We start from the raw sequence: 40653 nt of genomic DNA, 5'->3' as shown, positions 1-40653 counted from the left end.
TGACAAGGAGGCATACAAAAAGCGGCATCTGGTGGAGAATTTCTTCTGCGATTTATAGCCATCCACCGAAAGTTTCAGACAAGACGCGCCGCTGAAGATAGTACGCGGTTGTACGGCGAAGCGGCGCAACACAGTATGAGGCTTTCGGTGGATGGCTATAAAGGAATACAAGAAGATAGCGATGCGTTCAGAGAAGACTGACGAATCCTTCGCTGCCAATATTTATTTGGCGGCTACGATTTTAAGTCTCACATAGTTGTCAACAGGCCCTAGCGAATAACGGTCATCTGTACTCTTGGGCACGCCATGCAGTACGAATAGCCTGCTATCTTCGCAAAAAAGAAAACTGTTACTCCAAGATACTAACGTATAGGTACATTTAAAACACCATACATTTCGGGATGCTATCTCGTCAGTTTCCCTGATATGACTTAATCATATAATTTGGCTGCTCCAAAGCCCCCATACATTTATGCATATCCCACTCTATATCTATATTTCCTACCAATTCTCGGGGACCCAAAGCATTACGATCAAAAAAACGATCCATATGCTTATAGTATCCTGTATTTAAACGCCAAATTGCACCCCATCTTTCACGAGTCCAAATATCACCTTTAACAGCCAACTCAACATCATCATATAAATGATGCAATTCAGGGCTCTCCAGTTGGTTTGCCCCGCTAATCTTTGATTTAAGATAACCTGGCGGAAAAGCGCGCTCATAATGTCCCGTCCTCGCATCCATAGAATGAGAAGGCAATCGGGCTAAGAACGGCTCAGATAGTGCCATGGGGTCAATCCAATAGGATTGATAACCACCTTTCCAAGGCTGCATTCCGATAAAACAAGATATATAGATACCAGGGTTGCGATATACCAAGCTCCCAGTATAGAACCACCCATAAGATTGATACCACCCTTCAAGTGGGCCTATAACCGGTTTTAGCCCCAAGTATTGATAATAAAAGCCACGCTCATCAGCATTACCATGTACATCAATAACTGGAGCCGTATAAGTAATCGGAGAAAATAAAGTAAGAGCAAGTGGCGAGCGTATGAAGACAGAAGTAAGAGCTACAGGTACAAAAAGCATCATCATGAAGACAATTTTTCTTTTATCATTAGAAGGAATTATTATGACCATTATGATAATTGCCATGACCATAGAAGAGCTCAAAAAACGCCCCAACATATAATCTGCCCCAACATAACACAAATAGACTATTTGTAATATAATTCCTGTTGCCAATAGAAGTGCAATATTTCGCTTAAAGAGACCGCACAAGACGGCAAGAAATACAATTGAGAGTGTAACGGCATCATTCAGTAAATTAAACTTAAAATATTCATACGCCTTACTTAAATTTTTGGATAACGGCACACCATTATTTACTTTTGCGAGTGCTGTATTGGGAACAAAACTACCATAGTAAATAATTGAGAAAATCTCCCAAAAAATCATAGGTAATAACCCCAGTAAGATATAAAGCAAAGCTTTGGGTTCCTCCCGAATTGCGCGAATAAACAAATATAAAGACGCAGGTAAAACCAACAAAATACCATCTGGTCGCGTCAAGAATAGGCCCGAAAAAATTAGACTACACCATAATAATTTATGTCGAAGAGATATATCCTGGCTAACAAGAAAATAAACATATCCTACTATTAGAATATGTAATAATGAATTTTCCAGTCCTGATGATGAATAATCCACAAAAGCCCGAGAAAACAATAAAATAATTATGACCAGTAATGCTTGAATAGGCGTATCCGGTTTGTTCTTGGCAACCAAACGAGCATAAATATATAAAAAACCAAGCAAGCACAGATAGTTTAAAACCAATGCTACATAATATGGCGAATGGGCAATAAAATTTCCAATAACAAGCAATATATACCATAACGGGTGCGTATAGACTTGAACCCGCTCACCAATATTCCAGACAGGGCCATATCCAGCAAGCATATTATCAACAGAGCGAAAAGTAATAAACGCATCCTCTGCCACCCAAGCAGTATTGATAAAAGCCAAACTAAAAAGGCAAAATATAACGAACAATACAAAACGAAAAGAAAATAACTTAGCCATATTTTTCCTCAGTAAAAGAACAAAACACTCCATGTCTCAAGAGATAGGGAGAACCCACTAACCGTAACATAGGCGAATCAGCTATCGAGTCCGAATAAGCACGACTATCCGGGAAATGCGAACCATACAAGGCTTTGATTCGACGTACTTTAGCCTCACCATAACAATTTTCGCCATCAATTTTACCAGTTAATATTCCATTCTGAATTTGTAAACGTGTCCCTATTACGTCATCAAATCCATAATTCGCAGCCCAATATTTCAAATAAATTTCAGGAGAGGCGCTGACCAAAATACAAGAAAATCCTTCATTTTGGCATTGTCGCAAAATTTGTAATCCATTACTACGCAAAAAAATTGTCAAATCATCTTGGGCAAACTGTTTGGAAATTTCCCTAATATCACTTTCCTTTTTATTTGAAAGAAAACTACTTAAAATTATTTCCTTCGCTCTATGATTTTCAATAAATTTAAGCAAATATCCCAATAAGACAGGGCTATGAAAAAGGATTTTTTTATAAAAGGTACTACTTCCCGACACCTTGCGCAAAAAAGGCAACAAGCTGTCTTTTACAGTCAACGTGCCATCAAAATCAAAAAAGGCAAAAGGGCGGTTCATAATGATAACCGTTTAAAAATAAATTCAGGGATCGATTTAATAATACACATAATACCTTGCCAAAACCAAGGCAAATATACTTCCCCCTTTCCCTTACGCATTGCATTCACAATTCCTTTAGCTATTTTTTCAGGGTCAGCCCAAAGCACACCATCTCGTTCAAATCCATCTGTCATCGGAGTTCGAACGAATCCGGGCTTAATAGTAACAACCGAAATATTTTTCTTCATCAATCTATTTCGTAGCCCTTGCATAAAAATAGAGACCGCCCCTTTGGCACTGCCATAAACATAATTGCTTTGACGCCCTCGATCTCCGGCGACGGAGCTGATAGCTGCAATAACACCACTCTCTTTTTTCGTAAACAGATTGGCAGCTATGGATAGCAAGCTGATAACACTTAATGCATTAATGTGGAAACTATCTAGCATTAATGGAATGTTATTCTCGCAATCTGGTTGTATCGGTAAAATACCATGCGCCACTAAAACACTATCTAAACTTCCCAAAGATTCCTGCGCCATAGAAAAAAGTGCTTCATGACGAGAATAATCTGTTAAGTCTGCTGTTATGCCAGCAATAATTTGTTCTGGTGCAGCACGAACCTTAAGATCTGCAAGTAAAATATCCAGTTTCTCTTTATCACGAGCAATACAAAAAACAGATGCCCCATTTTGAACTAGTTGCTGTACTGTACACGCTGCAATAGCAGAGGTTGCACCAAAAATAACGGTACGATTTAACGTATTCATTTTGTAACGCGTTCCCAAAAATGTGAAGAAAATTTTGAATCTATAAAAGCAGAAAAAGCTTCCCACTGAGGATAGTGGGAGCGAAATAATGAACCCGGCATTCGTGCGTCTTTCCCAGGATAAAGTACCCCCTGATATTCATTGACAATAGCATCCAGCCTCGAAAAAAGACGCGAAGTTACATCACCTTTATTGGGAAAATCCAAAGCTAATGTAGTACCAGCACGTGGGAAAGAAAGCATTCCAATCGAAGGAATATCACCAAAACTTTTTAAAACTGCCAAAAACGATCCCTGCCCACTATGGTTAATTGCAGCCAGCAATTTTCTTATTCCTTCCTTCTCACTATGCGGTGGAAATACGCATTGATACTGATAAAATCCGCGATACCCGTAAATTCTATTCCAGTCATAAATGCCATCCAATGGGTAAAAAAATGGTTTGTATCCGGTTAAACCTGTCTTGTTTGTGCGATTTTTATGATAATACAATGTATTAAATACCTTGACACTCAAATTATTAACCAAGGATAATGGCATTTCAAATGGCACCCGCCAGTTATGACCAACGGAAGGGAAAGGTTGTTCCACCGCTGAGGCATGGCGGCCTAAAAACATCACACCTCTACCAGAAGAAAGACAATCAATCCACGATGCGCTACATGGCCATAAAGGTTGCATTGCCTGATTAAGTTCCCAATATTCATCCAAATCTCGAAAGCTGCGATTTTCCGTCCACATCAGTGGATTATGTATAGGCATCAATTGTATTTCTGCCCATGTAATCAGGCCTGTTAGACCTAACCCGCCTACAGTAGCCGCAAATAGCTCTTTATTTTCTTGCGGAGACAGAATTAATCGACTCCCATCAGAACGTAGCAATTCCATCTTGTTGACATGATGGCCAAATGTGCCTGCAACATGATGGTTTTTCCCATGCACATCATTAGCAATCGCTCCCCCCACTGTAATTAGTGCCGTTCCTGGAGTAGTAGATAAAAACCAGCCATGTGGTACAACCAAGGCTAAAATATCTGACAATTTCGTTCCAGCATAACATTGTAATATGCCATTTTTACGATCAAATGAGATGAATTTATTGAGTCCCAGTGTTTTTAACAAAACTCCCTTTTCTGTTAAACAGACATCGCCATAACTACGAGCGTTTCCTTGAACCGTAAAAACGGGTGTTGATATCCTCTTTGGAAGCACAGGCATATCTAGCGAATGAATTTCCGCAGGACGCAAATGTGGTAAACGATTCCATGAAAGATAGAGACTGCTCATCTAAATCTCCTGACAAAATAAAATTATAACAACATAAATATACTGTCATCCCAATTCTTATTCATCCTTGGGCTCACGATAACTTCGGAATAAGGCCAATATACCAATGGCTACGGCAAACCATAAGGTCGTCATACGAATAAAGACGGTTAAGGCTATGGCTGCTGGCATATCAATTCCCCGCACTATCAATAGTGATATCATAGCACCCTCCGCACCGCCAAGACCTCCTGGTAAAAATGATAAAGCGCCTATCAATACAGATAGAGAATATACAAAAATAGCAAAAGTAAAGCTCGAATAGTCACCAAATCCAGCCCAATATAAAACTAAATAAAATGCGACAGCTTCACACCCCCAGGCTAAAATACTTATAGCACTACTTAAAAACATAATTGTCGGAGAATGACAAAGCCGTACCTGCTGTATAATCTCCAATACATGAAACAACCATTGATGTTTACTTTCGGTGCATTGGATTTTTTTACGTATCAGATTAACAATAGGGGGGTAAAATAAAATCAATAAAAAAAACAGAATAAGCATTATTGTTATTAAAATAGGCAATCTTGCTTGTGGAAAATTCCACAAACCAATACAGGATAATGCCACAATACCCAATAAATCTGAGAAGCGCTCACTAACGAGTGCAGCTAAGGATGATGAAATAGGTACTCCTTTTTGACGCAAAAAAAAGCAACGAATTCCCTCTCCCGCTTTTCCTGGTGTCGTCGTCAATGCAAATCCGGCCAAATAAATTCGCCAAGAAGACATTGATGGTACAGAATAATTCAGATGTCTCAAGTAAAGCTGCCAACGGAAAAAACGTAACAGATAATTTAGCAATGACAACAGGAGGGAAATTATCAATCCAGTCCACCCGATTCTTTGCATTACTGTCCATACAGCGGTACGTCCCGCATAAACAGATGCTCCTACATAGAGCAATATTCCAATGACTACAGAAAATATTACAGCCTTAATACGCCAAGAAAGCTGATCCGGTTTTTGTTCCAATTCATGTTCTTTTTGTTCCAATTCATGTTCTATTGACATATCAATATTACCAGCGTCATACCAACCCAACAGCTTCCCGTCAAAAGCAAATGTTTATCGGTAAAAAGATCCTTGGCCGTATCCGTCCCTTTACCGTGTCGATGTAGCAAAAACAGATAGCGGAAGATACCGTAAATTACTAAAGGAAGGGTATAAATCAGCTTACTTGTTCCCTGCGTCCGAATTGTTTGATACGAGACCGTATAAAGTCCAAAGCTGATAATCGCACACGCTGCCGTTATTGACGTAAACTGCTCCAGCATCGCCGTATTATATTCCGTCAACACCCGGCGAGATTTTTCTGCAAATGTATCGTCTGCCATTGCAGACTGTAATAACTCTGATGTGCGTTTACAGAAGCCCAAAAAGAGTGTCAACATCATGCCACAAAGTAATAACCACTCAGAGGGAGCTATTCCAATACCCCAAGTTCCAGCTAAAAGACGCAGCATAAAACCCATGGAGATTACGAATACATCCAATAAAACAATATGCTTCAGGCATAAGGAATAGGCAATATTCATCACAATATACGTCAACAGAATAGATACAAGTATCCAGTCCTTAAGTAAAAGGGTAGGAATAAACGTAACTAAAAATAGAATTATTGCGAGTTTTCTTGCGGCTGTAATTGATACTTTGCCGCTTGGAAGTGGACGGTAGCGTTTCTTTGGATGTGCCCTGTCTGCTTCTATATCAGACAAGTCATTTAATATATAAACAGCACTTGCAGATAGTGAGAAGGCACAAAAGGCCCAAGCTGCCTGCAATAGTGTATATATATCCCATTGTCGTGAGAAAAGAACGCCTACCAAGACAAAACTATTTTTAACATACTGGTGAGGACGCAGTAATTTTATGAGGTATTTAAATTTTTCCATTATTTATTTTCTAGTTGTCGAACATCGAAATCTGGTTGACAGGCAGGAATATTCAAATTATTTGCGGCACAATTAATCTTGATTTTTTCATTTATACGCCCAATAAAATCTTCGCGTGCTATATTGTTTATAGCCATCAATTCATGATAAGACTTTTTGGCTTCATCATTTTTATTTTGCAACAAATTCAGTATAATATCGAGCGTCAGCGTACTTGTGGTTTTATAGGGGCCATTATATTCTTTTGCCTTCTCAAAAATCATGGCAGCTTCTTTGATATTGTGCTCAATTTCCAATAACCCCAATGCATAACTATAATAAATTGCAAAAACATCACGTCTTGAAAGACCCTCGACCTGATAATTTTCACCAATTTCGTCCAAAACATCCGAGTATTCCCGAAGAAGTTTTATTCCTTCCGGATCTTTTTGATCCACCAAATATTGACCATATATAATAAAAGTTACCGGACGAAAGACCCCCGTCCTTTTTATTTCCTCCCGTTCTTTAGACATTAGTTCCTCTATATCCTTGCGAGGTACGTTAAATTCCATCATTGCACGCAAGAGCATAGGATGAAAAATGTGATTGTATTTTTCTTGAAAGATACTTATATGATACCAAAATTTCAGTTCATTTTGCCATATAGGTACCAATTGTATTGTTATGAATGTTATGGATGCCGCATAAAACATTCCGGCAGATATTGCAATAATTTTTCTTTTTTCCGCGAGGAAGGACAAGCCCAAAGCCACCAGAATAATAAAAAACGGCATCGCAGGAGAGAGAAAACGATCCTGGACAATATTGGCAGCCGTAGATATCGGGATTAAATATATAACCAAGGATATCATAATGAGATACCCCAAGATAGCGAAGACGAAATTCATTCTTCGCTTAAACCCAAAAAATACTACGGACGCGACAAATAAACATACCGCCCAAGAAACTATTTTATTTAATGGATTTACAAAATACTCAATAGGTAAAAACAACCCAAGATCATAGAATGGTAGCAGCGTTCTCGTAATATATTCTTTTATTGAGATTACTGGTATTTGGTTAATGATATATGTTTTGTAAATATAAGACGCTCCCATACCAAGGTGAGTCATACCACTAGCATAATACGCGCGTATAAATAAATAAATTATCGTTAACCCAAGCAAATTTACGAGTAGTGCATAATTTTTTACGAAAAAACTTTTAAATACCGGCGACCATGGTTCGCTATTAGAATGGTGCGCGAGCACCCATGTGCAAAATAGTGATGGAAGAAATAAAATTCCTGTTTCTTTGGAACCGAGCGCCGCCAAATATGCAAGTGATACAAGCAACGCGCGAAGCATTCCAGGTCGAATAGCTAAAAAAGCATAAATTGCCAGTATCAGAAAAAATGTGGCAAATGTATCAAATCGTCCTGCCACCCAAGCAGTTGCTTCAATATTCATGGGATGGCACAAATAGATAAGTGCTGATATTCCCGCTATCAAACCAGCAGACGCCGTTTTGCGCAAAATAAATTTAACGAGATGAAAGAGTAGTAAAGCCCCCATATAAAACACGACCAAATTTATGCCGTGGCTTACCCGGGGGCGCAAACCAAACAAATGAAATTCAGAAAACCAGCTAAGATGTACCAAGGGACGAAAATAACTTGTTCCTTCCAAAACAGGGCGTGCGATTAATTGCCAACTTAATGGATTATTGAGCAATTCCGGATTGTAAACAAAAAGTTCCCTATCATCCCATACATAATCAAATGCTAGCACCTGTCCATATAATAAAAAGAACAGACAAAAGCTAAACACATAAAATGCCACAATGCTGACATAAGGATACTTTTTCAGGTTATTCATCATTCCATTATTCCATTAAATTCACAATTAGAACCGCACGCCAATTCAGAATATCATCAAGACATTGTATTATATTTTAGTCAAACAGTCCAACAAAGATATTTTATTGACACGAAGTTGGCAGCCTGCGCTCTCCAACACTACCGCTACATTTCCAGCTAATGATCTGTCTATTCGTTGATTGCGGTACAGGTGTGATTATAACATTCTTTCCTGAATTGGCGCCTTTATCAAAGGTTATGGTAATAACCCCTGTATCTGGTGTTAAAACAGCTCCACCTGCAGGAAAATATTTTCCTTGCAGCAACTGTGTTGTTGCCATCAAATCGTCGCCCGCCGGGGGAAAATGTCCCTTGTCCCAATATTTTACTGCGATATCATTTTTTAATCCCGCCGTTACTACAAGTGCTTCACTTGCTTGTGTGCGGGCCAAATAGTCTTGATAGGCAGGAATGGCCAGTGAGGCAAGAATTCCAATGATGGCAACAACGATCATCAACTCAATTAAAGTAAAGCCTCCTTGCCTTACACGCACAATATTCATCATAAATTTCTCCGCATAATCTAAAAAAGCCCGGCATATAACCGGGCTTTCGTCTTTTCTGCTAATGAGCCGAAAATTATTGGCAAGTAGAAGGCAGACGGCGTTTTTCGATAGTGCCAGAGCAAACCCACTTGGTGATTTGACCAGTTGCGGTGTTGAGAACCGGAGATACAACCAGGTTTTTGTTAGAGTTAGCACCAGCATTGAAGTTGATGGTGTAAGCACCGGTAGCGTTATCAACGCTTACAGAACCTTTAGAGAAATATTTACCGCCCAATTCGCTTACAGTGCCAGCAACGTTCGGGTCGCTTTGTACGCCATTCAGGGTAGAGTTGGCAGAAGCATAAACGCCGATGTCAGCTTGCAGACCAGAAGAAGCTTTGAAACCTTCAGAAGCTTGGGTACGAGCCAGGTAGTCTTGGTAAGCCGGCAGAGCGATAGCAGCCAAGATACCGATAATGGCGATAACGATCATCAGCTCGATGAGGGTGAAGCCTTTTTGCATTTTTTTCATGAGATTTACTCCATTAGTTTTTCGGGTTTGAATTACAGCATTCGCTGCAGGTTGTAACAGCGTTTGCTGTTGTGAAGATATATGCTTCGGCTGTGCCATGTTTGTTGCGACATTATTTTTCAAATAGTTACGTGTAAAATCTGCCAAAGATGGTGAAAATTGTCCCAGTTTTGGGCGGGATTGGGGGCGTGCTGAATACGCTTTGGCCATTGGTCGCTTGCCGCATTCTGTCGTCCGCTGCCGCGCCGTGGCAGGTTATGCCGCTTTCAGACGGGCGTCGTCGTTATGCGGCATATGTGAGCTCAATACCGCATCACTGCGCCGCTGCGCCGGGGCAGTTATGGTAAAGTAGGGTTGTACCTTGTATAGAGGTGCGTTGTTCAATCGACAGGAGAATCCCATGCGCTACAAAAATGTCTTGCTTGTGACTGATTTGCGTGAAGACAGCGACATCGTCGCCAGTCGTGCCAAATGTATGCTGGAAGACCCGGACGCGAAGTTGCGTGTCTTGCACGTGATGGAGGAGACCGTCCTCACCGCCGGCTACGAAATCGTGCCGATCATCCCTATCAGCAATGAAGATGAAATCATCTCCGGTGCGCGCGAGAAGATGCAGCAACTGCTGGCACGGCACAAAATCATCGCCGACGATGCCCACGTTGAAACCGCGCTTTCCACCCGCCGCGGCATCCTGGATTACTGCGAAAAAATCAAACCGGATCTGATTGTTATTGGCCGCCATGTGCGCACCGGCCTGGCATCGCTGCTCGGTGCGACTGCGGATGACATCCTGCCCGGTGTGAATTGCGACGTGCTCGTCGTCAAACTTGGCGAGCCGGTATGACGCAAAACGTCCAGCGTTGTGCGGAAATCAGCCTGCCTGCGCTGCAGACCCTGCTCGGCGCGTATGGCCTGCAAGTGGCCATGCTGCCGGAAAATGCCGACATCCCTGGCAGTTACTGGGGCGCGCCGGAAGCGGGGCTGGTGCTGGACACCCTTTATATTCGCCCGGACACGCCGACCCATTCTGCCCTGCACGAAGCGGGGCACTGGATCTGCATGGACGATGCCCGCCGCGCCAAGCTGCATACTGACGCGGGTGGCACCGTCCTCGAAGAATGCGCCGTCAATTATTTGCAAATCCTGCTCGCCGAAGCCCTGCCCGATGTTGGCCGCGAACAGATGCTGCGCGACATGACCACCTGGGGCTACAGCTACCGCGAAGGCAGCGTGTATGCCTGGCTGGAAGGCGACGCCGCCGATGCCATTGCCTGGCTGCAACAGCGCGGTCTGATTGACGCCCAGCGGCAGAGAATTACCCACCGGTAAAACCCGCAGCGGGGTCGCCGTGGCATACTGCGCCCCGCTTTATCAACCCAAATCTTTCCAAGGAGAGAACTTAATGACATACAGCAAAATCCTGCTTGCCACCGCCATCGCCGCCACCATCGGCAGCGTCCAGGCCGTAGAACTGAAAAACGAGTCCGACAAGGTCGGCTACGCACTCGGCGTGGACATGGGCTCCACCGTCAAAGAAATTGGCGGCGACAAAATCAACCTCGAAGCCGTCATCAGTGGTCTGAAAGACGCCGCCGAAGGCAAAGAGCTGGCGATGAAGCGCGAAGACATGGACAAAACCATGCAAACCTTCGCCGAAGCACGCATGAAAGAAATGCAGGCGCAGCTTGAAAAAGAAATCGCCGCCAACGCCGAAGCGGGCAAAAAATTCCTCGACGAAAACGGCAAAAAAGACGGCGTGAAGACTACCGATACCGGTCTGCAATACAAAGTCGAAAAAGAAGGCAAAGGTGCCAAACCGACCAAAAGCGACAGCGTCACCGTCAATTACGAAGGTCGCCTGCTGGACGGCACCGTTTTTGACAGCTCCTACGAGCGCAAAGAACCGGTGACCTTCAACGTCTCCGACGTCATCCCCGGCTGGGTCGAAGGCCTGCAACTGATGAACGAGGGCAGCAAATACACCCTCTACATCCCGTCCAACCTCGCTTACGGCGAAACCGGCGCCCCGCCGAGCATCCCGCCGAATGCCACCCTGACCTTCGATGTCGAACTGCTCAAGGTAAATGGCGACACGGCCAGGGCAGAAGCCAAAGCCGCTGATGCCCAAGCTGCGGCCAACCCGACCGAAGCCAAACCGGCAGATGCCAAAGAAGCGAAAAAATAAGCGCCCTGCTGCGGCAACAACCAACGGCACCTGTAACGGGTGCCGTTTTTTGTCATCCCTGACGTGATACCATCGCTGCTCCAATCCCGCCGAAGCCTCCCATGACCGACTACCTCACCACCTGCCAGACCCGCATCGAAACCGTGCTGGCGCAAGCGCTGCCACCGGCGGGCGAACGCCTTGCCGATGCGATGCGCTACGCCACCCTCGGCGGCGGCAAACGCCTGCGCGCCGCGCTCCTCTACGCCACGGCTGACGCCTTCGCCGTACCGCTGGACACCGTTGACGCCGCCGCCTGCGCGGTAGAAGCCATCCACGCCTACTCGCTCATCCACGACGACCTGCCCGCGATGGACGACGACGACCTGCGCCGGGGACGCGCCAGCACGCACCGTGCCTTCGACGAAGCGACCGCCATCCTCGCCGGCGACGCGCTGAACACCCTCGCCTTCGCCCTGCTGGTGGACAGCACGCTCCCGCCTGCGATTAAGCTGGCACAAATCCGTACCCTTGCCGACGCGGCCGGCTGGGCGGGAATGATAGGCGGACAAATGCGCGACATGGCGGCGACCGGGCGCGCGCTCACCCTGCCTGAGCTGCAAGCCGTGCATCGGGGCAAAACCGGCGCGCTGATACGCGCCGCACTGCACCTCGGCGCGCAACCCGCTGCCGACTACGCCGCACACGCGGCGACGCTGGACGCACTGGGCGAACACCTCGGCATCGCCTACCAAATCGCCGACGACATATTGGACGCCACCGCCGACAGCGCCGCCCTCGGCAAAACGGCGGGCAAAGACGCGGCGCAAGGCAAAAACACCTATCCCGCCCTGCTTGGCCTGGACGAAAGCCGCGCCGCGCTTGCCACCCACAGCGCGCAGGCAGACGCCGCCGCCGCCCGCCTGCCGCACGGCGCGCCACAACTGCGCGCGCTGCTCGCCCGCATCAGCGGACGTAATCATTAGGTGCTGTTTACAATTCAGATCTCCCTCCCCTGCAGGGCGAAGCCCGCAGCGGGGGAGGGGTGGGGGTGAGCGATATAGCGTATGAAGTGAATTTTCTGTTTTTCAATGGATTGCACTGCGTCTCATCCAACAACGGGATTGTTCGGTATTCAGCCTGTTGGGTAACGCTCGTACCTCGCTAACCCAACCTACGAACGAAATCATCGTGTTATGACCAATTGTAAACACACCTTAGAAAAATCCAAGACACCAAACCATTTACATACACCTTCCCCGCCATCCTGTATGTAAATACCACCGCAAACCCCAACCAGGCAACCCGCCATGCACAAAGAAAAATACCCCGTCACCCCCGCCATCCGCTTTTTGCGCGAGCACAACATCGCCTACGAGCCGCACGTCTTCGCCTACGAAGAGCACGGCGGCACCGCGCAGACCGCTGCCGAACTCGGCCTTGACGAGCATCAGGTCATCAAGACCATCGTCCTTGCCAACGAAGAAAAACACGGCCTCATCGTCCTCATGCACGGCGACCGCGAAATCTCGACGCGCAACCTCGCCCGCCAGCTCGGCATGAAGCACATCGAACCGGCAACAGCGGCGCAGGCAAGCAAATGGACCGGCTACCTGTTCGGCGGCACCTCGCCCTTTGGCACCAAAACCGCGCTGCCGGTGTACGTCGAAGAAAGCATCTACGCGCTGGAGCGATTGTGCATCAACGGCGGCAAACGCGGCTTCCAGGTCATCATCCGCCCGCAAGACCTCGCCGTGCTGAAGCCGCAGACGGTCAACGTTGCGGTGGCATGACCATGCCGGAAATCCTCGTCATCGTCGCGCAAAGCGACAACGGCGCCATCGGCTGCGACGGCAAAATGCCGTGGCACCTGCCGCGCGACCTGCAATACTTCAAGGCGCAGACCCTCGGCCACCCGGTCATCATGGGACGCAAAACCTGGGACAGCATTGGCCGTGCGCTGCCGGGGCGACAAAATCTGGTCATCAGCCGCAATACGGCACTCGCCCTGCCCGATGCAGACACCTGCCCCGACCTTGCCACCGCCCTTGTCCGCGCCCGCGGCGACAAAATCTTCATCATCGGTGGCGCGACCATCTACCGCCTCGCGCTGCCGCTGGCCGACACCTTGCTCATCACCCGGGTTCACACCACCGTCGCCTGCGCCGATACCTTTTTCCCGCCGCTTGACCCCGCCGACTGGCAGGAAACCGCGCGCGAAGACCATCCCGCCGACGCTGCCAATACTTGGCCGCTAAGTTTCTGCCGCTACGCGCGCCGTACCAACTGAGCGGCGTTTTCTGACAATCCCGATGCAGCCCATCTGCACCGCCCGCCTCATCCTGCGCCCCTTTGTTGCGGGCGACCTTGCCGCGCTGACCGCGATGCACCAGCACCCTGATGTCTATCGCTGGCTTGGCGACGGACACGCGCCGACCGCCGCCGCAACCGCCGCCCGCCTGGAATATTACCGCCAGCCATTGCCCGCCCCCGCCGCCATTCTTGCCATCACCCCGCACGACGACCCGGCACGCCTGCTTGGCACCATTCTGCTCAAACCTGTCCCGCTGTCGCAGGGCGAATACGGCGCGACGGAATATGAAATCGGCTGGCACCTGCATCCTGCCCATTGGGGTAACGGCTACGCCACGGAGGCGGCGCAGGCGATGCTGCTACGCGCACGCATGGCCAAATTGCGGCAGGTAGTTGCCGTGACCTATCCCGACAACTGGCGCTCGCAGGCGGTAATGCAGCGCCTCGGCATGACAAAATCCGGCATGACGCGCCGCTATTACGACACTGACACCCTGCTGTTTACGTTGCAATTGTCGCAGTCGTAAAACCGCTGCTATTACCGGATGAACTTGCAACAGTGGTAATGGCTCGGACGCGCCCCTAAAAACCTGTTCAAAATCTTGGGGGAATCGCATTTTTCCGTATGCTTGTGTAGGGAACTGAAAACCAGGAAAACAGCTAATATGCCTTCTCTCCCTGTGGGGGAACCCGAGTGGGGCAGCAAACCATCCGCGTCAGCGACGCATATATAGCCATCCACCGAAAGCCTCATACTGTGTTGCGTCGCCTGACCGGGCACCCTAAAAAATGGCGAAGCCATTTTTTAGGGAAACCCGCGCCGTACAACCGCGTACTGTCTTCGGCGACGCGCCTTGTCTGAAACTTTCGGTGGATGGCTATAAAACGACGCAAACAGTCCCTGGTCGATAGCGTTTTAGCCTCCCATTTGTCCTATAGCCCGGAAAAACCGTGCCACCCACACCCGCAAAACCTACCGCCACACAATCTGCGCCTTGCCCATCGCCAGCCCGTACACCCTGGCATTATTCCTGCCGCTGCTGGTAATACGAAACTTCTCGGCGGGCGCGCCCAAATGCTTGTTCAGCGCCTTAAAAATACGGGCAGAGCCTTCGCGCAAAATGCGGTGCATTTCCTCATAATTCGAGCTGGCAAGAAAATCACTATAGCGTTCGCCATTATCGGCATATTCCTTCGAATAAAAACAGCAAAAATACCGCGCCAGCAATGCCATATCCTCCTTGCCAATATGCTTGTCTTCCTCATACAGTGCAACCATTGCCGCATACAGCGCAAATAACTGTGGCGACAATTTTAGCGGCGGCAAACGGCCAAAGCGCAATAATTGCCCGACCACATCAATCTCAATACGCCAGTCCGTCCATTGCAATTGCGTCTGTTCCACCGCCTGCCCATAAGTCCAGTTTGCATCTAGCACCAAATTAGGCATCCCATCGCGCATCCGTACAAACGGAATATCAGCCAACATCACTTCTGCCTTGTCGGTAGAAACCTTACCCTGCGGCGTGTCAATCCATTGCGGCACGCGTGGCGGGAAAAAGAAATCACGGTTAGCCTCAAACGGCTCATTAATCAACACGTGCGACAACCGATCCTGCACGCGACCAAACAGCGACAACGCATAACCAATATAAAACCCCATCGACTTGCGTCCGCCCGCAATCGAAACGTGCAATGCCGTATCCTCCTCACGGCAAAGATCATGAATAAAGCGGACAATCATATCCGCCGCCAGATTATTTTCCGCAGGCGTGCGAATATCATCGAGTACATTGCCCTGTGCATCACGAATCAAATGAATATACTCAGGCGTAAAGCCAATACCATTGGGCGCATAATCAGCACAAAAACGGGAGAAATGCTCGTCCGCAAAAAGCGCGGTGCGGATTTTCTCCGCCCCGGCTCCGGTGGTCAAAACGTGTACCTCATCTGGCAGCCATTGCTGCTGCACAACCAGCGCATATAACGTTTCCGTGACAATCTGCGGCGACATTCCCGTCACCGCGACCAAAATATTGCGTTTCTTGTTCATAACGTTCCCTCACAGGTTAGCGACAGCGATAGCTGCCAATAGCGTTTGCCATGCAATCATTATTGCAGCCATTTGTTTTAACCAGCATTCTAACACATGAATCATGCAAATATGACAACACCCTATCTCAATAGATACAAACGCCAAACAATACCTTCCCAGATAATATTATCTGCCCCAAAGAAGCCAATTATCAGCGTGCAGCGTTTGGCTCGCCTATCTCTTTAACAGCGTCAGTGACGTATTGCCATTGTTGAAATTTCCGGTCAGACAGCCTGCCGTAAATTTGTGGCTGTTATCGAAAAAAATATTATAATTTCTGGGTGCCTTCCCAATCTTTTCCAAAGCATTTTCGGCAACTTGCCTGCTACCAATAGCTTCTTCTCCCATGCAGGAAACATAAATATCTTTCAAAGCGAAACTGGAAAGGGAATACGCTGGAGTCACAATTTCCATTTCACCTTTGCCGTTGAGATGGACAATGCGATTATCGCCAATATAAATGCCGGAATGTTCTGCAACGCCTGCAGGAAGATCGCAATACAGCACACTACCAATAGCCGGTTTTACCTTGGTATCCCGATTTTTTTTGAGGGATTTGATCAAGCCGCATACGGAATTTATTGCAGGAATTGCAATCAGAACACTGATACCTAAAACGACATTACGGCCAGTATTATTTTGTTCGCTCATGAAGTCCTCCTGCTTGCTTGTTGCGGGACATGATAATCGTCCCTGCAAAAAGTACCAGAATGACAAAATTGTTGCGTTATGAGTATTTCCCCGGAGGCTGTTTGCAATTAAAAAATCCTTCCTCCCCTGCAGGGCAATACCTGCAGCAGGGGCAGAGAGGGATGGGTGATATGGCTCCCGAAGTTAGCAAGTTGGATTACGCTCGTACCTCGCCAACCCAACCTGCGCGTAAAATCATCAATTGTAAATACAGGCTGGAATAGGGCGACAAACGGCGATTCAGCAGGATTTTGAACTTCATTACTTTGCGAGGTAGCAAGTACAAATAATAGTCTGGAAAGAAATCTGTTTATGGCAATTTGCGCGCATTATGTAGTGGATATAACAATTCTCGCAAAGCAGCAAATGTAGGTCGCCATTCATGCCCGACCTACGCGGCTCTTCAGATATACCTAAAAATTGTCGTACAGAATTTTATGAGGATTGCTATACATCCTGCCAGCAGCGGCAAATTTGTCGCATAAAAAAGCCCGCCAACGCGGGCGGGATAAAGCGGTAATCCCTTTGAAGCAGGGACTAATTTTTAATATCCTGCGCCGCGATGGACGCGCCGCACTACGTCGTAATCCCTTTGAAGCAGGGACTAATTTTTAATTCAGAAAAGAAGAAAAGGAAAAGGTTCTGAATGGGTCGCAATCCCTTTGAAGCAGGGACTAATTTTTAATGCCACCATGTGCGATTACATGACGGTGGATTGTCGCAATCCCTTTGAAGCAGGGACTAATTTTTAATTCCCGATGACGCTTACCCCGCAAGACTTGCCGTGTCGCAATCCCTTTGAAGCAGGGACTAATTTTTAATAATATGCTGGACAGCAACGGTGGCGACGCCTACGTCGCAATCCCTTTGAAGCAGGGACTAATTTTTAATCAGCAGGATGGCTTCATCCTGGCCGTCGTCCGTCGTCGCAATCCCTTTGAAGCAGGGACTAATTTTTAATCAGCAGGATGGCTTCATCCTGGCCGTCGTCCGTCGTCGCAATCCCTTTGAAGCAGGGACTAATTTTTAATATATCCGCGCTATCGCACCCATTGGCATGAGGAATGTCGCAATCCCTTTGAAGCAGGGACTAATTTTTAATCCGCAAAAAGGTCAGCAAGACCGAAGAACTTGAGTCGCAATCCCTTTGAAGCAGGGACTAATTTTTAATAAGTGCAGACACCTAAACAATATGCACAAGCGAGTGTCGCAATCCCTTTGAAGCAGGGACTAATTTTTAATACAAAAAGGCTGCATTTGCAGCCTTTTTTCTTTTGTCGCAATCCCTTTGAAGCAGGGACTAATTTTTAATCCGACTTGTGGCGCGCCCTTGTTGAGGGCTGGAGTCGCAATCCCTTTGAAGCAGGGACTAATTTTTAATCCAATCCATGTGGCACGTTGGGCTATTACCTCGCGTCGCAATCCCTTTGAAGCAGGGACTAATTTTTAATGCATCATCCATCCAATAAGTCTAACCGCCCGTCGCAATCCCTTTGAAGCAGGGACTAATTTTTAATTGGTTAAGGCAAGCGCTAACACCTCAACAATCTGTCGCAATCCCTTTGAAGCAGGGACTAATTTTTAATACATCCGCTACAAGCTGGCGTATACCTGCCGATAGGTCGCAATCCCTTTGAAGCAGGGACTAATTTTTAATAGCGGAGTTTTTACAGGTCGCCGACACCGCCAGCGTCGCAATCCCTTTGAAGCAGGGACTAATTTTTAATAAGTATGCGCTGCATAAGGCTTTGCCAGAATTGTCGCAATCCCTTTGAAGCAGGGACTAATTTTTAATGATACCAATCCCAAGGTATTTGCCGTTCTCGAAGTCGCAATCCCTTTGAAGCAGGGACTAATTTTTAATAGCGGGGTGTGTTTTTCCTCCTTGTTTTCAGTTGGTTACAGAGGGCGTTTCCAACTTTTGCAAAGGTGAAAAAGTTGACGCTGCGGGTGTTGTTTTTATTAGGGTTTTTCATGGCGGTTTTTGGGTGGCCGGTGTTGTCCGGGATGGGCGTATTTTACTGTATTGGGTCAGGTTTTTGTATGATTCGGTTTTTTGTTGTTTTTGGCGGGGTGTCTTTTGGATTTTTAATTCCCGGGCGGGCGTTGTTTACAGGCACCAGATGCCTTCCGGGGTTTTGGGGTGGTATTCGTAGCAGAGGCTGGCGGCAGGCAGGCGCCAGGCGCGCAGGTCGTCTTCGTTTTTGCTCATTTGGGCGAGTTCTTGCCAGAGGTGCTCAAACTGGCCGGGGCTGGCGCGGTAGAGGAAGGTGCTGTTTTGTAGCGGGATGGCTTCTTCGCAGAGGCGTTTGTGGATTTTTTGCAGGCGCCTGGGCGCGGCGATGTCGTAGGCGATGAGGTAGTCGGGCATGGTTCTGTCCAGGTTATGTTTCGGGCATCGGTGGTTTTTTCTCTGACGCTACCCCCTCCCCAGCACTCCCCCGGGCCCCACGCAAAATGCAGACGCATTTTGCGTGGGTACCCGCCCGCTGCGGGCTTCGCCCTGCAGGGGAGGGGGCTTTGGTTTACATACACATGGAGCGCTCAGGTGTTTGTATAGCCATCCACCGAAAGTTTCAGACAAGGCGCGCCGCTGAAGACAGTACGCGGTTGTACGGCGAAGCGGCGCAACACCGTATGAGGCTTTCGGTGGATGGCTATAAATGGTTGGAGTTGTTGTATGGGCAACGTGTCTGCCGCGAGTAACCCCACCCCAGCCCTCCCCCACGGGGGGAGGGGGCCGTTCGGGTTATGTTTCGGGCATCGGCGGGTGTTCCTATGGCGCTACCCCCTCCCCAGCACTCCCCGGGCCCCACGCAAAATGCAGACGCATTTTGCGTTGGAACCCGCCCGTTGCGGGCTTCGCCCTGCAGGGGAGGGGCTTTGGTTTACATACACATGGAGCGCTCAGGTGTTTGTAAGTGGTTGGAGTTGTTGTATGGGCAACGTGTCTGCCGCAAGTAACCCCACCCCAGCCCTCCCCCACAGGGGAAGGCGCTGTCCGGCGGACGGGCTACAGGGTGAGCAGCGCTTCTTCTTCGAGGAAGGCGGCGGCGCAGTTGCGGGTTTGCGGGTGGTTGAAGCAGGCGTTGCCCAGCGCGTGCAGGAGTGCCACGCAGCGTTCGCGCATTTCGCCCTGCCAGGTTTTGAGCGCGTTTTCAAAGGCAGGGTAGTAGCGGGCGCGTGCGGCTTTGCCCATGTGGCAGGCGTCGCCCTGCATGGTGAAGTCTTCGGGGCGCAGGGTGTGTTCGCGGAAGGCGTCGATGGTCCAGGTTGTTACGAGCGGGCGCATGGCTTCGATGAGGTCGCAGGCGAGGGATTCGCGGTTGTGCGTGATGCTGTGGTAGTAGCCGATGCAGGGGTCCAGGCCGGTGAGGTGGATGTGGCGCACCATGGCGTAGTGCAGCAGGGTGTAGCCGAGCGAGAGGCCGACGTTGTACGGGTCGCGCGGCGGGTTGCGGTTGCGTCCGCTGAAGTGGAGGCTTTCTGGCAGGACGCTGGCGATAGCGGCAAAGGTGGCAGCGGCGGCGCTGCCTTCGATGCCGCGCAGGGTGGCGAGGTCGCTCACGGTTTTTTTGAGTTGGCAGCGGCGCTGTTCGAGTTGTGCGAGGGATTCGTGGATTTGGTGTCCGCCGTGATGCGGGCGGGTTTGCAGGTCGCGCAAGAGCTCTTGTTCGCGCTGGATTTTTTCGGTAATCCAGGTTTGTGCCTGCTGGATGCAGAAGGGGTTGTCCTGGCTGAGGTGCGCCTGGGCGAGGCGGCGCAGGGCGTCTTTGCGCGCGCAGGGCAGGTAGATGGCGGGCTGTTGGCTGCGGCCGCTGAGGATGAGGACGCCGATGTCGTGAGCGCCCAGTTTGCCGAGGTCGGCGGCGCTCAGGGTGAGGTCGCCCTTGATGCAGATGCGGTCGATGAGGTGCAGCGGCAGGGTGCTGGCGCGTTCGCCGTTTTCATAGAAGACGAGGGTGTTGCCGGAGACGGTCATGCGGGTGTTTTTGCGGTCGATGTAGAGGGTGCTCATGGTGTTTCTCCATTTAGATGATGAGCAGGGGCGCGTCGGCGGGGCTGGCGGCTTTGGCTTTGCCGAGCAGGCGCGTTTCGGTCTGTTTGGTCACGCGGAAGATGTGCAGGCGGTCGGTGGCGGGGTCGAGTTGGGGCGGGATGGTGTAGAGGAGGCGGCGGTATTCGGCGTCGCTCAGCCAGCAGCAGAAGAGGGATTGTTGACCGCCGGTGGCGTAGCCCTGGAGGATGCGGCGCACGTGCGCCTGGGTGCGGGTGTCGCTGATGTCGTAGGCGATGAGGTACGGGGTGCGGTGCGGCATGGGATACGTCCGGCGGGTGCCTGGGGTGATGCTACGGCGGCGGGCGCGGTTTGTCCGTTGTGGCAATTTTGCCGGGGCGGGCATCTTGGCGTTCCCTGGTCGCCCGCTATATGATGCGGGCTTTTCTTTTGCAGGAGGTTTTATGCGGCAAGATTGGCGATGTGAGCCGGTGGATGCGGTTGCTGGCACGGTGCGCGTGCCGGGCGACAAGTCCATTTCCCACCGCGCGATTATGCTCGGCGCGCTGGCAGAGGGGACGACTGAGGTCAGCGGGTTTCTTGAAGGCGAGGATTGTCTCGCCACCATGCGCGCGTTTCAGGCGATGGGGGTGGAGATTGTCCACCACGGCGCCGGGCGGGTGACGGTTCACGGTGCGGGGTTGCACGGGCTGCGCGCGCCCGCCGCACCGCTGGATGTCGGCAACAGCGGCACCAGTATGCGCCTGCTTGCGGGCGTGCTTGCCGGGCAGCCTTTTAATAGTGTGCTGGTCGGCGACAGTTCTTTGATGAAGCGGCCGATGCGCCGCGTGACGGAACCGCTCGCGCGGATGGGCGCGGAAATCGCTACCAGCGAGGCGGGTACGGCGCCGCTCGCCATTCATGGCCGCCCGCTGCATGGCATTGATTACACCCTGCCGGTGGCGAGCGCGCAGTTGAAATCCGCGCTGTTGCTCGCCGGGCTGTTCGCCGACGGTACGACGCGGGTGACGGAGCCGGGTGTCAGCCGCGACCACAGCGAGCGGATGTTGCGCGGTTTCGGCGTGAGCGTTGAGAAAGTCGGCGCGACGCTGGCGATTCGCGGCGGGCAGCGGCTTTCCGCCTGCGAGGTGGTAGTACCGGGCGATGTGTCTTCGGCGGCATTTTTTTTGGTTGCCGGATTGATTGCGCGCGAGGGCGAGCTGCTGCTGGAGAATGTCGGCATGAATCCGACGCGCGCGGCGGTGGTGGAGATTCTGCGGGCGATGGGCGGCGATATTGCGGTGTTGAACGCGCGCGAGGCGGGCGGCGAACCGGTCGCTGATTTGCGCGTCCGTCCGTCGCGTCTGCATGGCATCACGATTGATGAGGCGCTGGTGCCGATTGCGATTGACGAGTTTCCGATTTTGTTCATCGCCGCCGCTTGTGCCGAGGGCGAGACGCGGGCGACGGCGCTGCATGAGCTGCGCGTTAAGGAAAGCGACCGTTTGGCGACGATGGAGGCAGGCTTGCGCGCGCTCGGTGTGGATTGCGCCGCGTCGGCGGATGCGATGGTGATTCACGGCAAACCCGGCACGGCGTTCTCCGGCGGCATGGTGGAGAGTCTCGGCGATCACCGCATCGCGATGAGTTTCGCCGTCGCCGCCTTGCGCGCCGCCGCGCCGATTGTGGTGCGCGATTGCGCCAATGTGGCGACGTCCTTCCCGTCCTTCCGCACACTGGCGCAGAGCGTCGGCATGGCGGTGCGCGATGCGTAAGGTGATTACCGTCGATGGGCCGAGCGGCGTCGGCAAGGGCACGCTGTGCCAAAATCTCGCGCGCGAACGCGGTTGGGCGTATCTCGATAGCGGCGCGCTTTACAGGCTGGTCGCGTTACAGGCGCTGGCGGCGGGCAAGATTGACGCGCCCGCAGCGGAAATCGCGGCGCTGGTCGGCGCGATGCGGATTGATTTCCGCCTCGATGACAGCGGTTGCACGGTGCTGCTGGACGGCGCACCCGTCGGCGGCGAGTTGCGCACCGAGCGTTGCGGCAATGCGGCCTCGAAAATCGCCGCTTATCCTGAGGTGCGCGCCGCGCTGCTTGATTTTCAGCGGCATTTCGGCGGCGATGCGCCGCTGATTGCCGACGGGCGTGATATGGGGACGGTCGTTTTTCCCGACGCGCCACTCAAATTTTTCCTGACCGCATCGGCGGAAATCCGCGCCGAGCGGCGCTATAAACAGTTGTTGGCACAAGGAGAATCTGTTAATCTTCGCGCCATCTACGCCGAGATAGCCGAGCGCGATGCGCGCGACCGCTCCCGCAGCGTAGCCCCGCTCAAACCAGCTTTGGATGCGGTGGTCATTGACACGGGTACTTTGTCAATTGCGGACGTGCAGCAGCAGGTAAACGCCGAAATTGCCGCACGTTTTTCTTTTTCCTAACCCCTTTCTATCAACCAGAGTCATCTATGGAATCATTTGCTGAGCTTTTTGAAAAAAGCATCGAAACCGCCGAATTAAAACCCGGCTCCATCATCAAGGCCGAAGTCGTGCAAATTAACAAGGACTTTGTCGTCCTGAACGCCGGCCTGAAATCCGAAGGCTTCATCCCCGCCGCCCAGTTCACTGATGAAAACGGCAATCTGACCGTTAATGTGGGCGATACCGTGGAAGTCGCCCTCGAAGCCCTTGAGGACGGTTTCGGCGAAACCAAAATCTCGCACGAAAAAGCACAACGCATCCGCACCTGGGAAGTGCTGGAGCAGAAATTCAACGACAGCGAAACCATCACCGGCGTTATCTCCGGCCGCGTCAAGGGTGGCTTCACCGTGGACGTTGAAGGCGTCAAGGCATTCCTGCCCGGCTCCCTGGTTGACGTGCGTCCGGTCAAAGACCCGGCGCTCAGCGAAGGCAAGGAAATTGACTTCAAAATCATCAAACTCGACCAAAAACGCAATAACATCGTCATCTCCCGCCGTGCCGTCCTCGAAAACGAATACAAGGCCGAGCGCGACGAAGTGCTGAAAAACCTGCAAGAAGGCGACGTCGTCAAGGCCGTGGTCAAAAACCTCACCGACTACGGCGCCTTCCTCGACATCGGCGGCGTGGACGGCCTGCTCCACATCACCGATATGGCGTGGAAACGCATCAAATACCCGTCCGAAGTCGTCAACATCGGCGACGAAGTCGAAGTCAAAGTCCTCAAATTCGACCGCGAACGCGCCCGCGTCTCCCTCGGCCTCAAACAACTCGGCTCCGACCCGTGGGGCGACATCGCTCAGCGTTACCCGGTCAACAGCCAAACGCGCGGCAAAGTCACCAACATCGCCGACTACGGCTCCTTCGTCGAAATCGAAGACGGCGTGGAAGGCCTGGTACACGTCTCCGAAATGGACTGGACCAACAAAAACGTCAATCCGCGCAAATTCGTCGCCGTTGGCCAGGAAGTCGATGTCATGATCCTCGAAATCGACCCGGAACGCCGCCGCATCTCGCTCGGCATGAAACAGTGCCAGCCGAACCCGTGGCAAGAATTTGAGAAAAAATTCAACAAGGGTGACCGCGTCAAAGGCCAAATCAAATCCATCACCGACTTTGGCGTCTTCATCGGCCTCGAAGGCGGCATCGACGGCCTCATTCACCTCTCCGACCTCTCCTGGGACGAAAACGGCGAAGAAGCCGTGCGCCACTACCAAAAAGGCCAGGAAGTGGAAGCCATCATCCTCGGCATCGACGCCGAACGCGAGCGCATCTCGCTGGGCGTCAAACAACTGAGCCAGGACACTTTCTCCGCCTTCGCCTCCGCCCACGGACGCGGTTCCGTCGTCAAAGGCACCGTCACCGAAGTGGACGAACGCCAGGCCGTCATCAAACTGACCGACGACATCAACGGCATCCTCAAAGCCTCCGAAGCGGCAATCGAGCGCGTTGAAGACCTGACCAAACTGCTCTCCGTTGGCGATGAAGTCGAAGCCAAAGTCATCAACGTCGATCGCAAACACAAAACCTTCAACCTCTCCGTGCGCGCCAAAGACGTCGCGGACGAAAAAGCCGTCATCCAGGACTACACCCGCAAAGAAAGCCACAGCGGCACCTCGCTGGGCGACATCTTCAAAGAGCTGGGCAACTCCGAAGACTGATAAAGCCAACGCCGCCGCACCACAACGTGCGGCGGCATCGCCTTCGCCCGACGGAAAGGAGCTCACATGACCAAATCCGAACTGATAGACCGCCTCTGTATGCGCTACCCGCAACTGCGCAGCCAGGACGTAGAAGAAACCGTCAAACTCATCATCGAAAAAATCTGCCAGAGCCTTGAAAAAGGCGACCGCGTCGAAATCCGCGGCTTCGGCAGCTTCTCCCTGCACTACCGCGAAGCGCGCACCGGGCGCAACCCGAAAACCGGCGACTCCGTTGAAGTGCCGTCCAAATCCATCCCCTACTTCCGCGCGGGCAAAGAGCTGCGCGAGCGCGTGGACCAAAATGCCGACGCCTGAAGCCCCCCGAACAAACCCGAAACAGCGCCGCTTGACGGCGCTGTTTGCCATCCGCCACCGCACTACCTGGGACAAATACGGGATACTGCTGATGAGCGGCATCGCCCTCTTTGCCCTCGCTGCACAAAGCGAACCCGCTCCCGCCGAATTTCGCGGCGAAAAAGGCCAAACCTACCACTGCGCCCTCGACAAAATCAGCGACGGCGACACCGTCATCGCCACCTGTGCACGGCAAAAACTGCACATCCGCCTCGCCGGCATTGACGCTCCGGAAATGGGACAAACTCCCTACGGCGAACAATCCCGCGCCGCCCTCGCGCAGCGCCTGCCGCACCACTTTGAAATGCGCTACCTCGGCCAGGACTACTACCACCGCAGCCTCGGCATCCTCTACGACATCACCCGCGACGTGAACCTGACGATGATTGCCGACGGCTACGCCTTCGCCTACGCGGGCAAAGACACCCCGCGCGCCTACCGCGACGCGGAAAAACAGGCGCGCCGCACCCGCAAAGGCTTCTGGCTCTCATCCAAACCGCCGGAAAACCCGAAAACCTGGCGACGGCATCACCTCTAAAACCTGTTCAAATCCCCCTCCCCTGCAGGGCGAAACCCGCAGCGGGAGAGGGATTTTTCAAATTGCAAACAGCACCTAACGCCAATCCCCGCAAAGAAAAACAGGGAGCGCACCGCTGCCCTTGCGATGCGGGAAGCCCCCGCCCGGCGACAATCCCGCCCCGGCAAGACCTTCACCACCACAGCCAATAACCGCCGCATGAAAAAAATCCTCCTCCCTCTCCTTCTCGCCCTCGCGGGCTGCCAACCGCCCGCCACCCCCGGCAATACCGACCTCTGCACCTACCTGCCGCCGCATAGCGAAGCCGCACGGCTGGATGGCGACAACACCCCGCGTTTCCAGGCCGCCGACCGGCGCATCGACCAAAACACCGCGGACGGCGACGACAGCAAGCGCAAATACTGCGGTCAAAGCTGGCGCAGCGCGGCGGACGACGAAGCGATGAAAACCGCCATTGCCGCCACCCTCGGCCAGGACTGGCGCTACCGCGACACCCTGCCCGCAGACGGCCTCACCATCACGCTGTGGGAAACGCGCAGCCGTTTCTGGCCGAAAAAATACTACGTGCTCACCACTGCGCCCGCGCAAGACGGCGCGCTACGGCTGATGCGCAGCACCTACATCGAAAACAGCGTGCGCGACCTGAACGGCCCGGTCGTCTTCGGCATCATCATCAGCCCGTTCGCCATCGTCCTCGCCATCATCGTCCCGTTCGTCTGGCGCAAACGCCGCCGCGCCCGGCAACAGCGCTGAACGGACAAAATTGCCAATCTTGCCAGCCCGACAGAATTTTCTGACAATCGCTCCCAAGCCCATCAACCGCCACCAGGAACCGCCATGACCCCAACGGACACCGCCTGCGCTACCGCCTTTGCCGCCCTGCTGCCGGGCATTGCCACCCTTGCCGGCCTGACCCCCGCCGACCTTTGGCGGGTACTCGCGTCGCATCTGCCATCCCGCATCCGCGATGACATCGCGCCGCTCCTCGACGACCACGACCTGCAAAAACACATCGCAGACGCCGCCGCCATCGCCGTCGGCACGGACAAAACCGCCAGCGATGAAACAAACCTGCGCCCGCTGTTCGCCACCATCCACCTTGACGAAAAACAGCCCGCAGGCAACGGCGAACTGTACTACCCGCGCGCACCGCTCAATCCGCGCAGCATCTTCCCCGGCAGCGACATTGCCAGCGCCGACCTTTGGCAAACATTCCTTGACGGTCTCAACGCCATCCCCAATGCACACCGCAACAACTGGCCGCTGTGGCTCGACCACTTCGACACCCTTTGGCAAAACATCGCCCACGCCGTCCCCGCCGCGCACAGCGCCGACATCTCCCTCTACGACCACAGCAAAACCACCGCCGCGCTCGCCACCGCCCTGTGGCTGCGCCGCGATGCGGGCGATGACCCCGAAATCCTGCTGATACAGGGCGACTTCTTCGGCATCCAGAACTTCATCTTCGCCAGCGGCAGCGACACCAACCGCCACGCCGCGAAAATCCTGCGTGGCCGCTCCTTCCACGTCTCACTCTTTGCCGAAGTGGCGGCGCTGAAAGTGCTGGAGGCCTGCACCCTGCCGCCAACCGCGCAAATCCAGAACGCGGCGGGCAAATTCCTCATCATCGCGCCCAACACCGCCGCCGTGCGCGACGCCGTCACCCACGCCCGAGTGGACATGAACGCTTGGCTGCTCGAACACTGCTACGGCCAGGTCGCGCTCGGCATCGCCACCCAGACCGCAAGCCGCGACGACTTCAGCAACCCGGAACAATTTGCCCAACTCGTCCAGGACAGCTTCGAGGCGCTCGAACGCGCCAAACTGCAACGCTTCGACCTCACCGAAGCCACGCCAACCGCGCTGCCCGTCGCCTATCCCAACGGCGTTTGCCGCTACGACCAGCGCCTGCCCGCCAGCGGCAGCCCCACCCACCCGCAACCGGCCGCCCGCTCCGCTGACCAAATCACCATCGGCAGCCTGCTGCCCAAACAAAACCGCCTGCTCATCCTCGGTGGCGCCGCCGCCGTGCGCAGCGACCGCGACACACAAAAACTGCAACTGCCCATCTTCGGCTACACCATCGCCTTCACCGCCGACGAAGAAATCAGCGGCGCCTTCGGCAAAGCCGCCGAACAGGGCGAGCTGCGCCGCTGCTGGGACTTCTCCCTGCCGCATCTGGACGATAACAGCGTTTGGCACGGCTACGCGCGACGCTACATCAACGCCTACGTGCCACGATTTCGTGACGAAGACCTGCAAGACCCGGACAAATACCGCCCGGCGCAAGACGACGACGAAGCCGCGCCGCGCCCGGAACTGCCGAAAACCTTCAACCACCTCGCCTGCGAAGAACGGCAGCGCTTGGCAGAAGACGACGGCTGGCGCGGCAAAATCGCCATCGCCACCCTCAAGGGCGACGTCGATAGCCTCGGCCGCATCTTCCAAAAAGGCCTCGCCAAACCAAGCCTCGCCAAAACAGCGGCGCTGTCGCGACAAATGAACCAGTTCTTCAGCCTGTGGCTGCCCGCGTACTGCGCCGAAAACGCGCGCAACACCTACACCGTCTTCGCCGGAGGCGACGACTTCTTCCTCATCGGCCCGTGGCTGCAAATCCAGCGGCTCGCCGCCGAAATGCGCGACCACTTCAGCGCCTACACCGCGCACAACCCGCAACTCACCTTCAGCGCCGGTATCGCCATCAGCAAACCCGGCCTGCCGGTGCCGAAACTCTCCGCCTACGCCGAAGAAGCGCTGGAAAAAGCCAAAAAACATCCCGGCAAAAACGCGGTCAGCCTCTACGGCGAAACCGTTGCCTGGACAGCGTGGGACACCCTCACCCAAATCGCCGCGCGCATCGCCGAACTGCAAGAAAACTACCGCCTCAGCACCGCCTACCTCTACAGCCTGCTGCACCTCACCGAACTGGCCACCCGGGAACAGCGTGGCGACATCATGGCGAGCATCTGGCGCAGCCGCCTCTACTACCAGACGCGGCGCCTGGTCAGTCGGCAAAAACACATCACCGCCAAAGACAACGCCTACCAACAACTCGGTAGCGACCTCGCGCGCTACATTGCGGAACAACTTGGCCGCTTCCGCATCCCGCTTACCAACCACTTCTACCAGCAACGGGAGCAATAACCCCATGAACCTGAACGACATCAAACTACAAACGCCGCTGGCACCGGCCATCTTCAGCGACATCGCCAAAAGCGCCGCCGAAGACATCAGCCAAAACAAAGAACAAAACAAATCCACCCAAATCCGCAAGTTCTACGACGAACTGGCGATGTGGGACGAAAAAATCCACCGTGCCGCCGACCGCAAGGCCGAATACGACAAATCCGCGCCCTTCATCCAAATGCTCAAAGCGAAGGCGGCCTACGCCAGCGGCCGCAAAAGCGGCGGCAAAACCCTGCTGGACGAACACTTCGTCGCCATCTTCAACCGCCTGATAGACCAAATCGACAGCCCGCAAACCCTGCGCCACGCCAAACTCTTCTTTGAAGCCATGCTCGGCTACCGCAAAGCCAGCGAAACCAAATAAGGAGCGCCCCATGCAACTACAAAACATCCGCACCCTCACCGCCGACCTCATCCTCGAAAGCGGCCTGCACATCGGCGCTGGCGACAGCGAAATCCACATCGGCGGCATCGACAACCCCGTCGTCAAACACCCCGTAACAGGCGAACCCTACATCCCCGGCAGCAGCCTCAAAGGCAAAATCCGCAGCCTGCTCGAATGGAAAAGCGGCGCCGTCCAAGAAACCCCGCTCGGCAAAACAGAATACGACCAAAGCACCGGCGCCCAACAAACCGCGGTCAAACACATCCTGCAACTCTTCGGCATCAGCGGCGACACCCAGGACGAAACCTTCCAAAAACACATCGGCCACACCCGCCTCGCCTTCTGGGACTGCCCGCTCGACCCCGGCTACGCCGCCAAACAGCGCGAAGACAACCTTTCCTGGACCGAAGCCAAAAGCGAGAACCGCATCAACCGCATCAGCGGCACTGCCGAACACCCGCGCTTCACCGAGCGCGTTCCCGCCGGTGCCGTCTTCACCTTCCGCCTCACCCTCAAACAATACGACGGCGACGACGACGCCCTGCTGCACACCCTGCTCACCGGGCTGAAACTGCTCGAATGGGACAGCCTCGGCGGCTCCGGCTCGCGCGGCTACGGCAAAGTGCGCTTCGCCAACCTCGCCCTTGACGGCGACAGCGCCATCAGCGACCGCTTCGCCCAACACAAACCCTTCGCCTGACATGGACGCGCTCCGCCTCACCCTCATCCCGCAGACTGCCTTCGGCACGCCGCTGGTCGGCGACACCCTCTTTGGCCACCTCTGCTGGGGCATCGCCGAAATCTATGGCGAAGCCCGCCTGCGCGCACTGCTTGACGGCTACTGCGACGGCAACCCCTGCCTCATCACCTCCGACGCCTTCCCCGCCGGACACCTGCCGCTGCCGACATTGCCGTCTGCCTATTGGGAAAAAACGCCCGGCGAAGGAGACCGCAAAGCATTGAAAAAACGCCAATGGCTGCCGCTGGACAGGCTCAAAGAACCCGTGCGCGACTGGCAACAACACGCCAAAAGCAACAACGACATCGCCGCCGACCTGCTCACCAGCCACACCCAGGCGCACAACAGCATCAACCGCGCCACCCACACTACCGGCAGCGACCAGTTCGCGCCGTTCACCAGCGAACAACACTGGTACAGCACCAACAGCCAATGGCAACTCTACCTGCTGCACGACCCGGCGCGCATCACGCGCGACGAACTGGCGCAAGTACTCAAAAACCTTGGCTACAGCGGCTATGGCCGCGACGCCAGCACCGGCCTCGGCAAATACCGAATCAAGACGCTGGAAGCAGAACAAACGCTGTTTGCCCGCACCGGCGACGCGGCGATGACCCTCGCCCCCTGCTGCCCGCAAGGACAAGGATTCGACCCCGAACACAGCTACTACCAGACCCTGACCCGCTTTGGTCGCCACGGCAACATACAGGCGACCGCGGGCAACCCCTACAAAAAACCGGTGCTGATGGCACAAACCGGCGCCGTCTTCAGCGGCGAGCGCCACGGCCGCCCCTGGATAGGCCAGGGCATCGGCGGCATCTCCGCCAGCCAGCCCGAAGCCGTACACCAGGGCTACGCCCCGGTCATCGCCCTTGAACTGGAATATGAGCGCTTATAACCCGTTAAAAAATATGGTGAATCACATTTTCCGTGTGCTTGTGCAGGGAGCTGAAACAGACAAAAACCGCCGATACGCCCCTCCCCCTGTGGGGGAGGGGACGAGGGCACCCATGAAAGAGGCTTTGCCTCTTTCATGGGAACCGAGGGGGTGGGGTTAGCCTGCATACCTCGATGCCCATACCCCCCGTTTAACACCTTGAGCGCTCGAATGTATGTATAGCCATCCAGCGAAAGCCACATACGGTGTTGCGCCGCCTGACCGGGCACCCTAAAAAATGGCGGAGCCATTTTTTAGGGAAACCCGCGCCGTACAACCGCGTACTGTCTTCAGCGGCGCGCCTTGTCTAAGAGCCTGTTTAGAGTCTGCGAGTAAAAGCGAAATTCCCCCTCCCCCGCAGAGCGAAGCCCGCAGCGGGCGGGTACCCATTCAAAATGCGGTCGCATTTTGAATGGGGCCCGGGGGAGGGCCGGGGTGGGGGTAGCGATATTATCGATAAACCGAAATTCTGTTTTTTCAATTATTTGCTGCCCTCACCCCAGCCCTCTCTCGCTACGCGAGCAATGCTTGTCCCACAGGGAGAGGGAGTATATCGGCGGTTTTACCTGCTCCCGTTCACACAAGAAAACAGGTTTTCCCAGACTCTAAACAGGCTCTAAAACTTTCGGTGAATGGCTATAGCCCACCGGAACCCCCATCACAAAAGGAATACCCCATGACAGACTTCCTCCACCGCCACACCCTGCACCTCACCCCGCTCTCCCCCCTCCACCTCGGCACCGGCGAAGACTACGAGCCCACCAACTACATCATCGCCGACAACGCCCTCTACGCCTTCGACCCGGCGCAAGCCGAACTCGACCCCGCGCAGCGCAACAAACTGCTCGGTGTCGCCAAAAGCGGCGACATCCAGCGCATCCAGCAATACTTCGCCGACAACCCCGACCCCTTCCGCGCCGCCGCGCACAGCATCAGCAGCGTCAGCCCGGCACTGGCCAGCGAATACCACAAAAGCCTCGGCAAAGTCGTCCAGCGCGAACAACGCGGCAACCTCGTCTTCAACCGCCTCAACATCGAACGCACCGCCACCAACCCGCACAACCACACACCGCTCATCCCCGGCAGCGCCCTCAAAGGCTGCCTGCGCACCGCGCTGATGGAAATGCGCAGCGAAAAACAGCCGCCCGCCACCTTTCACCTGAGCAACCCGCTCAAAGAAAAACGCGAACAACTGCGCTACGAAGAAGACCTGCTCGGCAGCTTCGCCACCGACCTGCTCCGCCTCGTCAAACCCGCCGACCTCAACGCCAGCGGCGACATCGCCACCCACATCTGCTACGCCACCAACCACAAAAAAAAGAACATCATCGGCAAAGACGGCCGCCCCGTAGCGGGCAAAGGCGTCACCGGCCGCCGCGAAACCATCCAGCACGGCCAATACCGCGCCTTCAGCGGCGCGCTCACCCTGCACAGCCTGCTGCTTGACCACCGGCCGTGCCTCAAAAACCCGGAAAAAAACCTGCCCGGCGAACCCCGCCCCGACCTCGCCCGCCTCATCCGCGCCGCCAACCACTACCACCTGAGCCGCTACAAAAAAGAAAACGAGCTGCTCCTCGAACGCGGCCTCGTTGCGCCCGCATGGCAGCGCAGCACCGAACAACTGCTACGCCAGCTCGTTCCCCAATTCGACGCCGGCACCGTCCTCCTCGTCCGCCTCGGCAAAAACGGCGGCGCGGAAGCCAAAACCCTAGAAAAATACGCCCAAATCAAAATCATGGGCGCGAAAGGCGCCAAACCCACCTACGAAAAGCACACCAAAACCGTCTGGCTCGCCGCCGAAAACACCAGCGACCAACACAACCTCCTCCCCTTCGGCTGGGCGCTGATCGAAATCGACCCAACAGACGACAACGCCGCCCTGCGCGACTGGTGCCAACAAAACAGCGCCCACCTCAAAGATACCGCCGCCCTGCGCGACAAACTGCACGCCGCGCAAACCGCCAAAGCCGAACAGGCGGCAAAAAACGCCGCCAAAGCCGCAGCCCAGGCCGCCGCCGTCGCCGCCGAACAGGCAGCGGAGCAGGCCGAAGCCGCACGCCTTGCCGCCCTGCCCGCACACGAACGCCTCGCGCATGACATCCTCACCCGCCTCAGCGAACACAGCAAAACCTACAGCGACCGCAACCAGGACAAAAACCTCGCGCTGCACCGCGACATCCTCGCTACCCTCGAACAGGCACACGGCGAACTGGACAGCGCCAGCCAAAAACAACTCGCCGAACTGCTGCCGTACAAAAAACTGGACAGCGCCTGCAAAGGCTTCTACAGCGGCAAAAAAGAAAAAGACATCAAGGCCGCCCTGCAAAAACTGCGCGGCGGATAAACCCGGCGGGCGGGACTTGACCCGGCGCCGCCCGCGCCCCGCCGCTCTGCTCCCTCCCCCGGTGGGGGAGGGCTGGGGTGGGGTTTGCCCGTTTCCCCGCCGATGCCCTGTAGCCATGCCGTAGGTCGGCCATTCATGGCCGACAACAAAAAAACGTCGGGCACAAGTACCCGACCTACGAAACAATGTCAAAACACCCGCCGCCGTCCGCGCCCCGCCGCTCACCCGCCGCTCCGCCCCCTCCCCCGGTGGGGGAGGGCTGGAGTTTGCCCGTTTCCCCGCTGATGCCCTGTAGCCATGCCGCCGGTCGGCCATTCATGGCCGACAACAAAAACTACGAAACGATGCCAAAATACTGCCCGCAACCCGCCAACCCTCATCCCAAAACCATGCTCCTCAACCTCCCCGCGACCCTGCCCATCGCCCGCTACCGCTACACCTTCACCATCACCCGCACCCTGCAATCGCCCGCCTACATCGGCTCGGCGCTGCGCGGTGCCTTTGGTCATGCCCTGCGCCGTGCCAGCGTGCCGCGCGGCCACCGTCCCGAACCCGAACTGCTGCAACATACCCCCTACACCCACATCTTTGAACCTGCGCCGCGCCCGGACATCGGCCTCGCCAACCCGGCGACCATCCCGCCGCCGTACAGCATCGAACCCGCCCGCCTCGACGACCGCCACGACTACCCGCCCGGCAGCCAGTACCAGTTCAGCCTCGTCCTCATCGGCCGCGCCCGCCATTACCTGCCACTCATCAGCTACGCCTGGCAACAGGCCTTCCGCACCGCCGAAGGCATCGCCCGTGGTCAGGGCGAACTCGCCGCCATCGCCATCGAACGCGAAGACGGCTGGCAAGAGCTCTACGACGGCGAACGCATCGCCGAACACGACAACCACATCACCCTGCCTGACACCGTCCCCGACCGCCTGACGCTGCGTCTCCTCACCCCGCTGCGCCTGCAACACAACGGCGTGGCACTGGGCGTGGAGCGCATTGACGCGCAGACACTGCTGACCCAACTGCAACGCCGCCTCTCGCTCACCGCGCAAATCCACCTCGGCATCACCCCGCAGGCCGACTACCTCGCCCTCAAAAACCAGGCGGCACAAGTGGCAAGCCACAAAAACCTGCGCTGGTACGACTGGCAACGCTACTCCAACCGCCAACAGCGCCATATGCACCTGGGCGGCGTTATCGGCGACTGGGAACTGGCGGGACTTGCCCCGGAGCACGCCCGCGCCCTGCAAATCGGCCAATGGCTGCATCTGGGCAAAAACACCACCTTCGGCCTTGGCCGCTACACCCTCACCGAACACCCATGAGCAACTGGTTCATCAGCCGCCATCCCGGCGCCATCGCCTGGATAAAAGAACAACCGCAGTGGCACATCGACCACTACCGCGACCACCTTGACCCGGACGAAATCGCCCCCGGCGACACCGTCATCGGCACCCTGCCGCCGCACCTCGCCGCCGCCGTCTGCGCCAAAGGCGCGCAGTGGTACGCCTTGCAATTGCCGCAAGAAGCCGAACGACGCGGCAGCGAATACAGCGCGGCGGAAATGCGCGCGATGGGCTGCACCCTCCAGCGTTACCACATCTACAAAACCTGACAGGAAAACATCATGCACAAATACAATATCCACGTCTGCATCGTCTCCGACCAGCCCATCCCCAACTACGTCCCCGTGCTGGACAACACCTTTCGCCCGCGCGAAGTCATCCTGCTCGTCACCGGGCGGATGCGCGCAAAAGCCGACGCCCTCGCCCACACCCTGAAAACCCGCTGCGGCGTCAAAACACGACAAATCGCCATCGCCAGCGAATACGATATGCAGGAAATGGAAGACAAAGTACTGGGCGAACTCATCGCGCTGGACGAGGCCAAAGAAAACATCGCCCTGAACCTCACCGGCGGCACCAAACTGATGGCCATCGCCGCCTACCGCACCTTCCACGACGCGGGGTACCCTGCCTTCTACTTCACCGCCACCAGCAACGAAGTGCTGCTGCTCGACAACAACGAATGCCTCACCCTGCAACCGCCCAAAATCAAAATCGAAGACTACCTGCGCCTGCACGGCTACCAAATCGCCGCCAACAACCAGCTACAACACAGCGTGCCGCGCGAACGGCAAGCCATCGGCGAAGAACTCGTTCAGCGCCACCCGTATTACACCGATGCCATTACCGCCCTGAACGGCATCATCAGCAAAGGCCGCGCCCAAAATCGCAAAACCCTCACCTTTGCCAAAAGCGAGAGCTGGGGCGCACTCGATGACCTGATCGACCTCCTCGCCCGCCACGACCTGCTCAAAACCGATGGCGACAAAATCACCTTCACTGACGAAGACAGCCTGCGCTACGCCAACGGCGGCTGGCTTGAAGAATACACCTTTCACCTTGCCGCCAGCCTGCCGGACATCCAGGACATCGCGCTCAACGTCCAAATCGAAAACGCGGGCAACCCGCACCAGCCGAACGAACTGGACATCGCCATCCTCAGCCACAACATCCTCTTCGTACTCGAATGCAAAACCGCCAACCTCAAGGCGGACGAAAAAACGCAAAACGCGCTTTACAAACTTGAGACACTGAAAAAACTCGGTGGCCTGCGCACCCAAACCGCCTTTATCTCCTACCGCGAACTGCCGCGCGAAACCCGCGACCGCGCCAAAGGCGCCGGCATCGAAATCATCGAACAAAAAGACCTGCACGGCTTCAAAACCCTGCTGCACAAATGGATGGCGCGACAATAGCCGGGGGACACCGCCCGTCACTGCCGCCGGATTGCCGTCCGCACAACAAAGCGTTGCCCGCACACCCACCAGAGGCGGTTTACAATTGCTCATAACACAATGATTTTATTCGTAGGTTGGGTTAGGAGCTGTTTACAATTGAAAAATCCCCCTCCCCAGCAGGGCGCGCAGCGCCCACAGCGGGCGGGCGCCGTGCGTAGGGTGTATGGCGGCGTAGCCGACGTGCACGCGGGAATTTGACATCGGCAAACGCGTGCGTGCCTGCGGCATACACCCTACGAATTAATGGTGTAACTCACAAAATCGTCGCCACGCAACCGCATTGGATTGGGCGTGTTTACGGCTGAATGGTAAACAGCCTCTAACCCAACCTACGGGTTTACGGCTATAAGCAGCCCCGGGGGATGGCTATACGCTTCCGGCCGGATGCCATACGGGAATCTCCGGCGGCGGGCGGATGCAGCGCGATGGTGAACCGCCTGCGGTTGGCGGTAAAATCGCGGGCATCTTTTCACGGAATGCTGTCATGAATCCCCGAAACCATCGCCATTTTCTCGCCGTCTGGATAGACAAGTGTCTGTCTGCGCTGGTGATTCTTCTCACCGGCGCGCATTCGCAGCCCCTGCCGCATTTGCGCGCCCGCGCCGCCGCTGGTCGCGTTTTTTATGCCAATCACAACAGCCACGGCGATTTTATGCTCATCTGGGTATCGCTGCCGCGGCTGCTGCGGCGGCAATTGCGCCCGGTCGCTGCCGCCGATTATTGGCTGAAGTCGCCGTTGCGCCGTTTTATCGCGCTGAAGGTGTTCAATATGGTGCTGGTCGCGCGCCAGAGCGGCGAGCCGCAGGCGGCGGTGTTGCAGATGGCGGAGGCGATGGACGCGGGCGCCGATTTGTTGATTTTCCCGGAGGGGACGCGCAATGCCAATGACAATGTGCTGCTGCAGCCGTTCAAGAGCGGGCTGTATCACCTCGCCATGGCGCGGCCGGAGTGCGAGCTGGTGCCGGTGTGGATTCACAATATTCAGCGCGTCCTGCCCAAGGGCAGACTGCTGCCGGTGCCGATGTTGTGCAGTGTGCGCTTCGGCCAGCCGTTCCGCGGCGGCGATTTCCCGGAGAAGGAGGATTTTCTCGCTTTCGCCCAGGCGACGTTATTGGCGCTGCAACCGGTGTTGCGGCAAGAGGAGCGCGGTTTATGAACGAGCACGTTATCGCGTGGCTGTTTGCCACGATGTTGTTGATTTTGTTGGCGGCGAGCGGCACGACGCACTGGCTCATTGCCCGTCGTGGCGCGACGCCGACGCTTGCCAATCTGCGCGCGCGCGTTCATGCGTGGTGGTGGATGTCGGCGGTGCTGGCGGCGGCGTTTACCGTCGGTCGCGGCGGCACGGTGTTTTTGTTCTGGCTGGTGTCGTTTTTTGCCCTGCGCGAGTTTCTCTCGCTGGTGTACAGCCGCCGCAGCGATTACCGGGTGATGGTGCTGTGTTATTACTTCATTCTGCCGCTGCAATATGTGCTGGTGTATGCGGGCAATCTCGGCCTGTTCGCCACGTTTATTCCGGTTTATGCCTTTCTTTTTATGCCGATTGCCGCCTCGCTTTCCGGCGACAGCCGCTTTTTCCTCGCGCGCGCGGCGACGGCGCAATGGGCGGTGATGATTAGCGTCTATTGCATCTCGCATATTCCGGCGCTGCTCAATCTGCGCATTCCCGGCTACGACCACAATATTCTGCTGCTGCTGTTTCTCGTGGCGGTGGTGCAGGCGAGCGACGTGCTGCAATTTGTGTGGGGCAAGCTCTTTGGCCGCAAGAGGATTATGCCGACGCTGTCGCCGTCGAAAACGGTCATCGGCACCGTCGGCGGGGTGTGCAGCGCGGCATTGCTCGGCGGCGCGCTGTATGCGATTACGCCATTTTCCCCGGCGGAGGCGATTTCCATCGCGTTTATTGTCAATGTGATGGGTTTTCTCGGCGGTCTCGTCATGTCGGCTATCAAGCGCGACCGCGGCGTCAAGGACTGGGGGCATCTCATCGAAGGCCACGGCGGGATGCTTGACCGCATGGATTCGCTTTGCTTTGCCGCGCCGGTGTTTTTCCACTGCGTGCAGTATTTTTGGGCGGTGTGAGGCGGTTGGCGCAACGGTGAGATAACCGGAGGATTTTTATGAATGCAATCATAGAGCTGGATGAAAAATTGCAACAGCGCGCCCAACGGCTGGCAGATGCGCAACAGCGCCCGCTGCATGGCCTGTTGCAGGACGCCATCGCGCATTACATCGAGCAGGAGGAAAAGCGGCAGTCTTTTTATGAAGACGCGCAGCGTGCCTGGTCGGCCTGGCAACGCGACGGCTTACACCTGACCGAAGCCGAAGCGGATGACTGGCTGGCAAGGCTGGCGCGGGGCGAGGATGGCGAGATACCGCCGTGCTACAACGGATGCGGATGATTCGGCGTGACAGGGCGGTGGCGGCAAAGTCATGGATGTTATTCCTTCCCAACGCTTTCTCTCGCTTCGCAGGGATAAGGAGCTGAATGGTAAACAGCCCTGATTCTCTGAGACCTGTTCAAAATCTGGTTATCCACATAAATTTGAATTGTTACGCCGAATTTCCCCCTCCCTTGCAGGGCGCGCAGCGCCCGCAGCGGGGGAGGGACGGGGTGGGGGGAGCGATATAGATTATGAACTGAACTTACTGTTTTTCAATGGCTTTGTTGTCCTTACCCCAGCCCTCTCTCTTGCTTCGCAAGCAATGCTTGTCGCTGCGCGAGCCGTCCCAGTCCCACAGGGACAAGCATTGTTCGCGTAGCGAGAGAGGGGGCATATTAGCTGTTTTCCCGGTTTTCATTTCCCTACACAAGCATACGGAAAAATGCGATTCCCCAAAAATTTGAACAGGTTCTGAAAATTGGCGATAACGGGATGACCCCGGCAACAAAAAGCCCGCGCGGTGGCGGGCGGTGTGTGAGTTATTCGTTTTTTGGGATTCAGGGTTTGAGGCAGCCGGCGAGGTTGTCGGCGAGGTTGGTGAGGAGCTGGCGGTACATCGTCTTGCCGGGGGCGAGGTCGGCGCCGACCGGGTCCAGTACCGCGGTTTTGACGTTGCCGTCTGCCGCCAGTTTGGTGACGATTTTCGCCGGGAATTGCGGTTCGCTGAAGAGGCAGACGATTTTGTGGTCGGCAATCATCTGGTGCAGTTCGCTGATGCGTTTCGCGCCCGGTTCGTGTTCGGGGTCAACGCGCACGGTGCCGACGGCGTCGAGGTCGTAGTCCTGTTCAAAATACTGGTAGGCGTCGTGGAAGACCATGAACGGGCGTTTTTGTACCGGTTGCAGTTTTGTCGTGAGGCCGGTTTTCAGCGCATCGAGGTCGGCGGCGGCCTTGGCGGCGTTGTCCCGGTATTTGGCGGCGTTGGCGGGGTCAATGGCGGCCAGTTCGGTCGCGGTTTGCTCAAGCAGCAGTTTGCTGCGGGCGATGCTCAGCCAAAGGTGCGCGTCGTAGGCGCCGTGGTGGTGGCCGTGATGGTCATGGCCATGTTCGTGGCCGTGTTCATGTTCGTGGTGGTGATGGTCGCCGTGGTCGTGGTCATCATCGTCGTCGCCTTCTTCCCACATTCCGCCGTGGCGGGTCGGCAGCGGGTAGAGGTTGGGCAGCGCCGCCCATTCGATGCTGTGCTCTTTGGCGCTTTTTTTGAGCAGCGGCGGCATGAAAGTTTCAAGTTCGTGGCTGACGTAGAGGACGAGGTCGGCTTCGGCGACGTTTTTCGCATCCGCCGGTTTCATCTGGTAGCCGTGCGGCGAGCCTTGTTTGATGAGCAGTTCGGGTTCGCCGACGCCGTCCATCACCTGCGCGACCAGCGAGTGCAGCGGCTTGATGGTGGTGACGACTTTCGGCGCGGCGTAGGCGTGGCAGGCGATGCCGACGAGGGCGGCGAGGAGGATGTGTTTCATGTGTGGTCTCCGGTTTTGTTGTTTCAGGTGAAAAGCCTGCGCGGGACTCCGGGCAGGCTTTGCTTGGCGCAACAGGATACGCTTCTTGCGACGGGGTAACGGTTTTTTTGTTTCTATCATTGTTATGTATGAAGAAATCCCCCGCACATGGCGGGGATTTTTTTTAGAGCCTATTTAGAGTCTAGGAAAAGCTGTTTTCTTGTGTGAATGGGAGCCGGTAAAACCGCCGATATACTCCCTCTCTCGCTACGCGAGCAATGCTTGTCCCTGTGGGACTGGGACAGCTCGCGCAGCGACAAGCATTGCTTGCGAAGCAAGAGAGAGGGTTGGGGTGAGGGCAGCAAACGTGAAAAATGGGCTTTTGATTTATCAACAATATCGCTCACCCCCACCCCAACCCTCCCCCGGGCCCCACGCAAA

The 40653-nt window shown here is 54.7% G+C and carries 39 protein-coding genes and 1 CRISPR repeat array; of the genes, 24 read left to right on the top strand and 15 right to left on the bottom strand.

What is annotated here, in order from left to right; all coding sequences use genetic code 11:
- Positions 1-412 precede the first annotated feature (412 nt).
- The 9 genes from ACO54Z_RS09025 to ACO54Z_RS08985 form a co-directional block, all read right to left on the bottom strand.
- On the bottom strand, positions 413-2092 hold the full coding sequence (locus tag ACO54Z_RS09025; RefSeq protein WP_485996708.1) for a hypothetical protein: 1680 nt from the start codon (positions 2090-2092) through the stop codon (positions 413-415).
- Positions 2085-2711: an HAD-IB family hydrolase gene (locus tag ACO54Z_RS09020; RefSeq protein ID WP_485996707.1), complete on the bottom strand. Its 627-nt coding sequence runs from the start codon at positions 2709-2711 to the stop codon at positions 2085-2087. Before ACO54Z_RS09020 ends, ACO54Z_RS09025 begins: the two co-directional genes overlap by 8 nt.
- Positions 2708-3463, bottom strand: coding sequence for an SDR family oxidoreductase (locus ACO54Z_RS09015; RefSeq protein ID WP_485996706.1), 756 nt, complete (start codon positions 3461-3463; stop codon positions 2708-2710). Before ACO54Z_RS09015 ends, ACO54Z_RS09020 begins: the two co-directional genes overlap by 4 nt.
- Positions 3460-4749, bottom strand: a complete 1290-nt coding sequence (locus ACO54Z_RS09010) for an FAD-binding oxidoreductase (protein ID WP_485996705.1) — start codon at positions 4747-4749, stop codon at positions 3460-3462. Before ACO54Z_RS09010 ends, ACO54Z_RS09015 begins: the two co-directional genes overlap by 4 nt.
- A gap of 57 nt (positions 4750-4806) precedes the next feature.
- Complete coding sequence (locus ACO54Z_RS09005) at positions 4807-5805, bottom strand: lysylphosphatidylglycerol synthase transmembrane domain-containing protein (RefSeq protein WP_485996704.1); 999 nt, start codon at positions 5803-5805, stop codon at positions 4807-4809.
- Positions 5796-6686: a decaprenyl-phosphate phosphoribosyltransferase gene (locus ACO54Z_RS09000; RefSeq protein ID WP_485996703.1), complete on the bottom strand. Its 891-nt coding sequence runs from the start codon at positions 6684-6686 to the stop codon at positions 5796-5798. The genes ACO54Z_RS09005 and ACO54Z_RS09000 overlap by 10 nt, the downstream gene beginning before the upstream one ends.
- Positions 6686-8548, bottom strand: coding sequence for a glycosyltransferase family protein (locus ACO54Z_RS08995; protein ID WP_485996702.1), 1863 nt, complete (start codon positions 8546-8548; stop codon positions 6686-6688). Before ACO54Z_RS08995 ends, ACO54Z_RS09000 begins: the two co-directional genes overlap by 1 nt.
- A gap of 100 nt (positions 8549-8648) precedes the next feature.
- Positions 8649-9092: a pilin gene (locus ACO54Z_RS08990; RefSeq protein WP_485996701.1), complete on the bottom strand. Its 444-nt coding sequence runs from the start codon at positions 9090-9092 to the stop codon at positions 8649-8651.
- Positions 9093-9165: 73 nt separating this feature from the next.
- Positions 9166-9603: a pilin gene (locus tag ACO54Z_RS08985; protein WP_485996709.1), complete on the bottom strand. Its 438-nt coding sequence runs from the start codon at positions 9601-9603 to the stop codon at positions 9166-9168.
- A 400-nt stretch (positions 9604-10003) separates the two neighbouring features.
- Here ACO54Z_RS08985 and ACO54Z_RS08980 point away from each other — a divergent pair, with 400 nt between their 5' ends.
- The 7 genes from ACO54Z_RS08980 to ACO54Z_RS08950 all read left to right on the top strand — a co-directional run bounded on the left by ACO54Z_RS08980 (position 10004) and on the right by ACO54Z_RS08950 (position 14607).
- The gene (locus ACO54Z_RS08980; RefSeq protein ID WP_298080792.1) at positions 10004-10447 is read left to right on the top strand and encodes a universal stress protein; all 444 of its coding nucleotides are present in this window, start codon (positions 10004-10006) and stop codon (positions 10445-10447) included.
- Positions 10444-10932, top strand: coding sequence for a hypothetical protein (locus tag ACO54Z_RS08975; protein ID WP_485996700.1), 489 nt, complete (start codon positions 10444-10446; stop codon positions 10930-10932). Before ACO54Z_RS08980 ends, ACO54Z_RS08975 begins: the two co-directional genes overlap by 4 nt.
- Before the next feature lie 73 nt (positions 10933-11005).
- A complete protein-coding gene (gene bamJ / locus ACO54Z_RS08970; protein WP_485996699.1) occupies positions 11006-11788 on the top strand; it encodes a BamJ family beta-barrel-assembly machinery protein in 783 nt (260 codons plus the stop codon).
- 101 nt (positions 11789-11889) lie between these two features.
- A complete protein-coding gene (locus tag ACO54Z_RS08965) occupies positions 11890-12753 on the top strand; it encodes a polyprenyl synthetase family protein (protein WP_485996698.1) in 864 nt (287 codons plus the stop codon).
- Between the two features lie 324 nt (positions 12754-13077).
- Complete coding sequence (gene ybaK / locus ACO54Z_RS08960) at positions 13078-13560, top strand: Cys-tRNA(Pro) deacylase (RefSeq protein WP_485996697.1); 483 nt, start codon at positions 13078-13080, stop codon at positions 13558-13560.
- Positions 13557-14057 (top strand): dihydrofolate reductase, encoded by a 501-nt coding sequence (locus ACO54Z_RS08955; RefSeq protein WP_485996696.1) that lies wholly within the window; start codon positions 13557-13559, stop codon positions 14055-14057. The genes ybaK and ACO54Z_RS08955 overlap by 4 nt, the downstream gene beginning before the upstream one ends.
- A 22-nt stretch (positions 14058-14079) precedes the next feature.
- The gene (locus ACO54Z_RS08950; RefSeq protein ID WP_485996695.1) at positions 14080-14607 is read left to right on the top strand and encodes a GNAT family N-acetyltransferase; all 528 of its coding nucleotides are present in this window, start codon (positions 14080-14082) and stop codon (positions 14605-14607) included.
- Between the two features lie 446 nt (positions 14608-15053).
- Here ACO54Z_RS08950 and csm6 read toward each other — a convergent pair whose 3' ends face one another.
- The 5 genes from csm6 to cas2 all read right to left on the bottom strand — a co-directional run bounded on the left by csm6 (position 15054) and on the right by cas2 (position 21184).
- The gene (csm6, locus tag ACO54Z_RS08945; protein WP_485996694.1) at positions 15054-16133 is read right to left on the bottom strand and encodes a CRISPR-associated ring nuclease Csm6; all 1080 of its coding nucleotides are present in this window, start codon (positions 16131-16133) and stop codon (positions 15054-15056) included.
- 216 nt (positions 16134-16349) lie between these two features.
- Positions 16350-16826 (bottom strand): lecithin retinol acyltransferase family protein, encoded by a 477-nt coding sequence (locus tag ACO54Z_RS08940; RefSeq protein WP_485996693.1) that lies wholly within the window; start codon positions 16824-16826, stop codon positions 16350-16352.
- 552 nt (positions 16827-17378) lie between these two features.
- A CRISPR array of direct repeats spans positions 17379-18729; the repeat unit is 36 nt; unit sequence GTCGCAATCCCTTTGAAGCAGGGACTAATTTTTAAT.
- A gap of 246 nt (positions 18730-18975) precedes the next feature.
- A complete protein-coding gene (locus ACO54Z_RS08935; protein ID WP_298079912.1) occupies positions 18976-19236 on the bottom strand; it encodes a CRISPR-associated endonuclease Cas2 in 261 nt (86 codons plus the stop codon).
- 642 nt (positions 19237-19878) lie between these two features.
- On the bottom strand, positions 19879-20883 hold the full coding sequence (gene cas1 / locus ACO54Z_RS08930; protein WP_485996692.1) for a CRISPR-associated endonuclease Cas1: 1005 nt from the start codon (positions 20881-20883) through the stop codon (positions 19879-19881).
- Between the two features lie 13 nt (positions 20884-20896).
- Positions 20897-21184, bottom strand: coding sequence for a CRISPR-associated endonuclease Cas2 (gene cas2, locus ACO54Z_RS08925; protein ID WP_485996691.1), 288 nt, complete (start codon positions 21182-21184; stop codon positions 20897-20899).
- A gap of 142 nt (positions 21185-21326) precedes the next feature.
- Between cas2 and aroA the strand changes: the two genes are divergently transcribed.
- The 17 genes from aroA (at position 21327) to ACO54Z_RS08840 (ending at position 38731) form a co-directional block, all read left to right on the top strand.
- Entirely contained in the window at positions 21327-22637 is a 1311-nt protein-coding gene (aroA, locus tag ACO54Z_RS08920) for a 3-phosphoshikimate 1-carboxyvinyltransferase (RefSeq protein ID WP_485996690.1), read from the top strand.
- On the top strand, positions 22630-23304 hold the full coding sequence (gene cmk / locus ACO54Z_RS08915) for a (d)CMP kinase (RefSeq protein ID WP_485996689.1): 675 nt from the start codon (positions 22630-22632) through the stop codon (positions 23302-23304). Before aroA ends, cmk begins: the two co-directional genes overlap by 8 nt.
- Before the next feature lie 26 nt (positions 23305-23330).
- Positions 23331-25001 (top strand): 30S ribosomal protein S1, encoded by a 1671-nt coding sequence (rpsA, locus tag ACO54Z_RS08910; protein WP_485996688.1) that lies wholly within the window; start codon positions 23331-23333, stop codon positions 24999-25001.
- Between the two features lie 66 nt (positions 25002-25067).
- Positions 25068-25358, top strand: coding sequence for an integration host factor subunit beta (locus ACO54Z_RS08905; RefSeq protein WP_298079895.1), 291 nt, complete (start codon positions 25068-25070; stop codon positions 25356-25358).
- A 31-nt stretch (positions 25359-25389) separates the two neighbouring features.
- Positions 25390-25935, top strand: coding sequence for a thermonuclease family protein (locus tag ACO54Z_RS08900; protein WP_485996687.1), 546 nt, complete (start codon positions 25390-25392; stop codon positions 25933-25935).
- Positions 25936-26133: 198 nt separating this feature from the next.
- A complete protein-coding gene (locus ACO54Z_RS08895; protein ID WP_485996686.1) occupies positions 26134-26688 on the top strand; it encodes a hypothetical protein in 555 nt (184 codons plus the stop codon).
- Positions 26689-26772: 84 nt separating this feature from the next.
- Positions 26773-29079 (top strand): type III-A CRISPR-associated protein Cas10/Csm1, encoded by a 2307-nt coding sequence (gene cas10, locus ACO54Z_RS08890; RefSeq protein WP_485996685.1) that lies wholly within the window; start codon positions 26773-26775, stop codon positions 29077-29079.
- A gap of 4 nt (positions 29080-29083) precedes the next feature.
- Entirely contained in the window at positions 29084-29485 is a 402-nt protein-coding gene (csm2, locus tag ACO54Z_RS08885; protein WP_298080806.1) for a type III-A CRISPR-associated protein Csm2, read from the top strand.
- Between the two features lie 10 nt (positions 29486-29495).
- Positions 29496-30206 (top strand): type III-A CRISPR-associated RAMP protein Csm3, encoded by a 711-nt coding sequence (csm3, locus tag ACO54Z_RS08880; RefSeq protein ID WP_485996684.1) that lies wholly within the window; start codon positions 29496-29498, stop codon positions 30204-30206.
- A 1-nt stretch (position 30207) separates the two neighbouring features.
- Positions 30208-31143: a type III-A CRISPR-associated RAMP protein Csm4 gene (gene csm4, locus ACO54Z_RS08875; protein WP_485996683.1), complete on the top strand. Its 936-nt coding sequence runs from the start codon at positions 30208-30210 to the stop codon at positions 31141-31143.
- Between the two features lie 715 nt (positions 31144-31858).
- The gene (locus tag ACO54Z_RS08870; RefSeq protein ID WP_485996682.1) at positions 31859-33526 is read left to right on the top strand and encodes an RAMP superfamily CRISPR-associated protein; all 1668 of its coding nucleotides are present in this window, start codon (positions 31859-31861) and stop codon (positions 33524-33526) included.
- A 317-nt stretch (positions 33527-33843) separates the two neighbouring features.
- Entirely contained in the window at positions 33844-34851 is a 1008-nt protein-coding gene (cas6, locus tag ACO54Z_RS08865) for a CRISPR system precrRNA processing endoribonuclease RAMP protein Cas6 (protein WP_485996681.1), read from the top strand.
- The gene (gene csx16, locus ACO54Z_RS08860) at positions 34848-35141 is read left to right on the top strand and encodes a CRISPR-associated protein Csx16 (protein WP_298081265.1); all 294 of its coding nucleotides are present in this window, start codon (positions 34848-34850) and stop codon (positions 35139-35141) included. Before cas6 ends, csx16 begins: the two co-directional genes overlap by 4 nt.
- Before the next feature lie 12 nt (positions 35142-35153).
- The gene (locus ACO54Z_RS08855) at positions 35154-36287 is read left to right on the top strand and encodes a Card1-like endonuclease domain-containing protein (RefSeq protein ID WP_485996680.1); all 1134 of its coding nucleotides are present in this window, start codon (positions 35154-35156) and stop codon (positions 36285-36287) included.
- 526 nt (positions 36288-36813) lie between these two features.
- Positions 36814-37485 carry a lysophospholipid acyltransferase family protein gene (locus tag ACO54Z_RS08850; RefSeq protein ID WP_298079676.1) on the top strand — a complete coding sequence of 224 codons (672 nt, stop codon included), beginning with the start codon at positions 36814-36816 and terminating at the stop codon, positions 37483-37485.
- On the top strand, positions 37482-38411 hold the full coding sequence (locus ACO54Z_RS08845; RefSeq protein ID WP_485996679.1) for a phosphatidate cytidylyltransferase: 930 nt from the start codon (positions 37482-37484) through the stop codon (positions 38409-38411). Before ACO54Z_RS08850 ends, ACO54Z_RS08845 begins: the two co-directional genes overlap by 4 nt.
- Positions 38412-38449: 38 nt before the next feature.
- Positions 38450-38731 carry a CopG family ribbon-helix-helix protein gene (locus tag ACO54Z_RS08840; protein WP_485996678.1) on the top strand — a complete coding sequence of 94 codons (282 nt, stop codon included), beginning with the start codon at positions 38450-38452 and terminating at the stop codon, positions 38729-38731.
- Between the two features lie 539 nt (positions 38732-39270).
- Here ACO54Z_RS08840 and ACO54Z_RS08835 read toward each other — a convergent pair.
- On the bottom strand, positions 39271-40233 hold the full coding sequence (locus tag ACO54Z_RS08835) for a zinc ABC transporter substrate-binding protein (RefSeq protein ID WP_485996677.1): 963 nt from the start codon (positions 40231-40233) through the stop codon (positions 39271-39273).
- Positions 40234-40653 lie beyond the last annotated feature (420 nt).

This window comes from Cardiobacterium sp., assembly GCF_057314735.1.
Note: the sequence above shows the minus strand (reverse complement) of the source record. Positions and strands in the feature narration are given on the sequence as shown.

Bases quoted from the DNA above. Each gene is read 5' to 3' on its own strand.
- ACO54Z_RS09025 (WP_485996708.1), bottom strand. From the start codon at position 2,092: ATGGCTAAGTTATTTTCTTTTCGTTTTGTATTGTTCGTTATATTTTGC.
- ACO54Z_RS09020 (WP_485996707.1), bottom strand. From the start codon at position 2,711: ATGAACCGCCCTTTTGCCTTTTTTGATTTTGATGGCACGTTGACTGTA.
- ACO54Z_RS09015 (WP_485996706.1), bottom strand. From the start codon at position 3,463: ATGAATACGTTAAATCGTACCGTTATTTTTGGTGCAACCTCTGCTATT.
- ACO54Z_RS09010 (WP_485996705.1), bottom strand. From the start codon at position 4,749: ATGAGCAGTCTCTATCTTTCATGGAATCGTTTACCACATTTGCGTCCT.
- ACO54Z_RS09005 (WP_485996704.1), bottom strand. From the start codon at position 5,805: ATGTCAATAGAACATGAATTGGAACAAAAAGAACATGAATTGGAACAA.
- ACO54Z_RS09000 (WP_485996703.1), bottom strand. From the start codon at position 6,686: ATGGAAAAATTTAAATACCTCATAAAATTACTGCGTCCTCACCAGTAT.
- ACO54Z_RS08995 (WP_485996702.1), bottom strand. From the start codon at position 8,548: ATGATGAATAACCTGAAAAAGTATCCTTATGTCAGCATTGTGGCATTT.
- ACO54Z_RS08990 (WP_485996701.1), bottom strand. From the start codon at position 9,092: ATGATGAATATTGTGCGTGTAAGGCAAGGAGGCTTTACTTTAATTGAG.
- ACO54Z_RS08985 (WP_485996709.1), bottom strand. From the start codon at position 9,603: ATGAAAAAAATGCAAAAAGGCTTCACCCTCATCGAGCTGATGATCGTT.
- ACO54Z_RS08980 (WP_298080792.1), top strand. From the start codon at position 10,004: ATGCGCTACAAAAATGTCTTGCTTGTGACTGATTTGCGTGAAGACAGC.
- ACO54Z_RS08975 (WP_485996700.1), top strand. From the start codon at position 10,444: ATGACGCAAAACGTCCAGCGTTGTGCGGAAATCAGCCTGCCTGCGCTG.
- bamJ (WP_485996699.1), top strand. From the start codon at position 11,006: ATGACATACAGCAAAATCCTGCTTGCCACCGCCATCGCCGCCACCATC.
- ACO54Z_RS08965 (WP_485996698.1), top strand. From the start codon at position 11,890: ATGACCGACTACCTCACCACCTGCCAGACCCGCATCGAAACCGTGCTG.
- ybaK (WP_485996697.1), top strand. From the start codon at position 13,078: ATGCACAAAGAAAAATACCCCGTCACCCCCGCCATCCGCTTTTTGCGC.
- ACO54Z_RS08955 (WP_485996696.1), top strand. From the start codon at position 13,557: ATGACCATGCCGGAAATCCTCGTCATCGTCGCGCAAAGCGACAACGGC.
- ACO54Z_RS08950 (WP_485996695.1), top strand. From the start codon at position 14,080: ATGCAGCCCATCTGCACCGCCCGCCTCATCCTGCGCCCCTTTGTTGCG.
- csm6 (WP_485996694.1), bottom strand. From the start codon at position 16,133: ATGAACAAGAAACGCAATATTTTGGTCGCGGTGACGGGAATGTCGCCG.
- ACO54Z_RS08940 (WP_485996693.1), bottom strand. From the start codon at position 16,826: ATGAGCGAACAAAATAATACTGGCCGTAATGTCGTTTTAGGTATCAGT.
- ACO54Z_RS08935 (WP_298079912.1), bottom strand. From the start codon at position 19,236: ATGCCCGACTACCTCATCGCCTACGACATCGCCGCGCCCAGGCGCCTG.
- cas1 (WP_485996692.1), bottom strand. From the start codon at position 20,883: ATGAGCACCCTCTACATCGACCGCAAAAACACCCGCATGACCGTCTCC.
- cas2 (WP_485996691.1), bottom strand. From the start codon at position 21,184: ATGCCGCACCGCACCCCGTACCTCATCGCCTACGACATCAGCGACACC.
- aroA (WP_485996690.1), top strand. From the start codon at position 21,327: ATGCGGCAAGATTGGCGATGTGAGCCGGTGGATGCGGTTGCTGGCACG.
- cmk (WP_485996689.1), top strand. From the start codon at position 22,630: ATGCGTAAGGTGATTACCGTCGATGGGCCGAGCGGCGTCGGCAAGGGC.
- rpsA (WP_485996688.1), top strand. From the start codon at position 23,331: ATGGAATCATTTGCTGAGCTTTTTGAAAAAAGCATCGAAACCGCCGAA.
- ACO54Z_RS08905 (WP_298079895.1), top strand. From the start codon at position 25,068: ATGACCAAATCCGAACTGATAGACCGCCTCTGTATGCGCTACCCGCAA.
- ACO54Z_RS08895 (WP_485996686.1), top strand. From the start codon at position 26,134: ATGAAAAAAATCCTCCTCCCTCTCCTTCTCGCCCTCGCGGGCTGCCAA.
- cas10 (WP_485996685.1), top strand. From the start codon at position 26,773: ATGACCCCAACGGACACCGCCTGCGCTACCGCCTTTGCCGCCCTGCTG.
- csm2 (WP_298080806.1), top strand. From the start codon at position 29,084: ATGAACCTGAACGACATCAAACTACAAACGCCGCTGGCACCGGCCATC.
- csm3 (WP_485996684.1), top strand. From the start codon at position 29,496: ATGCAACTACAAAACATCCGCACCCTCACCGCCGACCTCATCCTCGAA.
- csm4 (WP_485996683.1), top strand. From the start codon at position 30,208: ATGGACGCGCTCCGCCTCACCCTCATCCCGCAGACTGCCTTCGGCACG.
- ACO54Z_RS08870 (WP_485996682.1), top strand. From the start codon at position 31,859: ATGACAGACTTCCTCCACCGCCACACCCTGCACCTCACCCCGCTCTCC.
- cas6 (WP_485996681.1), top strand. From the start codon at position 33,844: ATGGCCGACAACAAAAACTACGAAACGATGCCAAAATACTGCCCGCAA.
- csx16 (WP_298081265.1), top strand. From the start codon at position 34,848: ATGAGCAACTGGTTCATCAGCCGCCATCCCGGCGCCATCGCCTGGATA.
- ACO54Z_RS08855 (WP_485996680.1), top strand. From the start codon at position 35,154: ATGCACAAATACAATATCCACGTCTGCATCGTCTCCGACCAGCCCATC.
- ACO54Z_RS08850 (WP_298079676.1), top strand. From the start codon at position 36,814: ATGAATCCCCGAAACCATCGCCATTTTCTCGCCGTCTGGATAGACAAG.
- ACO54Z_RS08845 (WP_485996679.1), top strand. From the start codon at position 37,482: ATGAACGAGCACGTTATCGCGTGGCTGTTTGCCACGATGTTGTTGATT.
- ACO54Z_RS08840 (WP_485996678.1), top strand. From the start codon at position 38,450: ATGAATGCAATCATAGAGCTGGATGAAAAATTGCAACAGCGCGCCCAA.
- ACO54Z_RS08835 (WP_485996677.1), bottom strand. From the start codon at position 40,233: ATGAAACACATCCTCCTCGCCGCCCTCGTCGGCATCGCCTGCCACGCC.